Below are 57,671 nucleotides of genomic sequence, written 5' to 3' on the forward strand. Positions count from 1 at the left end.
AAGTTCAGTGGCAGCGCCTGCCCGATCATCGTCTGCGGCCCATATTGCAGGTTCAGCCTCAGGCATCATGGGTGTTGCCCACCACGCCGCCGTGGTATATCGATACACAAAGCGGTGAAGCGGGCACCGTTGAGCTCAATCACGCCTTTGCTCAGTTGGATGAGTTTTTGTCCATGCCCCCGATTTCACTGAGTGAAGCGCCGTTAGTGGCTGCGGTACTGGGCGAAGTCGCGCCCGAGTTGCCTTTGCCGCCGAGTATGAGTTCTTCAGAACTTCGCGTTATTGACGTCGAGCCCGTTCCCGTTTTGCAGCTTGATACCCAAAACGTCTATATGGGCGGTTTTGGCAACTATGGCTATCGTAATTGGCCTCTCGACTTTGCAACGTTTTCCTTCGATTACGATGGGATTAGCGTTGATCCTAAACAGGACACCACGCTATTCCCCGCTGACAACGGCAATGTGATTCAAATTCAGCGACGTAGCGATATTGAAAAACAACGCGCCAAAGAGCTCAAAAATTGCGGCCTAGAACTCATCACGCTAAGCGACAAAACTCGACCGCCTTCATTACCAGATACCATTTACGGTCTGCCAAACCCTGAAAGTTGGCCTTCGTTTGTCAGCCATACGCTTCCTACGTTGCAAAACAAAGGCTGGCGTATCGTGATGACCCATGATTCTAACTTCAATATTATTGAAATTAACGATATTAGCGGCAGCATCCAGTCAGGCGACGAAGGTTGGTTTGACGTTGAAATGGGTATTTTAGTCGGCGACCGTACCGTTCGACTCGAGCCGTTATTGGCTGACCTGTTTCGCCGCGATCGTCGCTGGTTAGACGGCGAGCTGGAAACTATCGACGATGATGAAGGCATTATTCTTAGCACCGAGCAAGGCGAGCGTTTACGTATTGCGGCCAATCGCCTCAAACCGGTCGTCCGCGTGCTTGTCGACCTATTCGCACAATTAGGTCATGGCAAAGAAACGCTGAAGGTTTCCGCGCTTGATGCTGGCCGTTTGGCCGCTTTAAGTGATACAGGACGCTGGCAGTTCCACGGAGAAACCTCTATTCAGGCTTTGGCTCAGCGTTTACAGGATGGGCCGGGATTACAGCTGGTGCCGGTTCCGGTTGGCCTTCAGGCAACGCTGCGTGGCTATCAGCATCAAGGCCTGAGCTGGATGCAGTTTCTACGCGAACAAAATATCTCAGGCGTACTGGCCGACGATATGGGGCTGGGCAAAACGGTGCAAACGCTGGCGCATATCCTGCTAGAAAAAGAGTCAGGCAGGCTCGACCGCCCTGCGCTTATCGTGGTGCCCACGACCTTAGTACACAACTGGCGCGAAGAAGCCGCCCGCTTTACCCCCGATCTTAATGTGCTGGTTCTCAGCGGGCCGCAGCGAAAAGATCATTTTGATCGCATCGAACAGTGCGATCTGATCTTGACCACCTATTCTCTGCTGTGGCGAGATCAGAAGGACCTCACCCAACATGATTACCACCTGTTGATCCTTGATGAGGCACAGTGCGTTAAAAATGCGACAACGCGTGCAGCCACCGCATTACGCGATCTCAATGCACGTCATCGTTTATGCTTAACCGGCACGCCGCTGGAAAATCATCTGGGTGAAATTTGGTCGTTATTCGACTTTTTGCTCCCCGGCTTTCTCGGCAGCCAAAAAGAGTTTAACCAGCGCTGGCGCGTGCCTATCGAAAGAGACGGTGATGCCGTGCGTCGTGACTTGCTGGTGCGACGCATCCGCCCATTCATGCTGCGTCGCCGTAAAGACGACGTCGCTACCGAGCTACCACCAAAAACCACGCTGCTTCGTACCGTTGAACTAAAGGGCTCACAGCGCGATCTGTATGAAACGGTACGCACCGCGATGCAGGAAAAAGTTCGCACCGCGATTGATTCTCAAGGTATGGCGCGCAGCCATATTATCGTTTTAGACGCATTGCTAAAACTGCGCCAAGTTTGTTGCGATCCTCGTTTGGTCAATTTAGAAAAAGCGGCATTGGTGAAAGAATCAGCCAAGCTTGAACTGCTGCTCGAACTCCTGCCTGAGATGATCGATGAAGGTCGCCGTATCCTTCTGTTCTCCCAGTTCACCGGCATGTTGGATTTAATCTCGCAGGCATTGGATAAAGCCGGCATTGCCTACGTCACGTTGACCGGTTCGACGGCGGATCGGCATGCGCCAGTCCAACGTTTTCAGCGGGGCGAAGTTCCCCTGTTTTTAATCAGCTTAAAAGCTGGTGGCGTTGGGTTAAATCTGACTGCGGCGGATACGGTGATCCATTACGATCCGTGGTGGAATCCCGCGGCTGAAAATCAGGCGACCGACCGTGCGCACCGAATGGGGCAAGACAAACCGGTGTTCGTTTACAAACTGATTGCCGCTGGCAGCATTGAAGAGAAAATCGTGGCGCTACAGGATAAAAAAGCCGCGCTGGCTGACAGCATTTTGTCTGAGGACACCAGTGGTACGACGAAGTTCTCGGCTGACGATCTTAGTGCGCTATTTGAGCCGATAAATTGAAGCCGTGCGGTAAGCCGCACGAACAGTTTTTCATTTTTCAAATCAGCGTTGAGGTGTAACATTTATCCTTAATTATTAAACGATTTTATCTTACCTATTAAAGGAATGCTTATGAGCTACCGCATGATTGCGCTTGATCTGGACGGCACCCTGCTAACCAGTCGTAAACAGATACTTCCTGAGTCGCTGGCTGCGCTAGATTTGGCACGCAAAGCAGGTTTAGAAGTGATGATCGTTACCGGTCGCCATCATATTGCCATTCATCCTTTCTATCAGGCACTTAACCTCAATACCCCGGCGATTTGCTGCAATGGCACCTATCTCTATGACTATCAGGCGCGCAGCGTGCTGGCATCAAACCCGTTGACCGCAGAGCAAGCTCATCAAGTGTTAGAACGCCTAAACGATGCTGATATCCACGGCCTGATGTACGTCGATGACGCTATGCTGTATCAGCAAACCAGTGGCCATGTCATTCGTTCTCATGCTTGGGCGGAATCTCTACCTGAGAATCAGCGCCCAACCCTACTTCAGGTTGAAAGCCTCCAGCAGGCCGCTAACGATGTTAAAGCCATCTGGAAGTTCGCTACCTCCGATACCGATATTGCCAAACTGCGCGCTTTCGCTGACGGTATCGAATCTGATCTGGGACTCGCCTGTGAATGGTCTTGGCACGATCAGGTCGACGTTGCGCAAGCGGGCAACAGCAAAGGTAATCGACTAGCTGAATACGTTGCGTCACGCGGCATTGATATGTCTGAAGTGATTGCCTTTGGCGATAACTTCAACGACATCAGCATGCTAGAAAACGTCGGGCTCGGTGTTGCTATGGGCAACAGCGCCGACGAAGTAAAAGCGCGTGCCAAAGCCGTTATCGGTGGAAATGAAGAAACATCTATTGCCGATTTCCTGAAGCAAAAAGTTCTGTAGTTTCATTCAACCGACTCCGCAAGATATCTATTCGAGCCAACCGTATTCGAGTCAACCGATGTTAAAGGGTGAGGGAGGTGTATTCCCTCACACCTTAGTTACGTTTTAGCTTGCTGCTCTTGATATCACTTCTCAGATATCATTTCTCAAATATGATTGAGCAGTAATCTAATCAGCCGCATCGCTGCGACGATGAACTCTAAAACAACAATTATTGCTGATAATAGACTCATCCGCTTGCTCCCTGCATAAGGAGCATGACGCCTGCATGACTTACCTTTACATTGCCTATCGCCACACTGGGATCACATGTTAGGGCGATCGTGCCATACTCCAAGCCAAGGCACCGGTCAGCACCACCTGTTCCAGCTAGGACTTAAGAAATCTTCTTTCATCCACATTGGCATGCCGCCCTAACAATACTGATTATATATACAGTTTCTCACGACTGTATATTTCGCCAAATTTACAACTATCTTAAGTTATTCGCGTATTGCGACGGGCATGAACCTATCGCTATACTCTTCCCGTTAGGGTGATCGTGCCGTACATTTTTCGCCTTCGGCAACCAACCGTTAGGCGCATAAACAAAAAACTCCGCACTAGGCGGAGTTTTTTGTTTTATTCATTTGCGAAGATTAACGACTGATCGACACGCTTTTAATCTGCGCATAGAGCTTTTGGTTCACGTGAATATTGAGTTCATCACGCGCCCACGGGGTGATTCGCGCCCATAAGATCGCCTCTCCCACCGATAGCTTCACTTCCACCTGCTCGTCGACGTCCAAGCACTCTACAACGGTCGCCGCTAAAATATTACGAATGCTCGTCGACGCGGGAGGCTCTAAAACTAACGAGACATCCGCAGCATTAATGCGTATGCGCAGTTGGCTATGCGGCGCAGCATCGAGTTTGCCCACCCAAATATGCTGCTCACCCAACGATAATGCCGTCATGGCATAGTGCTCATGATGCTTTAATACGCTGACATTGAGCACGCTGCTCTGCTCTTCTTTTGCAGCCAAGGACGTAATGCGCTGCTCGCCCAAACATCTTCAAGCTTGCCAAACGCACGGACTTGGCCTTGGTCAAGCAGCAACACATATTCAGCCAAACGTAAAATTTCATCCATGCTGTGGCTAACATAAAGGATGGGGATATTCACGTCTTGCGCCAAGCGCTCTAGATACGGGAGAAGCTCACGTTTACGCGGTACATCTAACGAAGCTAAGGGTTCGTCCATTAATAAAACTTCTGGAGCTGTTAACAACGCACGTCCGATTGCTACGCGTTGTTTTTCACCCCCTGACAGGCTAAATGGAAAACGGTCTAGCAGGGCCTCAATACCCAACAGTTTAACGATGCTGTCAAACTGCGGGTGCATCGATGCAGCCATGCCATATTCCAGATTTCCACGCACGCGATAATGGGGAAATAAACGCGCATCCTGAAAAACGTAGCCAATGCGGCGCTTTTCAGGCGGTAAACAAATGCGGCGCGCAGTATCGACCAATGCCCTACCGTTGAGCACGACAGACCCTTTTTGCGGGCGAGTCAGCCCACCGATCACATTAATAAGCGAAGTTTTTCCCGCACCGGATAACCCAAAAATAGCCGTGATACCCGTTGAGGGAAGCGTTGCTTTAACGTCGAGATTCAAATCGCCAAGGCGCTGATGTATATCAAGCTCTAGCATGCGTCTTAGCCCCCCAACCGCTTCTGGCTCCATCGTGCCAGCCATTCAGACAGCAGCAATGAAACCAAAGATAAAACAATCGCAATGGCACACAGGCGAGCAGCATCCGCTTCTGCACCCGGCGTTTCAATTAGGGTATACATCGCCAGAGGAATCGTTCGGGTTTCACCAGGAATATTGGATACAAAGGTGATGGTTGCGCCAAATTCACCGAGTGAACGAGCAAACGCCAGCACGGTTCCAGCCAGAATGCCAGGGAACGAGAGCGGCAGCGTGATGGTGAAAAATACCCGCCATGGGTTTGCCCCCAGAGTACGGGCAGCCTGCTCCAGTTTAGAGTCAACCGCCGCTAACGCGAGCCGAATGGCACGAACCATTAGAGGAAAAGCCACCACCGCTGAAGCTAACGCAGCACCATGCCAGCTAAAACTGAAACTAAAACCAAACCAGTCATAAAGCCATGCGCCAATCACGCCCTTACGTCCCATGCCGATTAATAGCAAATAGCCAATAACGACCGGAGGTAAAACCAGCGGCAGATGAATAATGCTATCAAGCAGAGACTTGCCGGGGAAATTGCAACGCACCAGCACCCACGCAGTAAAAATACCGACTGGAAGGCTAAAGATAACGGCCGTCCCTGCAACCTGTAGGCTCAGGACGACCGCTTCCCACTCATATGCACTCAGAAACATTAGCGCGGGGTAAATCCATAACGAGTGAAGATCGCTGCGGCTTCTGGCGTGCGCAGATAGTCATAAAATGCTTTTACCGCTGGCGTTTGTTTGTCTTTCACAATGGCCATTGGGTATTCAACAGGTTTATGCGAATCCGCTGGGAAAATCCCAACAACTTTCACTTTTTGCTTGCGACAGCATCAGAGCCGTAAACAATACCTAAAGGCGCTTCATCGCGTTCAACCAAGGCCAGCGCGGCGCGCACATCGTTAGCCCGTGCCATGAGTGGAGATAGCTCATCCCACGCGCCCAATTTCTGTAATGCTTCTTTCGCATAGATGCCCGCAGGAACGTGATCAGGATCGCCCACCGCCAAACGGCCACCGTTCAACAATGCTTTCCAATCGGTTTTTTTATCAATATTCACTTTATCGATTTTGCTGTCTTTTGAAGCGACCAACACCAGTTCGTTGCCCAACAGCGTGATGCGGGTATCAGCAACCATCGCTTTTTTATCAATAGCGAAATCCATCCACTGCTGGTCTGCAGAGATGAAGAGGTCTGCTGGAGCGCCTTGGTCAATTTGGCGTGCAAGCGTGGAAGAGGAAGCAAAGGAAGACACAACTTTTACGTCTTTTCCTTTTTCATACTGTGCGGCAATATCTTGCAGTGCGTTAGTTAAGGACGCCGCCGCAAATACGGTAACTTTTTCTTGTGCGATAGCAACCTGACTAACGCCAACGGCCAGAACGGTACCTACAACCAACTTATTCCATGCTTTCATCAGTGACCCCATTAAAATGATGTGATGCCCATACGTTATGTATTTGATTATATGACGTGAGCAACATCAGTGTCACTGACAATATCGGTGCGATATCGGTAAACATGAAGTGAGTTTGATTTATCGAAAAAGTTTGCGGCGTCTCAAACAAAAACGCCCAGCGATTATCGCTGGGCGTTTCGTAAAAATATCACGTTTTAGTGATTAGAACGTTTTTCATCAGAATGACCAACGCCGGAGACAATGTTAAACACTTCTCCCAAGCCATAAATCAAGCCAAGAATGGCAGCCATAACCACGGGAACCATGATTGCAGCAAATACCAGACTCTTTAATAATTCCAACATAACAGCCTCACTCAGTGTTGGTTGCAGCAATTCAGCCACACTATCTCATACTGACTCATAATACAGAATCTCGCTGCATATATTAAACAGCTTAGCGCAAATTGTACGCCCTAAACGTGCGGTCTGAAGTTATTCGCATATGCGGTTTGCGTCTTGGGGGCGTTATCAGCGAAAATGAAAGCATAACCTGTGAAGGATGAACCCTAATGCAAGCCGAAATTTTACTGACGCTAAAACTCCAGCAACGCCTGTTTGCCGATCCGCGTCGGATTGAATTACTCAAACAGGTCCGCCACACCGGTTCTATCAGTCAGGGCGCGAAGCTAGCTGGGATCAGCTACAAAAGCGCTTGGGATGCCGTGAATGAGATGAACCAGCTTTCCGAAGAGTCATTGGTCGATCGCGCAACCGGCGGTAAAGGCGGCGGCGGTGCCAAAATCACCCGCTACGGCGAGCGCCTGATTGCCCTTTACGATCTTCTTGGGCAGATCCAGCAAAAAGCGTTCGACGTACTAAACAAAGACGATCTTCCCCTAGACAGCCTGCTAGCCGCGATCGCGCGTTTCTCTTTACAAACCAGCGCCCGTAACCAGTTTTTTGGTACCGTCACCGAACGCGACCACCAGCAGGTACAGCAGCACATCAGCGTACTGCTCGCCGATGGAAAAACCTTGCTGCGCGCCGCCATCACGGAGCAAAGCGCCGAGCGTTTAGCGCTGGCTCCCGGTAAAGAAGTATTGGTATTAATCAAAGCCCCGTGGGTGAAATTAACCACCGACGCGGCGCTCGCTCATGCCGCAGATAACAACTTAACCGGCAAAGTGAGCCACATTCAGTCGGGTGCCGAAAACAGCGAAGTACTGGTACAACTCGACGGCGGCGTTACGCTCTGTTCTACCGTTGATAACCAAACCATGGCTCATCTGAAGCTAAGCATAGGTGAAACGGTAACGGCGCAGTTCAATGCCGATCAGGTGATTTTGGCCACCTTAGCCTAAACGCCGACACTGATAAAATAGCGCTCCCTCTTTAATCGGAGGGATATAGTGCCGTTATCATTCTTTCGTATGAAATCTCCCGCTGCTAGCCTTGACACTCCACGACGCACTGATTATCCCTAATAGCTGAAAACTTTTTAGGGAGCCGCGTGCCGTATGACCTCATTAAGCTTTAGCCAAGCCCGTTTTCGCCTCGGCGACACTCGAACACTTTTTTTTACCCGAACTCACCCTTCATTCTGGCGAGAGCTGGGCATTTGTCGGTGCAAACGGCAGTGGAAAATCAGCGCTGGCGCGGGCGCTCACGCAGGACTTACCACAGCTTAATGGCGAAGCAACATCGGCATTCGTTCACCCTATCCGCCTCTCGTTTGAGCAATTGCAAAAGCTTCTTAGCGACGAATGGCAGCGTAATAACACCGACATGCTTAGCGAAGGTGAAGATGATACCGGCAGCACTACCGCCGAAATTATTCAGTCTGAAGTAAAAGACTCAAAACGCTGCCAACAATTAGCCGCTCAGTTTGGTATTGAGCCGTTGCTCGACCGTCGCTTTAAATACCTCTCGACCGGTGAAACGCGTAAAGCTTTGCTGTGCCAAACGCTGATGAGCCAGCCTGATTTGCTGGTGTTGGACGAACCCTTTGATGGATTAGACGTTAACTCGCGGGCGCAATTAGCGCAGATGCTGCAAATGCTAAACGCTCAGGGGGTGACTACGGTTTTAGTACTCAACCGGTTTGATGATATCCCTGATTTTATTGAGCATGTTGGGGTACTGGCTGAATGCGAGCTCACCCACGTGGGTAACCGTCTAGATGTCCTATCACAGGCATTAGTCGCGCAGCTAGCTCACAGTGAAAACCTTGCGGATATGCGATTGCCTGAAACTGAAGATCCTCGTCAACAGGATCAATTACCCCACGATCAGCCACGTATCATTCTTAAAAATGGTCATGTTCACTACAATGATCGCCCCATTCTCAACCATCTTGATTGGCAGGTCGATCCTCAACAGCATTGGCAAATCGTCGGCCCTAACGGCGCAGGTAAATCTACGCTGCTCAGCTTGATCACCGGCGATCACCCGCAGGGATATAGCAACGATCTCACGTTGTTTGGCCGTCGTCGCGGCAGCGGTGAAACCATTTGGGATATCAAAAAACACATTGGCTATGTGAGCAGCAACCTGCATCTGGAATATCGCGTTAGCATCAGCTTGCGTAACGTCATTTTGTCCGGCTTTTTAGATTCCATTGGTATTTATCAAGCTACGTCCGACAGGCAGGAAAAGCTGACCGACCAATGGCTGGAAATGCTGGGCATGCAGGCGCTAAGCCATCATCCTTTCCACGATCTCTCATGGGGACAACAGCGTTTGGCGCTGATCGCCCGTGCGTTAGTGAAACACCCCGCATTGCTAATTTTAGATGAGCCATTACAAGGGCTTGATCCTATTAACCGCCAACTGGTTAAGCGCTGGATTGATATTCTGATGACCGACGGCAATAGCCAGCTGCTGTTTGTTTCTCATCACGCAGAAGATGCTCCCGAGTGCATAACCCACCGCCTGACGTTTATCGCCGAAGGCGATACCTATCGGTACCAAACCGATCGGTTATAACGCACTGCTCATCTGCTTTGCCTCTTTTTACAGGGCTTTAGTTACCTTAAAGCCCGCTTCTCAGAGCAGTTAACTAATTTCTCTGTGTTATCATTCAAGCTTAAATATAAAACACAAAGGAATATCTATGTGGGGTGCTCTAGCCGCTTCCTTAGCCGTGCTTTCATTTCAGCGACAGCTATCTGCTTTTTTACTTCTTTCTGCTACAGCGCTGGCGTTCAGCCAAGGCATTCTTAATTTTAATGCTTTAGCCTTTATGGCCGTTGTCGTGCTTGCTGGGCTAGCCCGCTATCGCTGGGAACATCAGCAAAAAGGCGGTTTCAACAGCGAAATATTATTAGTACTGGCCGCAATCGTGCTGTTTCTACACATGGTGCCCGGCTTCAATAATCCTAAAATTCTCGACAAAGTGATTGCCGGTCCACACAGCGCGCCGTTCTCGATGTACTACAACTTCGACAAAGCGCTGGTTCCTTTTATTCTCTTACTTGCTCTGCCTACCTTATTCCGTGCACCTATTGCAGAGTCACGACCGGCGTGGAATTGGGTTGTGCTTGGCGTTAGCGTTCCGGCTTTATTACTTATCGCCGTGGCGCTTGGCGGCTTGCGGATTGAACTTCATCAGCCCGCGTGGCTATGGCAATTTGCTCTCGCGAATCTGTTCTTTGTCTCTCTGGCAGAAGAAGCGCTCTTTCGTGGCTATCTACAGCAGCGCCTCAGCGGCTGGCTAGGTCACCTTCCCGCGCTGTTGATTACGGCGGTTATTTTCGGTTTAGCGCATTTTGCTGGCGGTTGGCTGATGGTGATTTTTGCTGGATTAGCGGGCGTAATATATGGCCTAGCATGGATGTGGAGCGGTCGGCTATGGGTAGCGACGCTGTTCCACTTTGCGCTAAATATCATTCATCTCTTGTTCTTTACCTACCCGATGTATCACGCGTAATTCTTAAATTAGTCTGCCTCACGGGTCTTCGTCAGAAGGCCCTATTTTTATCGCTCACGCTTTTATATTTTTCACTGTGTAACCGTTACCACTCATTCTCGATTTATCTGAACTTGCAGACAGCTTTGTCACACCTCACAATAGACCTTTATCGGAATCTAAGCCGTTTGCATTGTTGTGTAAACGATTCCATTTATTTAGCATAGATCACCTTTTTCACGGTTTTCTCATGCTACCTTTACTGCATTGAATGTTCCAAAGGAGCGAATCATGATTGTTTTAGTTACTGGTGGTAGCGGTTACATTGGCAGCCATACCTGCGTACAGTTAATCACCGCTGGGCATACGCCGATCATCTTAGACAATCTTTGCAATAGCAAAGCCAGCGTTTTGGAACGCATCAACACCCTGACCGGCACCACGCCAACCCTTTATCAAGGTGACATTCGCGATCGCTTGTTGCTTGACCGTATTTTCGCGGAAAACCAGATTGATTCGGTGATCCACTTTGCAGGGCTAAAAGCCGTCGGTGAATCAGTACAAAAACCGCTGGAATACTACGATAACAACGTTAGCGGTACGTTAACGCTGCTAGAAGCAATGCGCGAAGCGAATGTCAAAAATATGATTTTCAGCTCTTCCGCAACCGTGTATGGCGATCAGTCAAAAATTCCTTACGTTGAAGATTTCCCTACCGGAAACCCATCAAGCCCTTATGGCCGCAGCAAACTGATGGTTGAGCAAATCCTCGAAGACCTGCACCGTGCCGATCCGGAATGGAGCGTTAGCCTGTTGCGCTATTTCAATCCGGTTGGCGCTCACCCATCTGGATTGATGGGTGAAGACCCGCAGGGCATTCCTAATAACCTGATGCCGTATATCGCTCAGGTTGCCGTTGGCCGCCGTGATTCTCTAGCTATCTTCGGCAATGACTATCCGACCGAAGATGGCACTGGCGTACGTGATTACATCCACGTCGTCGATTTAGCCGACGGGCATTTGGCCGCACTCAACGTGATGACGAACAAGCCCGGCGTGCATATTTACAACCTTGGCGCAGGCGTGGGTTATAGCGTGCTGCAAGTGGTTAACGCCTTCAGCAAAGCCTGTGGCAAACCGGTGAATTACCACTTTGCACCGCGTCGCGCAGGCGATCTTGCCGCGTACTGGGCGGATTCAACCCGCGCAGACAAAGACCTCAACTGGCGCGTCACCCGCACGCTGGACGATATGGCGCAGGACACCTGGCGCTGGCAGTCACAGAATCCGCAGGGCTATCCCGAATAAGTACCTGAATAATATTTAAAGGAGCACCGATAATGACCACATTTAATCCGGTCGATCACCCTCATCGCCGTTATAACCCATTGACCGATCAGTGGGTGTTGGTCTCTCCGCACCGTGCCAAACGCCCGTGGCAGGGTGCACAGGAAACGCCGTCGAATCAAACGCTGCCACAGCATGATCCAGACTGTTTTCTGTGTGCGGGCAATACGCGTGTTACCGGCGATAAAAATCCCGATTACACCGGCACCTATGTTTTTACTAACGACTTTGCGGCGCTGATGCCAGATACCCCAGACGCACCGCAAAACAACGATCCTCTAATGCGCTGTGAGAGCGCGCGTGGTACCAGCCGCGTTATCTGTTTCTCACCCGATCACAGCAAAACGTTGCCCGAACTTTCCTTACCGGCTCTTGAAGAGATTGTGAAGACTTGGCAAACGCAAAGCGCCGATCTTGGGAAAACCTATCCGTGGGTGCAGGTATTTGAAAATAAAGGCGCCGCGATGGGCTGTTCTAACCCGCATCCGCACGGACAAATTTGGGCTAATAGTTTCCTCCCTAATGAAGCTGCGCGCGAAGATCGCCTACAGCAAACCTATTTCGAACAGCATAAAACGCCGATGCTGCTGGACTATGCCAAGCGCGAAATGGCCGACGGCAGCCGTACCGTGGTGGAAACCGAACATTGGATTGCCGTGGTTCCGTACTGGGCCGCGTGGCCTTTTGAAACGCTGTTGCTGCCGAAAACGCATATCTTGCGCATTACCGATCTCAATGCAGAGCAGCGTGCCGATTTAGCCATTGCATTGAAAAAACTCACCAGCCGCTACGACAACCTGTTCCAGTGCTCTTTCCCTTACTCTATGGGCTGGCACGGTGCACCGTTCCATGAGGTTGACTGTGTTCACTGGCAGTTGCACGCACATTTCTATCCCCCACTGTTGCGCTCTGCAACCGTGCGTAAATTTATGGTCGGCTACGAAATGCTGGCCGAAACTCAGCGCGATTTAACGCCTGAGCAAGCCGCTGAACGTCTACGCGCAGTAAGTGACGTCCATTACCGTGAAGCCAACGTCAAATAAGGAAACGAAAATGAGTCTGCAACAACTTACTACCGTGACACAGGATATTTTTAATCGTTATTTTGGCTATGCTCCGGCAATGACGGTACAAGCTCCCGGCCGTGTGAACCTGATCGGCGAGCATACGGATTACAACGATGGTTTCGTCTTACCCTGCGCTATCGATTATCAAACCGTGATTAGCTGCGCTAAGCGTGACGATCGCAAAGTGCGCGTGATTGCCGCCGACTACGATAATCAACAAGATGAATTCTCTCTTGATGCCCCATTTGAATCCCATCCCACCATGATGTGGAGCAACTACGTGCGCGGCGTACTGAAATATCTGCAAATCCGCAATCCTAACTTCGGCGGCGCAGACCTAGTGATCAGCGGCAACGTACCACAAGGTGCCGGGCTGAGTTCATCGGCTTCGCTTGAGGTTGCCGTGGGGCAGGCCTTCCAAGCACTGTACGATCTGCCTTTAGACGGCGTTCAGTTGGCGTTAAACGGACAGGAAGCGGAAAACAAGTTTGTCGGCTGCAACTGCGGCATCATGGATCAGCTGATCTCCGCGCTGGGCGAAGAAAAGCACGCGCTGCTGATTGACTGCCGCTCGCTGGCGACGCGTTCGGTTCCTATGCCAAAAGACGTGGCCATCGTGATTATCAATTCCAACGTTAAGCGTGGATTGGTCGATAGCGAATACAATACTCGCCGTCAGCAATGCGAAGCCGCAGCGCAGTATTTCAATGTAAAAGCCCTGCGTGATGTCACGCTGGCCGAATTCGAAGCCAAACAGGCGGGATTGGAAGCACTGACCGCACGCCGCGCCCGTCATGTGATCACTGAAAATGACCGCACTGAAGCCGCTGCCAAAGCGCTTGCCGCAGGCGATCTCAAACTGATGGGCACATTGATGGCGGAATCTCATGCTTCAATGCGCGATGATTTTGAAATCACCGTTAAACCTATCGATACGCTGGTTGAAATTGTGAAGGACGTCATCGGAGAACGCGGCGGTGTTCGCATGACCGGCGGCGGCTTTGGCGGCTGTATCGTCGCCCTGATGCCGTTAGACTTGGTTGAGGAAGTTCGTGCTACCGTTGAGCGCGAATATCCAGCGCAAACCGGCCTGAAAGAAACCTTCTATGTCTGCTATCCATCACAAGGAGCCAGCGTATGCTAAATTTCGCTGATACCTCCCGAGCACCGGACGGCGAACCGTTTCAATTCACCACGCTAACCAACGCCGCTGGCAGCATTGCCACTTTTATGGACTGGGGCGCAACGTGGCTTTCATGCCAGATCGCACTGAGCGACGGCAGTCTGCGTGAAGTTTTGCTCGGCTGCCAAACGCCCGAGCAGTTTACCGAACAGGGCGCTTTTTTGGGGGCTACGGTAGGTCGTTATGCCAACCGTATCGCTAAAGCACAGTATGTGTATCAAGGTGAAACCGTCGTTTTACATCCGAGCCAAGGCGAAAACCAGCTTCACGGCGGGCCAGAAGGATTCGACAAACGCCGTTGGAAACGCATTTCACACGATACCCAACATGTGACCTATCAGTTGGACTCTGCCGATGGCGATCAGGGTTTCCCAGGCAACCTCATTGCTCAAGCAACCTATCGGCTCACGGAAGATAACCGCGTTGAGATTAGCTGGCAGGCAAAAGTGGATAAGACCTGTCCGGTGAATTTAACCAACCATGCCTATTTCAATTTAGACGGCGATGGCTGCACGACCGATGCATTAGCGCAAAAGCTACAGCTTTTTGCCGATCACTATCTTCCGGTGGAAAGCGACGGGATCCCCTGCGGAGATCTTACCGATGTCAGTGGCTCAGGCATGGATTTCCGTAAGGCGAAAACCGTGCAACAGGATCTGCTAAAAGATCGCTGCCAGCAGCGCGTGAAAGGCTACGATCACGCCTATTTGCTGCACAGCACCTGTCATCATGCAGAACACCCTGCCGCAATACTTACCGCAGCCGACGCTAAGCTAGAGATGCAGGTTTTTACCGATGCCCCTGCGCTTCAGCTCTACAGCGGTAACTTTTTGGCCGGAACGCCCGATCGCCGCGGAGCGCAATATGCGGCTTATGCTGGTGTGGCATTAGAAAGTGAGTTTTTACCTGACAGCCCGAATCATCCTGAATGGCCACAGCCGGATTGCTTTATTAAGCCGGGTGAGGTTTATCAAGCGGCAACAACGTATTGGTTTGTGGTGAAGGGATAGCAGCCCAAATATAGGTATGACATAAATTACGTCCGCCCAAAATATTGAGTCTTACATCTACACCGTACAGGCGTCCGTGTTAGGGGGCCAATCGCCGCCCCCTAACAACCCGGCTTGGCACCGTTCTTCAGCCTGCTTCGCAGGTTCCCTCATCTCGTCATTCCGGCTTTAACGGAACGAACGGCAATCGCCATCCTGGCTCCTCCGTTCTTTCGCCGACATCCCTGTCGCCGAATCCTAGCCTTCATTCCTCTATTCGGCTGAAAAACAACGTGCCGGAAAAGGTCAAAATCAAATTCAAAAGATTTTATTTGTTTATGTCTTGGGAGAAAGAGCAACGCTAACAGGATGTTAGCGTTAGGGGAGGAGGCGCCAAGGATGGCGCATGCCGACCCGGCGCGGAGATGGCGTCTCGGATAAAAGCGCGAGAGTGCAGAGACCACGCGCTGGTGGTCTCTGCCCGTATGCCTTCACCAATGCAGCAATGAAGCTCGGTATGAACTGGCAGACGGAATATTACACGAATACACCATAAGTCATCGGCATACCGAATCTCATGCCTGCACCACAGAACGCTTAAAACCCATTCTTAATCCCTTTCATATCAGGCAGCTTATGCGCTATCCCTTTATGACAGTCGATACAGGTTTTTCCGTCCTGAATGGCTTGGTCGTGCATTTTTCCTGCTACGGTTTTCTGTGCCGTGAAGTCCATGTATTCAAAGTTGTGGCAGTTACGACACTCCTGAGAATCATTGCCTTTCATACGTGCCCATTCATTTTCAGCCATCACTAAACGATGTGCTTCAAACTTTTGCGGCGTATCAATCAAGCCAAAAGCTTTAGCGTACAGCTCTTTACTGGCCTTGATTTTACGTACAATTTTAGGCACCCACTCATGTGGAACATGGCAATCTGGGCAGGTTGCGCGCACACCGCTGCGGTTGGTGTAGTGAACGGTATCCATATATTCCTGATACACGTTGTCGCGCATTTCATGGCAGCTGATACAGAACTTTTCCGTATTCGCCATTTCCATACCGGTATTGAAACCGCCCCAGAAAATAATCCCGGCGACAAAACCCAGCAGCAGCAGCGTGCCTAAAGCCAAACGGCTTGGGCGACGCCACCATTGCCACACGCGGCGAATCATGCCCGGTTTTTTCTGCTCGGTCGGCTTGTTGTCTACTTCTTTATTATCCAGCATAGCGGCTCCTGTTACTGCCCAAAGCCCGGTGCGGCCTGGAAGCTATTACCTACAATCGGTGGTGCATCACTTTGCGGTACGTGGCATTGCAGACAGAAGTAACGACGTGGCGCAACTTCTCCCAGCACTTTGCCGTTAGCATCCATAAAGTGAGTTGGGCTAATGCGCGGCGCACCGGTGGTACGGTAATGCTCAACGCCGTGGCATTGCAGGCAGCGGTTGGTATTTTTGCTAATCTGATAGCCATCTACGCTATGCGGGATCATCGGCGGCTGGTTTACATAGTTCAGCGCCATACGCTCTTGCTGCTTAGGCATTTTAATCTGCCCTTCTGCCGTTCCCGAAACTTCCGGTGATTGACTTAAATCGACGTCGCTGGCCGCATATACAGCGCCAGCCACAGACAATGACAGCACGACGGCCTGTAACATTGCCCAAAGCGAAGCGTGCTTTTTCAGGACATTGCTCTTCATTCTTTAGCTCCCGAACGATGAAATCGGTTCTTAAATTCGAATACGTGCTCGGCACACACATCCATGCAACGCCCGCAGCTGATGCAATCTTTGCTCAGTACCAGCGGGCTATGATCGTTATTTAATACAGGCTCACGTAACACCTGAGACTCTGGACAAACGTGAAAACAATCCATACAGCGCGTGCATTTTTCTCGATGTTCGGCGCTAACACGAATAACCGCTTTAGCACCAATCACGCCATACAGCGCGCCCATCGGGCAAATGTGACCACACCAACCATGCTCCGTCACCAGCAGGTCAAACAGGAACACCGCAAGAATCAGCCAAAGGCCGCCAAAAGCGCCGAAAATCAGGCTACGCCCAAGCAGCGCTACCGGATTCAACCATTCCCACAGCAAGGTGCCACTGATGGCACTTCCTGCCAGCACCGCCAGCAAAATGCCATAGCGTAGGCTTCGTGGCAGTGAGGCTGATTGGCGGATATTCAGCTTACGCCGCATCCACGCCGCTAAATCAGTGACCGGATTTAACGGACAAACCCATGCACAGAACGCGCGGCTGGCTATCAGGGAATAGGCCACCACAATGACCAATGTTCCTACCAAGGCCGTGAGCGCAGGCCAGTGTCCCGCAAACACACTTTCCAACATCATTAATGGATCGGTCAAAGGAACGGTTTCGAGCAGTAAACTGCCGCTGTAGTTCCCTTTTAAAATCCAAATGCCCCACCACGGCCCTGATAAAAACATCATCAAAACCGCCAGCTGGCTTAAACGGCGTAACAGCAGCCAGCGATGGCTGCGGATAATACCGTGACGTTGGCGTGCTTCAAGACCGGCCTGATTTGCACTGTTCGCCATCATTCACCTCCCTGCGGCATACGTGAAGGTAGCTGGGTACCGGACGGAACTAATGAGTGTCCAGCTTTCGCTTTCTCTTCCCACCCCAAACGGTAATGCTGTCCAAGCTCCCCGCGTGCAATCGAGAGCGGCAACACTTTGATCGCCGCCTCATCCAGTACGCAGGCCTGTTCGCATTTTCCGCAGCCGGTGCAGGCATCGCTGTGAACCGTCGGCAAGAATTTCGCATGCACGCCGGTTCGCTCGTTGCGATGCAGCTCCAGCGTGATGGCTTTATCAATCGATGGGCAGACGCGGTAACACACATCACAGCGTAAGCCTTGCCAATTCAGGCAGTTCTCATGATCGAGCAACACCGCCAATCCCATCCGCGCATCATCGATGTCGGTCAGTTTGGGATCGAGTGCCGCGCTCGGACAAGCCACCACACAAGGAATGTCTTCACACATTTCACAAGGCGTTTGTCTCGCAACAAAATAAGGGGTGCCTGCCGAAGAAGGCGACAGCAGCGTCGCTAACTTCAGCGTGTCGTAAGGACAAGCCTGAACGCACTGCCCGCAGCGAATGCAGGCGCGCTCAAACTCACCGTCCGGCAAGGCTCCCGGTGGACGCAACGCTAAGCCATCACGCGCCTGTGATTGCTTTTGCTGCAATCCCAGAACCAACGCCAGCCCGGCTAATCCACCCGCACTGCGCACTGCATCGCGTAAAAAGCGACGACGCGCAGGCCCTTTATCTCGTTGTTTCGTCATCAGGTAACGCTCCTTGCCTGATTAGGCAGTCACCTTTTCAACTTTTACCGCGCATTTTTTGAAGTCAGTTTCTTTTGACAGCGGATCGGTTGCATCCAGCGTCAGGTTATTCACCAACTGAGCGGCATCGAAGAACGGCATATAAACCAGTCCTTGCGGCACACGGTTACGTCCACGGGTTTCAACGATAGAAACCAGTTCGCCACGGCGAGAAATGACCTTCACTTTATCGCCACGACGCAGGCCACGCTGTTTCGCATCCAAAGGATGAATAAACAGCACCGCTTCTGGGAACGCACGGTGCAGTTCAGGTACGCGACGCGTCATCGAACCGGTATGCCAATGCTCCAGCACGCGACCGGTAGAAAGCCACAGATCGAATTCTTTATCTGGAACTTCAGCCGCTGGCTCAAATGGCAGCGCGAAAATCACCGCTTTACCATCTGGTTTGCCGTAGAAACGCACGCTTTCACCGGCTTTAACAAACGGGTCAAACCCTTCGCGATAGCGCCACAGCGTTTCTTTGCCGTTCACCACTGGCCAGCGGATACCGCGTGCTTTGTGATATTCATCGAACGGAGCCAAATCGTGGCCATGACCACGACCAAATGAGGCGTACTCTTCAAACAGCCCTTTCTGCACGTAGAACCCAAAATCACGCGATTCATCGTTCAATTGATCGGCTAGGATCTCTTCTAACTTGAATTTGTCGACGTTGCCGTTGGCATAAAGCACATCGAACAACGTTTTACCCTTCAGCTCTGGTTTGCTGTTGATCAGTTCCGCAGGCCAAACCTCTTCTACTTTGAAGCGTTTGGAGAACTCCATCATCTGCCACAGGTCAGACTTCGCCTCACCCGGCGCTTTCACCTGCTGGTGCCAGAACTGAGTACGGCGCTCGGCGTTACCATAAGCCCCTTCTTTTTCCACCCACATTGCGGTTGGTAAAATCAGGTCGGCGGCCAAAGCGCTGACGGTTGGATACGGATCGGATACCACGATGAAGTTACGTGGATCACGCCAGCCTGGCATACGGTCAGCGTTGATGTTTGGCCCAGCCTGCATGTTGTTGTTACACATCACCCAGTAAGCATTGAGCGTGCCGTCTTTCAGCGCACGGTCTTGCGCTACGGCGTGCAGACCCACTTTTTCTGGAATGGTGCCCGCTGGCAGTTTCCAAGTGTTTTCGGCGATCTGGCGATGTTTCTCGTTGGTCACCACCATGTCTGCTGGTAAGCGGTGGGAGAACGTCCCGACTTCACGCGCCGTACCACAGGCTGACGGCTGACCGGTCAGAGAGAACGGACCACAGCCCGGTTTGGAGATTTTGCCGGTCAACAGATGGATGTTGTAGCAAAGGTTATTCGCCCAAACGCCGCGCGTATGTTGGTTAAAGCCCATCGTCCAGTAGGAAACAACTTTGACGTTAGGATCGGCATACAGCTTAGCCAGTGATTCCAAGGAATCCTTTGGCACACCGGTCATTTCGGCCGTTTTCTCCAGCGTGTACTCCGCCACGAATGCTTTGTAGTCTTCAAAGCTCATTGGCTCGGAGGCATCGCTGCCCGGATTTTTCGCAGCTTTTTCCAGCGGATCGGTTGGGCGTAAGCCGTAACCGATGTCTGTTGCGCCCTTGCGAATATTCACGTGCTGCTTCATGAACTCCTGATCGACCGCATTATTCTGAATAATGTAGTTTGCGATGTAGTTCAGGATCACCAAGTCAGACTGCGGGGTGAAGATAATCGGGTTATCGGCCAGCTCAAAGCTGCGGTGTTCAAAGGTAGACAGAACCGCCACTTTGACATTTTGGTCGGTCAAACGACGGTTGGTAATGCGCGACCAGAGGATCGGGTGCATTTCCGCCATGTTTGAACCCCACAGGACGAAAGCATCGGCTTGTTCGATGTCATCGTAGCAGCCCATCGGCTCATCCATACCAAAGGTACGCATAAAGCCAACAACCGCAGATGCCATACAGTGACGCGCATTCGGATCGATGTTGTTAGAGCGGAAACCTGCTTTGAACAGTTTGGAAGCGGCATAGCCTTCCCAAACGGTCCACTGGCCCGATCCAAACATACCCACTGACGTTGGGCCTTTTTCTTTCAGAGAAGTTTTGAATTTCTCTTCCATCACGTCGAAGGCCTGATCCCAGGTCACCGGCGTGAATTCGCCCTCTTTGTTGTACTGACCATTCTTCATGCGCAGTAAAGGCTGCGTTAGACGGTCTTTTCCGTACATGATTTTTGGCAGGAAATAGCCTTTAATGCAGTTTAGGCCACGGTTAACCGGTGCATCTGGATCCCCTTGAGAAGCCACGATGCGACCATTTTGTGTTCCAACCAACACACCACAACCGGTACCACAAAAACGGCACGGCGCTTTATCCCACTTAATTTCATCAGCCCCACCGACAACCGCTTTCGCGACGGTCGGAATAGTCAGCCCCGCAGCTGCTGCTGCAGCGGCGACGGCGTTGGCTTTCATGAAGTCTCGACGACTGAGTTTCATGGCGTATCCTCACCTTGCTCATCCTGCTGGTGATAAACCAGCGACACCGCCAGCACACCTGCCACATTGCGCGCTGACTCAATTCTGTCTAGCAATGCGTTTGAATCTTCGCTTTGCATGACAACCACTAACTTGCCTTTTTCTTGTTCTGTCGCTGCCACTTCAGTTTCTGGCATGGCGGCCAGAGCTTCTGCGACGGCGGGTACGGCTTCTGGCTTGGCTTGAACAACCAATCCACATACGTGCCACATCTCATTGCTCATACTTCATTCCTTGCTACCGCGTCGTGCGTTTCAGGCCGCGCCGCTGGCGTTATTCGAATAGCATCAACCGGGCAACCGCGAACACATTCGCCACAGCCGGTACATTTATCTAAATCAACCGTGGGTTTTGCAATCCCGCTCAAATGCGGTGCAAAGCGGATGGCATATGGCTCGCAGGCATCCTGACAGCTGCGGCATTCAATGCCTTTTTGCGTTAGGCAGTTCGTCTGGATTTCTGCCTGAATAGTCCAAGGCTGTGTGCGTTCAAGTTCAAAAAGCGGTAATTCACAGGCATCAGCACAACGATGACAGAACGTGCATTCAGCGCGATGGAAGTCGATAGCAGGGAATCCGCCATCGCCCGCGATTAACACACCGGTTTCACACTGTTCAATACAGGAATGGCAACGCGTACAACCTGCGATAAAAGCAGGCTCTGGGATTGTCCAAGGCGGACGCTGTGCGCTAGCGGGCTTGCGCCAGCGAGCACTGAGTAGATTGCGCCGAGAAAGCGTAGTCATGGGTACTCCGGTGACATTGCTCATCCATCCTGATGAAAAACACGTACCAATAAAAATGAAAGATATTGCTGGTCAGCGATATTGTTTTAATTTGTTGTTAGTAATAATTCTTATTTAACTAATGACCAGAAATATAGGTTTTTTCTAAGCATAAAGTATGCGGATTAGAGGATGAGTTATAATCCCCCTAAATAGGTAATTGTGGGTATCGATTGCGCGAGATCAAACCTTTTGCTGGGTTTTCGCGCACTGTATAGACCCTGCAATCACATTTCGTTATTTACTGATTTATATAACGATTGTTTGGGTACCCTGTTATCAATAAACAGAACGGTACTAATAACCCATTTATTAAGCACCTGCACAAAAATGATGACGACCTACCGCCCTTTTTATCGCTGTCATACGAAATAGGTATATTAGATTGCTCGTAAAACGTTCGGTTACCAGCACCTTGGCTAAAACGCTGGCCGCTATTGTGATCCTCTCGGTTCTCTCGACCGGCATCGCGCTTGTTACCGTAGCCAGCAGTTTAAGCGATGCCGAAGCGGTGAATATCGCAGGCTCACTGCGCATGCAAAGTTATCGTCTGGCCTATGATCTAACCAATCATCCTGATGATGTCGCCGTACATCTGGCAGAGTATGAGCAATCGATGCAGGCTCCTGCGTTGAAAAAGCTCGACCGATTCTATGTTCCATCCTCTGTTCGTGAAGAGTATAGACACCTACTGGAAACTTGGCTTTTATTAGACCAACAGCTTAAAGCTGGCAACAGTGACCAGTATCTTGCTCATGTCGCCCAGCATGTCAGCCAGATCGATCATTTTGTCTTGGTACTTCAGCATTATTCTGAGCAAAAAATGCAGCAAGTGGCGGCGATCAGTTTGCTAGGTGTTTTGATGATCGTCGGGCTGGTTTGGTTTGCGATCCGCACCACGCGTCGTGAGGTTGTCTTCCCGCTGAATAAACTGCTCAATGCCAGCCAGCGGATGCAGAGCGGCTATTTCTCTCCGATGCAGCTGGACGTTAACCTTCCCAACGAAATTGGTGTGTTATCAAAAACATTCATCAGAATGTCGAGCGAGCTTGAAAAGCTTTATCGCTCTCTTGAAGACAAAGTTCAGGAGAAGACAGAGAGCCTGACGCAGGCGAATAAATCACTCGGCGTGCTATTTGATTGCTCGCAAGCGCTGACCGTCAGCGAAATCACCCAGCCTAGCTTTGAGAAAGTGCTAAATATCGTGCGCACCAGCGAAGCCTTAGATTTTCTGGAATTAGAAGTTCATGACAGCGGTAACGGTCGTTGGCTTTTACACAGCGGTCAGCTTGATGATTCAGCGTCCACTTCAGCCATACCGCTAACGTTGGACGGGCATCGGTTGGGGGAGTTACGCTGGCCTCAGCATCAACATCCCCAGCAGCAGCTGATGCAAAACGTTGCTAACATGCTTAGCCGAGGGGTCTATTTCAACCGTGCGCAAAAACAGCAGGTTCAGCTGTTATTGATGGAAGAACGGGCGACGATTGCACGAGAATTACATGATTCGCTGGCCCAAGCGCTCTCGTTCCTGCGTATTCAGATAACGCTGCTCAAACGTTCTATTCCCAGCGACAACACCCAAGCGCAGGCAATCATTCGTGATTTTGACCAAGCGCTGTCTGATGCCTATCGCCAACTGCGTGAATTATTGGCAACTTTTCGTTTAACTATTCAGGAAGCTGATTTGCGAGAAGCCTTACATCAGCTCTTAGCGCCATTAAAATTGCAAACTGACGCCGTTATTACGTTAAACTGTGCCCTTTCTTCGCAGTCACTTAACGCTCAGCAGCAAGTTCACGTCTTGCAAATTGTGCGCGAAGCCGTACTAAACGCCATCAAACACGCTCAGGCAAAACATATCGAAATACGCTGTCATTACGGGCCAGAAGGCGAAAGCGTGATCAGTATTCAAGATGACGGCGTTGGGATAGCCAGCCTTGAGGAACCCGATGGACACTACGGCCTGACGATTATGGCCGAACGGGCGACACGACTGGGTGGTGAACTGACCATCCGCACGGTGCCCCCAGCAGGTACAGAGGTTTCGTTGATTTTTCAGCACTGATGGTCAGCGGCAACGGGTATTTAATTAAAATTTAATAGTAATAGGCAACGGGCCGCCCCTATTATTTATTTCGGAGCATTTTATGGAAAATGAAAGCTACGCAGTTATGATCGTGGACGATCATCCGCTTATGCGTCGCGGAATTCGTCAGCTACTTGAACTCGATCCTGCCTTTAACGTGGTAGCAGAAGCCAGCAGCGGCAGCGAAGCGATTGCATTGGCCAGTCGCGCCCAGCCCGACGTGATCTTATTAGATCTCAACATGAAGGGGCTATCGGGCTTAGATACGCTGAAGGCGCTGCGTAATGAAGGCGTTGATGCACGCATCATTATTCTCACCGTTTCAGATTCACGCAGTGATGTTTATGCTTTAGTTGATGCCGGTGCCGATGGTTATTTACTGAAAGATAGCGAGCCAGAAACGTTGCTATCACAGATCCATCAAGCAGCAAGCGGTAAAAATGTCTTTAGCGACATCATCAGCGAATATTTGGCATCACGCACTGAGTTAACCGATCCTTTTGCCGATCTGACTGAGCGCGAACTTGATGTCCTGCAGGAAGTGGCGCGTGGCCTGTCTAATAAGCAAATCGCTTCACAGCTACATATTTCCGAAGAGACGGTAAAAGTGCATATTCGCAACCTGCTCCGCAAGCTCAACGTGCGCTCGCGTGTGGCGGCAACCGTTTTGTATTTAGAACACAAAAATCAATAACACCGACAATGAGCGATGACCACAAGGCTGTCGCTCACCCTTCTCAACGAATCCATGAATTAAATCGCTGCCAGCAGTTGTTCAGCATGCTTCTTAATCCACGCTTCGTTTAGCGGCCCCCAGTTTTTCAACTGATAGTAACCATCGTTGTTACGCACGCCCTCTTGAACAAAGTCCAGCTCAACGCCCATACCTGGTAGCGCTTTAATCACATCCTGTAAGGTTCTACGTGGCCAACCTGTTACCTGCATAAGGTGAGGAACATTCGGCTTCTCCAGATGGCTAATCAACCAACAGAGATATAAACGTCGCGCAAACACGGGGTTAAAGTCCATTTGTTCTCCTAATTTACCCACCAGTGGCTGAAGTTAGAGCCAAAAATGATTAATGACATTGGTATTGTAGGTAATTTAGCAAGAAAGAAAAGGAAGCAAGGCGGAAATCAACGGCATTGTCATGTAACAAAAGTCCGAATAGGTAGTAAAACATCAGGCTATTATTAATTAATTTGTAATATTGAGCTTTATTTAATTCAATTTTAATGAACACTTATTCTTGCGAGGATTAAGTAATCGAAAAATCCATTCATTAAATAGTTTTATATAATTCCATCATAAAACATGATCATTAATCATAAAAACCGCACCTCCACCATAAAAATAAATAATTACTCAACTAACATGGATGTTTCTGCCTAAAAAATATTCACGAACCATTATTGCTATAATGACAAAAATGCATTACAAAGAGCATCCAATAGCATTACTTATATATTTAATAGCTTCGATTCTGAGCAAGCGTTCAGCCTTAAGTACATTGCACCAAAAACAGTTCTAGTTTAATGAAAAAGGCGTGAGCATACGCGTCAATAAAAATTGATATATTTCACGATTTGATTGCATTATTTCTATTAATTTAAAATATGTCATTTAACTAATTTATTACGGAGAATAATATTGTGAAACGGAATCTATTTATCGCCATTATGGCACTCTCATCGGCAACGACATTTGCCGCAGAGATGAATGCGGGTAAAATTCATTTTACCGGCCAAATCATTGAGCCAAGTTGTGTAATCGAAGGTGATAGTGGCACTGACTCTACCGTACCGCTAGGAACCTACCCGACCTCGCTTTTTACCGGCCCAGGAATAGAGACAGATCCTGTCCCTCTCTCTATCACTCTTAAGGACTGCCCGCTGACTAGCGATGGTCTCGCAGCCGTTCAACTCACCTTTACAGGCAGCACCGCATTAACGGGTTCTAATACCTTGTTGGATGTCAGCAAGATAACCACCGGCGGTACAACAGCTGCAACGGGAGTTGGTATTGCGCTTAGCCCTGATGGACACAACACCGAGCATCTCAAATTTGATGGTTCTGAAGGACAGGTTTATATCCCATTATCTTCAAATGCCTCAGACAAGATTAGCGCATCATTTAACGCCCGCTATATATCATTCGCCCAAGTTGTCACCGCAGGCCCTGCGGATGCTGATTTAACAGTGAATATTCTTTACCATTAATTCTTGCTATTCCATCCGGCGTGTTATTAGCGAATTCACTATTACACGCCGACATTTAAAATATGGAAAATTCAGATTCAGCGTAGATTCCTACACGGTATCTTTACTTATTAAAGGGATTTTATATGCGAATTATCGCGCTGAAGGCTTGCTCTGTTATTCTTGCTTTTACTACCTTCAGCCATGCAGCAGGAATTCAAATAGGGCGGACTCGTGTTATCTATGACGCAAGCAAAAAAGAAGTCGCCCTTTCGCTGAAGAATACAGAAACAGAGCTGCCATGGCTTATTCAGTCATGGATTGATACCGGTGATGGAAAAACACGAGGTCCTTTTATTGTGACCCCACCGCTTTTTCGCCTCGACCCGCAAAAAGAGCAGAACCTACGTATTACGTGGTCAGGCCAAGCGTTGCCGACCGACAGAGAATCCCTGTTTTATATGAATGTGCGCACTATCCCGGCGATGGAAAAAAGTGACGATGATAAAAATGTCCTACGCCTGATATATAAAACACGCTTGAAATTATTTTGGCGCCCATCAGGGCTAAACGGCACGCCGATTGACGCCTGCAAGAATCTAAAATTTAGCCGACAGGCAAACCAGTTGCATATTACCAACAATGGCGACTACTACAGCGTTTTCGATACCTTAAAACTGAATACAACAGCAATAAAAAATGCCGAAATGGTGGCACCAAAAGCAACTGCGCAATTCCTGCTGCCCGATGCGGCTAATGGTTCGAAAGTGGTATGGCGCTGCATTACTGACTATGGCAATGCGTCAGATGAATTTACATCAAGTTTAACTCAGGATTAATGGTGCTTAATGGCTGCTAACGGACTGCGCCTAAATATCTTTCGCCCTATTCGGCGATCTCATCCAATGCGACAAACCCTAAGCGGTTTGCTGATGGTCGCCATGGGTAACGTTAGCGCACAAGAGTTTTATTTCGCGCCCTCCTCACTTGAGGGGGATGGACTATCGCAGCAGGATATCGATTTATCGTTATTCTCAAAAGAGAATGGGCAGCTACCCGGCACCTACCAGACGAAAATAAAAATTAATAAACAGAACGTCGATGAGGAATCAATCAACTACATTAACAGCAAAAGCGGAGCACTACAGCCACAGCTGACCCCACAGCAGCTACGAAAATGGGGCGTTCGCGTAGATGCCTACCCAGAGCTGGCAAAACTTGCCGAAAACGAACCGCTGAACAAATCGATTAGTGACTACATTCCCTTTGCCTCGGCAACGTTTGATTTTAATGCCATGACATTGCGCATCAGCATGCCGCAAGCAGCCATTGATGAGCATCATAATGAAAAGATTGATCCTTCCCGCTGGAATGATGGCGTACCCGTTCTATTTGCCGATTATTCCTTCTCTGGCTCACGACGTGAAAATTCGGGAAGCGGCAACAGCGACAGCAGCAACAACCAATACCTTAACCTACGCAGCGGAGCTAACCTCGGCGGGTGGCGCTTGCGCAATTATTCAACATGGCGACAATCCGATGATTCCCAGTCTTGGCAGACGATTAATACTTGGATCCAGCACGACATCCATCAATTAGAAGCGCAATTTATTGCAGGTGAAAACAGTACCCGAGGTGATGTTTTTGATAGCCTGCAGTTTCGTGGAATCAACGTCGCTTCTGACGATCAAATGCTACCGTATAACCAGCGGGGATTTGCGCCAATCATCCGTGGGATAGCCAGCTCTAACGCTGAAGTTTCAATACGCCAAAACGGCTACGTTATTTATCAGGCCAACGTGGCACCGGGTGCCTTTGAAATTAGGGACCTGTACTCAACGACCAACAGCGCCGACCTTGAAGTCACCATCAAAGAAGCCGATGGTACCGAGCACCGCTTCACACAGCCCTACTCTAGCGTGGCTGTCATGCAACGGCCGGGCAATATTCGCTATGAAATGACGATCGCACGCTATCGTGCGGATGATAATCAAGCCTCTAATGAACCGCTATTTGCCCAAGGCAGCGCGATTTATGGCCTTAATAATTACTTCACACTTTTCGGTGGTTCTACCTTCTCATCAGACTATCAGGCTTTTGACAGCGGAATTGGCGTTGTTTTGGGTAATTTAGGCTCAGTGTCAACCGATGTGACATGGGCGCGTGCACGTTTGGATAATGACGAGCAGCACGATGGGCAGTCTTGGCGCTTAATGTATACCAAGAAGATAGAAACCACGGACACCAACTTTTCGCTGGCGAGCTATCGTTATTCCACCAGTGGTTACTATAACTTTGCCGATGCTAACGAAAAATATGATGACAACGATGACAATATCGACTGGTCGTACCGTTACAATAAACGCAGCCGAGTTCAGTTAAATATTAATCAGACTCTACTGGACAGCAGTATATATTTTTCATCGTATCAACAAGATTATTGGCAAACTAGCCATAAAGAACGCAGCGTATCATCAGGCATCAATCGAACGATAGGTGACGTCAGCGTTAACCTTGCTTACACCTATAGCAAAACCAGCGATGAAGCGGGCGATCAGATGCTGTCGCTAAGTTTTAGCGTCCCGTTATCACGCTGGCTACCCAAAAGTTGGGCCAGCTATAATCTCAGCACCAGCAAACAAGGCGATACTAGCCATAGCGTTGGGCTTAACGGCACCTTGCTTGATGACGACCGGCTGAGCTACTCATTACAACAGAGCCATACCAACCATGGCAGTACTGACAACAGTAGTATTTATGGCAGCTATCGTTCTCAATATGCCAATTTAAATGCAGGTTATTACTACGCATCCGACAACTCTCAGCAGCTAACCTACGGCATGAGCGGAGCCGTTGTGGCTCATCCAGCCGGTGTCACCCTATCTCAACCTCTCGGAGATCAGTTTGCCATTGTCAGTGCGAAAGGCGCATCCGGCGTGCGTTTTACCAACCAGCGCGGCGTCCAAACCGACTACTTTGGCAATGCCATCATCCCTTCTCTAACGCCTTATCAGGAAAACACTATTTACATCGATACCACCAGCCTGCCAGACGATGTCGATACAGATGAAACGACGATGACGGTGGTTCCCAGCCGCAGCGCCGCGGTTAGCTCGCAATTTACGGCGCATGTAGGTTATCGCGCCCTGATTTCATTAACTCGACCCGATGGACGCATGATTCCCTTTGGCGCGGTAGCCAGCGTAGACGGGTTAACACTGAGCGGAATCGTGGATGACCGCGGCGTGTTATATCTTTCTGGCGTGAGTGAAAACGTGCCATTAACCGTGACATGGGGAAGCTCAGCGCAACAACGCTGCCACGCCAGCGTCACGCTATCCCCCTCTTCTGACTCGGCACCTAACGGTATTCACCAGACCAGCGCACTCTGCAATCCGGAGGCAAATCATGCAGAATAATGAGCTAACCCGCGGTATGAACCGTGTACGAATGAAGATCTTGTTTGGGTTATTGGCACTTTTCCCTATATTCACTCAGGCAGCAACAACCGTATTGCAAGGATGTTTCTCCACGCTTGCCGATTACGCGATTAATATCAACACTGAAATACCATCTGCGCAAAACAGGAATGGAAACACAATTAACATTAGCGACCATATTATCGGTGAGGGGCCGTCAATAACCGCCAACTGCGCTTGCCCAAGAAACCTTTACTCCAATACCATTATTTATGAGTCTACGGCGGCTGGAAGCCCACTTCCTCCTGGGCGAACTGGATATGGTTATTTGACCGAACACCTCGATATCGACATCACTGGTTATACTAATTCAATAAATTCCTCCGACGGAAGTGGTCTGCAACCAATCAGCATCAGTACCTATCCAACACCATTTTCGAGCATGGCGAAAGTCAACGATTCCTTGCTAAAACCGACTGAAGGTACTGATGACGTCTGTAGTGATGCAACACGGCCAACTGGCGGGAGTACAACGAAAAGAGGCTTCAAATGGAATGTCATCGGCCTCAGCATTTACGTTAAAGCGGCAATTTTAGGTGAGGAGATCATTCCATCCACTATCGTTGCGCAAAACTATTCCTGTCTCGCCATGGGTAACTATTGTTCTCTCAGTGACACCAATCAGGTTTCTAATATTCGCATCGCCGGTAAAATCACCGCACCTCTCACCTGCACAATTAATGCTGGCAGCACGATTGAGGTTGAACTAGGCGACATTGTGACCTCCCAATTCGTTGCCCAAGGTCAGCCACCAGCAAGCTACACGCTAAAAAACGTTGATATCTCCTACCACTGTGACGATCCTGCCGCAGCAAACGCAGGGAAAATAAAGTTCAGTCTTAGTGCCGATCAAGGTGTTGTACCAGACAGCAATAACCTAATCGCCAGTATGCTGAATCGCAACGACGTTGGCGTGCGCATGTATGATAAAAGTGGCAACGATATTGTATTAGATGGTTCGCTTGATTTACCCGTTACGCTGGACACTCAGGGAAATGGCAAGATCAGCATGGACGCGGCACCGGTGAGTACCACCTCAAATCGTCCACAGCCTGGAAAATTTGAAGGTAACGTTACGGTCAAAATGGAACTACGCTAAAATTTGTCGCTCTGCAGCAGCAGGGCGACGCCACATTTTTGTATGAATCTTACGCAAACATACAGTCAAGAAGCGCAACTGCAGTAAATTCATACGCTGCGAAAAAATATTTACCATTTCTCCTTTTTTTCTCCACGTTTTGAACTCGTCAACAGGATAAAGTGCGTTAGCATGGATCGGTTTACGTCTAGACTTCCACTTTCAAGCATAAGAGTAAGCGTTATGAGGGTATTCACCCGTGGCTAATTTCTTTATCGATCGCCCTATTTTTGCCTGGGTTATCGCCATTATTATCAGCCTGACCGGGTTGTTAGCAATTAACTCACTGCCCGTTGAGCAGTACCCTAACCTTGCGCCACCGACGGTGCGTATCAGCGCATCTTATCCAGGCGCATCAGCACAAACGCTTGAGAATACCGTCACCCAGATCATTGAACAGAATATGACGGGATTGGACGGATTGCTCTACATGTCCTCCCAAAGCAGCAGCACCGGCAATGCCACAATCACATTGACATTTCAGGCGGGTATAAACCCTAATGAAGCCATGCAGCAGGTGCAAAATCAGCTGCAAGGCGCCACGCGTAAGCTGCCGCAAGACGTACAGCAACAGGGGATCACGGTTTCCAAATCGGGTGATAGCAGCCTGATGACCGTTGCGTTTGTGTCAACAGACCACAGCATGACGCGACAGGATATTGCCGATTACGTCGCCAGCAACCTGCAGGATCCGATTAGCCGCATCGACGGCGTCGGCAGCGTCGATGCCTTCGGCTCACAGTACGCAATGCGTATCTGGCTCGATCCGAACAAGCTTAATAGCTATAACCTCACCAGCCAAAATGTGGTGAATGCGATTGAAACCCAGAACAACCAAATCGCCGTTGGGCAAGTCGGCGGGACACCGTCGGTGAATGGTCAGGCGCTGAACGCCACCATGAATGCCCAAGCCCAGCTGCAAACGCCGGAAGAGTTCAGAGACATCACGCTCAGAGTCAATGCTGATGGTTCTTACGTCACGTTAGGTGACGTTGCTACGGTCGAGCTCGGGGCTGAAAACTATGACTATTTAAGCCGTTACAACGGAATGCCCGCCTCAGGAATGAGTATCAAACTTGCTTCTGGCGCTAATGAATTAGCCACCGACAAGCTGGTTAAAGCTAAGCTCGGCGAGCTTGAACAGTATTTTCCTCACGGTCTGAAGGTTGAATACGCTTACGAAACGACACCGTTTGTTCAAGCATCGATCAAAGACGTCGTAAAAACGCTGTTTGAAGCGATTTTCCTCGTCTTCTTGGTTATGTATCTGTTCCTGCAAAATTTCCGTGCAACCTTGATCCCAACCATCGCCGTACCGGTTGTTTTACTGGGAACGTATGCGGTGCTTTACGCCTTTGGCTACAGCATCAATACGCTCACGATGTTTGCCATGGTGCTCGCCATCGGATTACTGGTCGATGATGCGATAGTCGTCGTCGAAAACGTCGAGCGCGTTATGGCCGAAGAGGGATTGTCGCCCAGAGAAGCCACGCGCAAATCCATGGCGCAGATCCAGAGTGCGCTGGTTGGTATTGCTCTGGTGCTGTCTGCGGTGTTTGTACCGATGGCGTTTTTTGGTGGCACCACTGGCGCTATTTACCGCCAGTTCTCGATCACCATCGTTTCCGCGATGGTTTTCTCTGTTTTAGTCGCGCTTATTCTTACCCCTGCGCTGTGCTCTACTCTGCTTAAACCGATTAAAAAGGGTCACGTTCATACGAAGCGAGGTTTCTTTGGCTGGTTTAACCGCGTATTCGATCGCAGCACTCGCCAATATGAAAATGGCGTTGCTCGCGTCATTCGTAACAGTGGTAGAACCATGCTGCTGTACCTACTGATTATTGTCGGTCTAGCGCTCGCCTTCACCCGCTTGCCAACGTCATTCTTACCGCTGGAAGACCGTGGGGTCTTCATGACCCAGATTCAGTTGCCGGTGGGTTCAACCCAGCAGCAGACACTCAAAGTGGTTGAGAAAGTTGAAAACTATCTGTTGCAGGATGAAAAGAAAAACGTTGTTTCCGTCTTCTCGATTATCGGCTCTGGGCCTGGGGGGAATGGTCAGAACGTGGCGCGTATGTTTGTCCGCTTAAAACACTGGGATGAGCGTACCGGGCCTGATGATACGTCGTTTGCCATTATCGATCGCGCAACAACGGCATTCAGCAAAATTAAAGAAGCCAGAGTCTTTGCCAGCAGCCCACCGGCAATCTCCGGTCTAGGCAACTCAGCCGGTTTTGATATGGAGCTGGAAGACCATGCGGGCCTCGGCCATGCGGAACTGATGAAAGCGCGTGATACTCTGTTGGCCGCCGCGGCGAAAGAGCCTCTCTTGACGCGAGTTCGCCACAACGGTTTAGATGACAGTCCCCAACTACAGGTAAATATTGACCAACGCAAAGCGCAGGCGCTTGGCGTCAGTATCGATGATATCAATAACACCTTGAAAACAGCGTGGGGTTCGACCTACGTCAACGACTTCCTCGACCGAGGCCGCGTTAAAAAAGTTTATGTTCAGGGTGCGGCGCCTTATCGTATGCTGCCGGATGATATTTATCGTTGGTACGTAAATAATAGCAGTGGTGCAATGGTGCCGTTCTCCGCCTTCGCCAACAGCACATGGACATCAGGATCACCGCGGCTCGAACGCTATAACGGTAACGCAGCATTGGAAATCGTTGGGGAAGCGGCAACAGGCGTCAGCACCGGTACGGCTATGGATATAATGGAACGCCTCGTTAGCCAATTGCCAAATGGTATTGGTTTGGAATGGACGGGGATGTCTTATCAGGAACGCCTCTCCGGCGCACAAGCGCCAGCGCTTTACGCCATTTCATTACTGGTGGTATTCCTGTGTCTGGCTGCGTTATACGAAAGCTGGTCTATCCCCTTCTCCGTTATGCTGGTGGTGCCGTTAGGCGTATTAGGTGCAGTATGCGCGACGTGGATACGTGGTCTGGAGAACGATGTTTACTTCCAAGTTGGTCTGCTCACCATCATTGGCCTTTCAGCCAAAAACGCGATCTTAATTGTTGAGTTCGCCAACGAGCTACATCGCTCTGGCAAAGATTTATTGGAAGCTACACTGGAAGCCTGTCGGTTGCGACTACGCCCAATTCTGATGACCTCATTGGCATTTATCTTTGGCGTATTGCCAATGGCCATCAGCCACGGCGCAGGTTCAGGCAGTCAACATGCCGTCGGTACGGGCGTATTAGGCGGAATGTTCACCGCCACTTTCCTTGCCATCTTCTTCGTACCGGTGTTCTTCATTTTGGTTCGTCGTCGTTTCCCAGGAAAAACCGCGTCAGCGATTGAACCTGAAGAAATCATCCCGCCAAATGAATAGCCATTAATAAGCAAAAGGCAGCCGCTTGGCTGCCTTTTTTATGGGGTATGACCCTTGGTGTTTGGCTTATCACAAAGTTATTAATGATATGGCTTAAAACGATCTCTTCATTGCCGACTGCTTCAAACTCACTACCGATAACTAGCTTACTGCCCGACCAGTTTCAGAATTACTGGTGCTTGTTTTGCAACATGGCGTCAATAAACGCTTTCCAGTTGCTCAGTTCTGTATCAATCATATTTACGTCTTTTGTGGCCTACATAATTTAGTACCCGCACATGATAACCTTTTAGAGACCAGCGGTGAATAATTGACCTATTCGATATTTCTATCAATTTGATGGTTAGAAGCCGCAATTATGGTAAGCACGCAGATCAAATTGACATAGTCGGAGCACTCTTAAGGCTAACACTCTAGATCGAGAGCCTTTTTTCCCGCATTATGTGTTAAATAATTTAACAACATCAGCGAATCACGATCTGCACAGTAATAAAATAATTTGCCAGAACGTGAGCTTAAACACAGGGACTCTGCGATATGACAGTACACTCACAAAATACGTCTCTTTACCTTTACGGTATTAAAAACTGCGATACGATCAAAAAAGCTAAAAAGTGGCTAGAAGAACAGCAGGTTGCCTATCAATTTCATGATTACCGAGCCGACGGGCTAGATGCGGAACTGCTACGCACCTTTATCGATCAACTTGGCTGGGAGTCACTGCTTAATACGCGCGGCACAACATGGCGTAAACTCGATGAATCTGTGCGCCAAAGCATCAATAATGCTGATTCCGCTGCGGAATTAATGCTGGCACAGCCCGCAATTATTAAGCGCCCACTGCTCGCCCACAACCACCGTATGTTGTTGGGATTCAATCCAGATCAATACACACAATTTTTAGCTGAGGAGAAAATACGATGACCTGCCCTGTTCTTGAGCTCACTCAGCAACTCATAAAATGCCGTTCCGTTAGCCCTGAAGATGCGGGCTGCCAAGATCTGTTAATTGACCGCCTCAAAGCCGTCGGCTTCACCATTGAAGACATGACCTTTGGTGATACCCGAAACTTTTGGGCTTATCGCGGTGGGAAAGGCCCCACGCTAGCCTTCGCAGGTCATACCGACGTGGTTCCAAGCGGCGACGAGTCCAAATGGACAAACCCGCCCTATGAGCCTACGTTACGCGACGGCATGATCTACGGTCGAGGGGCCGCTGACATGAAAGGCTCATTGGCGGCGATGGTGGTTGCTGCTGAGCGTTTTGTCGAAGCCAATCCAGATCATCAAGGTCGACTCGCCTTTTTAATCACCTCAGATGAAGAAGCCAGTGCGGTCAACGGCACGGTTAAAGTAGTTGAACAGCTCACTGCGAGAAAAGAAAAAGTAGAATATTGCTTGGTGGGCGAGCCATCCAGCACCGAAAGAGTTGGAGACGTTGTCAAAAATGGCCGTCGTGGATCAATGACCGCGAACCTCTATATTCACGGAATTCAAGGTCATGTTGCCTACCCATATTTGGCTGATAACCCTATTCATAAAGCGGCTCCGATGATTCACGAGCTCGTGAATGAAATTTGGGATGAGGGCAACGAATTTTTCCCACCGACCAGCATGCAGATTGCCAATATGGCGGCAGGAACGGGAAGCAACAACGTGATCCCCGGTGAGCTTTATGTACAGTTTAATTTCCGTTTCAGCTCCGAATCGACCGTAGACTCGATTAAGGCTCGTGTAAAAGACCTGCTAGATCGCCATCAGTTAAATTATAAATTAGAATGGAATGTATCAGGGTTACCTTTCTTGACCCCGCGTGGTCATCTGGTCGACGCCGTCGTCAATGCCATTGAGCACTACGGTGAAATAACGCCTCAGTTGCTGACTACCGGCGGCACTTCTGATGGGCGATTTATCGCGCAGATGGGCACTCAGGTGGTTGAGTTGGGGCCAGTCAATGCCACTATTCATAAAGTTGATGAATGTGTCCATGCGGCTGACCTGCAATTACTCAGCCGTATGTACCAAAGAATCATGGAGCAACTCATCGTATGATGACGATGGCTATGCTGACTGGACAGAGCACAGAGCATCTTGCCGTGCTCCGTGGTCATCATCGTTTGCAGCCTGAGGCCGTTGAGGCTTTTCGAGCATTGCAGCAAGCAGCAAAAGATGCGGGATTTAATTTACAACCCGCAAGTACGTTTAGAGATTTCGCTCGCCAGCAGACCATTTGGAATGCCAAATTCGAAGGTGAGCGCGCCGTTCTGGATGAAAATAGCCAGCCGATAGACATCAGTACGCTAAGCAAGGGAGAGCTGTGCTGCGCTATTTTACGCTGGTCTGCACTGCCCGGGGCTAGCCGACATCACTGGGGGACCGATCTTGATATCTACGATCCCGACCTTCTACCTGAGGGTAAAAAGCTTCAGTTAGAACCATGGGAATATCTTGAAGATGGATATTTCTCGGCTTTGAGCCAATGGCTAACAGATAATATGGAACAGTTTGGTTTCTATCGCCCATTTAGTGATGAAGAACAAGGTGTTGCCGTTGAACCGTGGCATCTTAGCTACCGGCCACTTTCAACGTTAGCGGAGCATCAACTTACTGAAGATGTGCTTAGAAATGCCTGGCAAGGGCAGCATATTGCCGGTTCAGATTGGTTAATCCCGCATCTGTCCGACGTTTTTTCTCGTTTTATTACCGTAAAAGACAGGGGGCAACCATGCAATGGTTAGCCGACTACTGGTGGATAATTCTACTCGTTTTGATTGGTATGGTCTGGAATGGGATGAAAGCCCTGCTCAAAGTCGATCATAAAAGTTTTTTGAGCAACAAGCCTGAGTTACCTCCGCATCGTGATAATAACGCAGAATGGGACAAAGACGACGACTGGCCAAAAAAACAATAGGCCGTCATTTTCCTCTTCCTATAGTAAAGGGCAACTTTCGTTGCCCTTTGTTTATTTACTAAACCACTAAATAGTTACTTGAACGCAATCAGATCGCCGCGTTTCCCGTTTACAGCCTCATCCCAATAGCGCTGGGGGATATATGCACGTAAACGCTCAAGCGCTAAATCCATCATATTCTGATCAATCGCATGACCAATCGGCTCGATATCCAAAGTAAAATCGGAGCCCTGTTCACGCATTTTTTCTGCCGCATGTTGCGCATTCTCAATGGCAATCACCCGATCTTCGCTACCATGGATCATATGCACGACGGTATCGCCCAAACTTTTTTCCGGCAATGCTGCAAAGCGACCGCTGAACGATACGACTCTTCCTGCCAAATTTGGCGTCACCTTCACGGCTTCTAAAGCCATGATCGCTCCTTGCGAAAAGCCGACTAACGCCGTTGCTGCTGGATTCACATCAGCAACGCGCTGCCAATATCGCACGATATCAACAAACTGCGGCATCGCTTCATTAACGCGCTCGATGCGATTCTCTTCCGTCACACCGCTCACGGAAAACCACTGTAAGCCTTGCCCACCGGGGATCAAGTGCGGAGAACCTATGCTGACAACCAGTGAATTTGGAAACGCCTTGGCAAAATACTCGCCAATGCTTCCCATTGAAACAGGGTTATCACCAACGCCATGAAACAGCAAAATCAGCTGCTCTGCCGGTATTGCAGGGCTTTGGACAACATGATGTTCGTGTTTCATTAGATACTCCTCGCTGGATAAAAAGATGTCATTCATCGACATCATCTGTTGAAGAGTACTATACGCCGAAGAATTCACAGGAAAATCGGGTTTCCCTGATGATGTTGTTCTATTTTTTTGCACAATCTGCCGATCCCGCAATCAGAAAATAATGCAAAAAAATGGCCTCACTAGGAGGCCATTTCATTCATTGGAGTTCCCTCTGTAGCCTGAACTACAGAGGGAGTTCATACCAGATAGCTGCCCGAAATCCTTTCAGCACAAAAGTTATCACTTGGACGCTAGCAATAACCTCTGCATACAGCTATCTCATAGTATGAATAGGTTACCAGCTGTATTTCACGCCAGCGTTAAGAGCCCATGGTTGGTCAACATCGCTGCCGCCCAAGTAGCTGTAACCAGCGTAAGTGCTGAAGTTCTTAGTGAAGTTAAACTGTCCACCTGCACCGACTCGCACTGCAGAGCCACCTTGACCGTTATCAATCTTGTCGCCGTTGATTTTGCCGTCATTGCTGCCAGCATCGTCATAAACATAAGCTAAGTTGAAGTATGGAGTCAGAGACTGTTCGTTCGCATAGTCGAAGCGGTAGTTAGCATTGATACCCGCTTCATAACGCATGCTGTCGTAGCTTTGATCGTTAACAGCCATGCCATTGCTGGTACGATAGCTATCGCTATCCATGAACAGGCCTGAAACGCTAGCATACGGGCTCAATTTACCTTGGGTATCAAGTGCAATGTCATAACCCAGTTTCAGACCGAAGCCCCAACCGTCGTTGCTGGTTGAACCTGAAGTATGGTCACCGTTGCTCATATCAGCATCCAAATCGTTGCTGTAATGCGCATAGCTTAATGATGAATCCAAGAAGATATTGTTATCAAACTTAGCTGAAGAGTAGATACGAGCAGATTGGCTATCCTGATCTACGCTACCGCTATGGTCGTTAATATCGCCTTTGGCGAAGCCCGCAGACATACCAATCAGCCAGTTTGCGTAGTTGCCGTCGATCACTTTATCAACACCAATCATCACGCCGTTGATATCCTGACCGTAGTTAACCGCGCCGCCGTCAGCGTTGACATGACCACCGAAGTAGCTGACCCAAGCACCACCAGCATCACCCACGCTGTCACGAGTCTGAGTCTGGCGACGTTCCAGAGTATCCTGTTCCATATGCCAGATATTGGCATTCGCAGAAGGAATGCTCAGCGCCATGTTAGCCGCATCAGTCAATTCACGCTGGTTCAGAACAACAGTATCGCCACGTTGCTGCGCTTCATAGGTGTACGCACCCAAATCAGCTTTGTTGCCCGCAGTAAAGGTTGCATGCGTGTCAGCATTATTGTCGTATACGCGGATAACTTCTTTATCTTTGTAATCAGCAATAGAGCCTTTGCTCGTTGCATTATCAATACGCACGTTGTAGTTGCCGCTCACATCGCCGTTAACGGCTAAGTGACCATCAGAGTTAATAGCCACCACTCCGTGGTCATAACCCGTCGCGTTTACATCATTAGTAACATAACGCGCATTACCCATATCTGAATTCAAGACGTATTCACGGCTACCTACATTCAGGATACCGCCATCGCTTAATACCAGTTTGTGGGTGTCGGTCTGGCCTAAACCTAAGTTCAGTTCACCACCGTTGGTAACAGTAATGGTATTAGCATACAGCGCCGCAGTTTCTTCAGTCAGTTTAACCTGGCTGCCGCTGTTGATGTTCAGTGAATCGGTAGCAACACCATCGTTATAGCCAGTCGCATCAGGGATGCTAGTCCCTGCGCTGTTGCTATCACCAATCTGCATTGATGAACCGTTATTCAGTGTAATGCTGTCAGCCAACAGGCTCGAATTCACAACGTTAACTTGGGAACCGTTATTGACGGTCAGAATGTCAATATTGGAAGACTTACGAGTATCCCATTCAGAAGCATTATCCAGAGTAACGTTGAACAAACCGCTCTGATAAACAGATGCTGAAGTGAGATCGCCATCTGCATTGCGTATATCCGTTGGCCACAGGCTGTTAGAGCTGTAGTCATACAGAGTGTTAGTCTTTTGAACGTTAGATGTCGCAGCACCAACCCACTTGCTGCCGTTGGTTAATGTCAGATTTAACGAATCTTGATCATCCCAGCCATTGGTGTCTTTAACGCCATCGCCATTAGAATCATGACCGACTGGGTCAAAGTTATTATCAAACACGCTAGTGAACAGAACATCGCCAGTCAGCGTTGAATGATCAAACGTTGCGGTGGTTTGCATTGCGTTATCAAGACGACTTGCTGTAACAATCAGTGCGGCGTCATCACGGCCAGCCTCATATGTTCCTGCATAGTCACTTGGTTTGTTAGATTGACCATAAAAACCAGTATTTCCCAGTTCAGAGTATGCACCTGAAGTCACCGCAGAATCTTTAACAGTTAAAGTATCTGTGAAAATATTTGGGTTATTGGTTACATCATCTGGCCAATAGTAGCCCTGCGTTAAGGTAATACCTGCAATGTGGGAGTTATTCTGGATAACAACATTTGCTTCCTGATCCAGAGTAATTGCGTTGCCTATACCATAGGTATTATAAGTATCATGATCGCGAACATCATTGTTAGTCACATCATAATCATAATGCTCGTAGGTATCATCGATCGTCGTATTATCAACGGTTAACTGTAATGTACCTAATTTATGTTCAAAACCATCGCTAGCACATTCATCAGTGACACAATATGATGTCACCATACCGTGAATAGTGCTATTAGAGATATTTAAAGTGTCATTCGTGCTGGTTGAATCGTAAGCAAGATAATAGGTTGAGATAACACCATTAACGACAGATTTATTGATTACTGGATAAATATCACCACCGAAATATCCGTCAGTTGTATTATTCCAGCCAACATAACCATCAAAATCTACATACCCATCAACGGAACTCCCCGTGGTGGTACGAACATGATTACCATAGCCAAGATCATGGCCGTACGTTTCGTATGTAGTACCTGAAATATCATTTGTAGCAGCTACTGCAGCTTGCGCCGCGATAGCCATAGAGCAAGCCAATGCCAGACGCGATAAAGCCGTCTTTTTCTTCCAAGAAGACATCTGTTATTCCCTCATTATAGGCAACTTTAATTCATAACCCATCAGAGATGAATATAGTTATGAATTGTTGATACTTTTAAAATATATACTGCTATTTGAAAGTGTGTTCGCTAAGGTTCAGCGGAATTAAATAATAATTAAGAGGTAAGTTTAATTCAACTAAAAAAAACAGTTTAAATAGACAACAAATTAAACAGACTAAAATAAAAAATATTTCAGAATACCATTCCGTAATATCAATTATCTTAATTACACATTAAACAAAAATAAATACAGTTGAAATGTAGAAACATAAGAGAAAAAACAAAGAAATAAAAACCAACTACGCATAATATTAAAAAAATAAAAACAAACCTAAATTTTATTTTTCGGAATGTTTTATAAAATCAGACACCGCCTTCCTCAGTATCGATATAAGTGCCTTTCTACCTGAGATATTATATTTTTTACACAACAATTCGATATTATTCCCCTCATTCAGAAAATCTTTGAGAGCATAAGCATCGACACTATTAGAAAGCTTATCCGCGCATCTAATCAGCGCATAAATAGAAACATCAAGCGGGCGAGAAAAATATGCAAAACCGTGAAGCTCATCCCAATCATCGTGGTTAAGAGACAGATCTTTTACCACCTCCACCGGCAGCTGAAGTTTTAGCTTTTCTTGGATAAAGTATCCATCACGCCGTAACCGCAGACGCAATTTATCCAAAAGTGACCGAGAATGCGCATTGAAGGGCAACATTGCCATCGCAGTATAGCAACCACTACTTGCTTCAAGGTGGGTACCAAAACGCACTAGCTCAAAACCACATTGCTGCCAGAAATGGTAAAGCTCAGGTGTATAACCAAAACTAACAGACACAAAATCTAGCCCTTCCTCTTGAGCTTGTTGAATCGCTGAAATCACCAACGATTTCGCTAAACCTTGGCGTCGCCATGTTGGATATACCGCAATTCGACTTATTCGACGAGAGCACAATGCCGCCGCCTGCCACTGGCCACCGTGCGCAGCGAGTGATTGAGCAACTAAACTTCCTTTAGGTCGACGTTCCCCCGCCCAAACAGCTTTAGCCAGCGGCTCATCTAATCCGCCCTCATCAACCATCCACAGCGCAGCGGCAATAACATCTCCGGCAAAGCTGCCATATAAATGATTGCCGACGCCATCCATTAAACGACGTAAATCTAGCGGCGTTGTTTTGTAGTGTGCGCTGGTGAGGAGCGTGTAAAAATCACACATGGTCTTTGGGCAAGACAGCCATTCAGACTGACTCAGCTTTTTCGATTGAAATTCTATCGCTTCTACCTGTGGTTCTTGTGGTTCGTCAAACAACAGCAAAGACTTTAGCCAAGAATCAACGGGATCGCTGATTGCCCAACGCATAGGCAAATCTAAGAAAAAGGTTCGGCAAGATGGCAGAGAAGCACAGAATTTCAGTAGAAAACCACGTCCGGTACCTTCATACCCTTGCACGGTTGTAGTCAGTAAAACCTGAGGGAAAAACGCGATCAGTTCACGCAGCATAGGCGCAGGGATCGCTGCGGCTTCATCAATCAGCAACCAATCAATACCCTTCGGCGCTTGTTGTCGGCATTGTTCTAGCAGTGCATCTGGCGCATAGAATTCAACGCCGTCGCCTTGTTGTAACAACACTTGCGTGGCCATTTTGCTTGGCCCTGTTACCCAACATTTGCCCTTTACACGTTCTGCCAGCATGCCCGCCAACGTTGATTTTCCTCTGCCACGCTCACCAATCACAACGTTAATGGGCTGCTTATCGTTCAACAGCGCGTGCAAAATATGTGTCTGCTCGGTCGTGGGCAATCCATTTGGGCGCAGCCATTCAGGGCGTGGTTTCAGCGCAGGGATTTCTTTCTCGCTATTTTTCTTCCAAATAGCAATTTCCGGCTGTTCTAGCGTAATCCATTGGAAATGATGAACGAAATGAGGAGTGGCGATAGGTTCAGGCTGTTCACTCCAACGCAAACTATCGAGATCTGGTTGGCTATCCCATTGTTCCCAGTCAGGAACTAATAGAATAAGCCAATGCCCTGCGCTCATGGCTCCAAGCACCGCGGCTAGCGCTTCAGCGTGAAATCCTGCCGCTGCATTAAAAACCACATGCCCAAGTTCTTGCCCCAATAATCCTTTGGCTAGATGGGGGGCAATAGACCTAACCTCTTGCGGCGCGCTTTCCCCAACCCACAAAAGCGGTGAACGCAACGTAGGTAAAATCTCCGCAATAACCTGCTGATGCCAATCAGTATCACCGCTAACGATGAGTAAACGGCGAATACCCGCACCCTGCATTGAGGAAATAGAAGAAGAAAACGGCATAAGAGTCTGCGTTGTCAGCAAAGTTAGCGGATGATTATACTCGAATTATTAGCGTACAGCGGCGCTATCACGTTGATTTCATACCCCACACATTATGTGCAGGGCATGAATACCGCGATCAGTTGGCTGATGCGAAAGTATTACAACTATTTGGATTACCGCTGTCAAAACCGCGCTTAAACCATGTATAGCGCTGTTCAGATGTGCCGTGGGTAAAACTGTCTGGGATCACTCGCCCTTGGCTCTGCTGTTGCAAACGGTCATCGCCAATAGCCTGTGCGGCATTCAGCGCTTCTTCCAAATCGCCCTGCTCCAGCACCTGCTGATTCTGCATGAAATGCCCCCACACGCCAGCGAAGCAGTCAGCCTGAAGTTCCATTTTCACCGAGAGTCGATTTTGTTCAGCCTTGCTCGCCCCTTGCTGCATCTGCCGAATTTTCGGCTCAATGCCCAGCAGGTTTTGTACGTGGTGCCCAACCTCGTGCGCGACCACATAGCCCTGAGCAAAATCACCGTCAGCACCAAGCTTATCTTTCATCTCTTGGTAGAAAGAGAGATCGATATACACGGTTTTATCTGCTGGGCAATAGAAAGGCCCCATTACCGACTGACCGGTACCACACCCCGTGCGCGTAGCTCCACGATAGAGAACCAGCTTAGGATCTTGATACTGTTTGCCCATTTTCTGGAATAGCTGGCTCCAAGTGTCTTCCGTTGACGCCAAAATAACGGAAGTAAACTTAGCCATCTGGTTATCTTCTGGTGAATTCACCTGTTGGCTTTGAGTTTGGGTTTGACCAACGGGCGCTTCGCCATTAAGCAGCGGCGTTAAATCTACGCCGTAATATCCCGCAACCAGCACAACCACCAGCAGAATTAGTCCACCTTTACCACGCGGCACACGAAAACCACCGCCACCTAAACCACCGGACGAACCCGTGGAATCCCCACGTCGATCTTCAACGTTGTCGCTTTCACGACGCCCTTGCCAGCGCATAGTTAAACCTCAGAAATTACATGATGCCTTAATGGTAGGAAATTGCTGGCGCGAATACCATAAAAAGGAGGAATCAGATAATGAAATACATCATTGCAGATAGAGATATGTGGTATTTCAACTGATTGGCAGGCAATAAAAATGACAACAGAGGCTCTCGCCTCTGCTGTTTAACGCTATTTACTAGCGACAAGATTAATCGAGTTTTACGCCGATACGGTGTGCAACTTCTTCATAGGCTTCAATCAAGCCGCCCAAACTCTGACGGTAGCGGTCTTTATCCATCTTGTTCAGCGTTTCTTTATCCCACAGGCGGCTACCGTCTGGTGAGAACTCATCCCCCAGAACAACTTGGCCTTTAAACAAACCAAACTCAAGTTTGAAATCGACCAGAATCAGTCCTGCGTCGCCAAAAATCTTGCTCAGCACATCGTTAACTTTGTAGCTCAGTGCTTTCATCGTGGCTAAGTTTTCTTCGCTCACCCAGCCAAAAGTACGACAGTATGATTCATTCACCATCGGGTCGTGCATAGCGTCGTTTTTCAGGAGCAGATCGAACAGTGGTGGATTAAGAGGCGTCCCCTCTTCAATTCCCAAACGCTTCACCAGCGAGCCTGCGGCACGGTTGCGGATCACGCATTCAACCGGAACCATATCCAGCTTTTTCACCAGCACTTCGGTATCAGAGAGTAAGCGCTCCATCTGAGTCGGGATCCCCGCCTCTTCCAGTTTGCTCATGATGAAATGGTTAAATTTGTTGTTCACCATACCTTTACGATCAAACTGCTCAATGCGCTGGCCATCCAGTGCTGATGTATCATTTCGGAACTCAAGAATCAGCAAATCCGGGTTTTCAGTGGTGTACACGGTTTTTGCTTTGCCGCGATACAACTCAGCGAGCTTTTGCATTTTGCTTACTCCATAGGTTTAAGAACATAAAAAATGAAATCAGCAGCTTTAGGTCAAAGCGCATCAATTTAGGGGCATTATACGCCAGCCAAACGATTGCGCATTAAAAAAATGAAATAAAAAAAGAGGCCGAAGCCCCTTTTTACATTTTCATGCGTTGTGCGATTACTGGCTAGCTTTTACTTTCGCAAAGGCTGCTTGGAACACGCTCACCAACGCATCGTTCTGCGACTGGCTCAGAGGAGCCCCTTTGCTGTCGAGGAATTGCAGACTGGTACGGTTATCTAAGTCACCGACCTGAATCTTATAATCACCTTCTTTCAGCTCAGGATCCTTCGCACCCAGATCGTCCCAGCTACTGCTGCTGATCGATTTGTAGGTTACGGAGATTGTCCCCTGCGGACGGCTACGATCGGTCACTTTCATGCCGACATGTTCAAGAGTTGCCGGCAAACGATCCCAAACCGCAGTGTAAGGCGCACGCGCAATCAGCACTGGTAAGCCGGTATCATCAGCACCGCTCTGCACATCAATATCACCTACCTGACGGTTGGCACGTGCATTAGCCTGGTCGGTTTGATATTTATCCAAACCGCTGACAATATCGTTCAACACAGAAACCGCGTAACGCTGAGTCTGTGAGTCCTCAGTGATCGCCGTGTCGCCCTGCTTCAAGCCCAAGGATTTAACGACAACCGCCGTTTGGTAACCCTGTGGCTGCACAGATACCTGATAGCGCCCCTGATACTGCACATCTTCGTCGCCACGCTGGAAGTTAATCCAATCCGTCGTCAACGCTTGTCCTGCATCGTTACGGCTGGCAATAGGGTAATTTAACCCTTGTACCGCCTGCGCAACTTGGGACCACAGGCTACTGGCTCCCGGCGTGCTCTCAACCAAGACAATTGCTGCGCCATTAACAAACTGGCCACGAGAACCGTTCAACAGAGCCAATGGCTGCGCCGGTGGTCGAATATCCAACGCTTTGCCCACGTTACCCTGAGCCGCATTTAAGCGCACATCATAGGCACCGTTTTGTACAGGCAGAATCATGCCAGCGGGCGTTTTCAATTCGGACAGCGTAGAAGCATCAAGATAAGCCTCATCGCCGCTCACCTGACGCTTATAGCGCTGATCGGTCGAACATGCAGACAGCATCATCACCAAAGAAATGCCAACGACAGTCGCTACCGCCGACTTTTGTACTAAGTAAGCCATTCAATCTCCCTAAGAGTTACAGCAAGCCGACGTGTTTAAGCGCTTGTTCTACGACAGGACGAGCCTTATCGCTAATTGGCGTCATTGGTAAACGCATCGTGTCGGTTGCTATGAGTCCCAATACCTTACAGGCCCATTTCACCGGTATCGGGTTTGCTTCTACAAATAACTGTTGATGCAGCGCCATTAAACGCTGATTCAGCTTACGCGCTTTAGCGAAATCGCCTTCGGCAGCAAGCTTACAGAGTTCAGCCATTTCACGCGCAGCGACGTTTGCTGTGACAGAAATAACGCCCTGACCACCCAGTTGCATAAAGTCCAGAGCCGTTGCGTCATCGCCGCTTAGCAAAATAAAGCTATCGTCGTTGACCAGTTCTTGGATCTGACTAACACGACTTAAGTTCCCGGTCGCTTCTTTTACAGCAACAATATTTTTAATTTCTGCCAAACGAGCAATCGTTTCTGGCAGCATATCGCATCCCGTACGCGAAGGTACGTTATACAAAATCTGTGGTAAATCAGTGTGTTCCGCAATAGCTTTAAAGTGCTGGAACAAACCTTCCTGCATTGGCTTATTGTAATACGGCGTGACCGTCAAACAACCAACGACGCCCGTATTATTGAAACGCTCGGTCAAAGCAATCGCTTCCGTGGTAGCATTTGCTCCGGCGCCAGCAATCACAGGGATTCTGCCATCAGCAAGATCCAGCGTCTGTAGCACCACATCGACGTGCTCGTCGTGGTTTAGCGTGGCAGATTCGCCGGTGGTTCCTACGGATACAATCGCAGACGTCCCGCTGGCCACATGATAATCAATCAATTTCTTCAAGCTAGCGCGATCGACCTGACCTTTGTCATCCATCGGCGTAACCAGCGCAACAATACTTCCCGTGAACATTGACAGTCCCTCCACAAACAGGTTCCTCATGGTACTTTTGAAAGCGATCGCAAAGCAAGTAAACATCTATGTGCTAACTGCTTGTCGAGGCGTTTTTTTGTGTTTACCTTGGGACACCACCACAAAGTCAGGAAGAATGCTCTTGCCACAGCCCAATCAACACTATTTAGTCATTACAGCCTTAGGCGCAGATCGCCCCGGTATCGTCAATAACATCACCCGCCATGTAAGTAGCTGCGGGTGCAATATTGAAGACAGCCGTTTGGCTATGTTGGGCGAAGAGTTCACTTTTATCATGCTGCTATCCGGTAGCTGGAATGCGATTACCCTCATTGAATCCACTTTACCGCTTAAGGGCGTTGAGATGGATTTGCTGATCGTGATGAAACGCACAACGTGGCATGAACGCCCAACCATGCCAGCCACCGTATGGGTGCAGGTTGAAGTCAAAGACTCCCCGCACATCATCGAGCGCTTCACCGACCTGTTTGATTCACACCACATGAATATTGCCGAACTGGTTTCTAAAACCCAACTGAGCCAAGACTCTGCGGCGCCAAAATTGTATATTCAAATCACCGCACACAGCCCTGCCAGTCAGGATGCAGAAAGTATTGAGCAAGCCTTTGAGAAGCTCTGTACAGAACTCAGCGCGCAAGGCAGTATAAACGTCGTGAACTATTCCCTGCATGAAGATAAAGACGGAGAGCAGTAATGAGCCCATTGAAAGCCGGTAGCATCGCTCCTAAATTTACCCTGTTAGATCAAGATGGTGAGCAAATCAGCTTGGCCGACTTCCAAGGTCAGAAAGTTTTAGTCTATTTCTATCCAAAAGCCATGACTCCAGGCTGTACCGTTCAAGCCTGTGGACTGCGCGACAACATGGATGAATTGAAAAAATTGGGCGTAGAAGTGCTTGGTATCAGCACCGATAAGCCTGAAAAACTTTCCCGCTTTGTAGAAAAAGAAGTGCTTAATTTCACCTTGCTATCTGATGAAGATCACAAAGTGTGCGAGGAGTTTGGCGTGTGGGGTGAAAAATCCTTTATGGGGAAAACCTACGACGGCATCCATCGCATCAGCTTCCTGATTGACGAAGAAGGCAAAGTTCAGCACGTATTCGACGATTTCAAAACCAGCAATCACCACGATATCGTTTTGGACTACGTCAAAAACAACGGTTAATAAACCTTTGCTTTAAAACGCCAACGCCCTGCATGCAGGGCGTTGTTTTTTCGAGCGCTAACGATTAATCCGCTTCGGAAATAAACTCATCAGGCCAAGCGTGGATCACCGCTTTTACCAGCGTCGCCAGTGGGATCGCAAAGAATACGCCCCAGAACCCCCATAGCCCACCAAAGATAATCACCGAAAGAATGATCACTAATGGATGCAGGTTCACCACTTCAGAGAACAACAGCGGAACAAGCAGATTGCCATCCAACCCCTGAACAACCAGATACGCAACAAACAGTGTCCAGAAATCAGCGCCTAGCCCCCATTGGAACAGCGCAACAATGACCACGGGGATTGTCACCAACACCGCGCCGATATACGGAATCAGTACCGAGAACCCGACCAGCACGGCCAACAGCAAGGCATAGTGCAAATCCACGACTAGAAAGACCAGATAGGTCGCCACGCCCACAACCACCATTTCGAGCACTTTGCCGCGAATATAGTTCGTGATTTGCTGGTTCATCTCGATCCAAACCTGTCCGGCCAATCCGCGATCGCGCGGCAGCACCCGTCGAACAGCATTCAGCATTTGCTCTTTATCTTTGAGCAGGAAAAATACCATCAGCGGCACGAGAATAAGATAAATCGCCAGCGTAAGCAGCCCCACCAACGACGCCAGTGATAATTTCACCACCGACTCTCCCATCACCGCCAGCTTGGCGCGGGTATTCTCTACCACCATATCAATAATGCCCGCATCCATCAGCGCCGGATAACGCCTTGGCAGCGTTGCTGCAAATTCATAAAAACGCGTCACCATTTTCGGCATATCGGCCAACAGGTTGAATCCCTGCTGCCAAACCGCAGGGGCAATGACGAAAACAGACAGTAGCGTAATGCCGCCAAATACAATCAGCACGGCAACCACGGCCCATACGCGTGAAAAACCAATCAGTTGAAGCTTATGCGTTGGCCATTCCAACAGATAGGCGAGAACAATCGCCACCAGCAACGGGGCTAAGATCCCATTGAAAAAATAAATGATACAAAAGCCGACTAGCAGGATAGTCAGTAATGCTATTGCCTGTGGATCGGTAAAGCGTCGTCGATACCACTGCATTAACATATCAAGCATGCGGGTCACTCCTTAAGCTGCACAAGCGTACAGTTTTTATCCTTGAAAAGAGCTGGCAAAAAGCCAATAACGTAAAATCATGATTTTGCTGTCATGGCGGCGTGGAGTCGATCCTACTATGATGGCAGAATGAGTGTAATAGAGAGTGGCGTAGTTAAGAAGAACTCTTACAGGCCTTTGCTGTCAAAAATGCCATTGTGGATAACAAACCAATGCGTTATATCCTAATGATTCGTGTTTCTGCCAAGCAAAACTCCCCACATGGGTACAGATGAAACTGAATGGAACTGTCTCTTATGACTTCTCGGTTTAAAACATCGGTTATCGCGACGATAGTTGCTGGTTTATTGCTGACTGGCTCCATGCCTAGCCAAGCAGATCCAAACGATGACCAACTGCCTGACATTGGTACGACCGCAGGGAACACGCTCAGCATCAATCAAGAGCTGGCGATGGGTGATTTTTACGTGCGCCAGCTCCGTGCCAGTACGCCGCTTATCAACGATCCCTTATTGATAGAATATATCAACGGATTGGGTATGCGTTTGGTGTCTCATGCCCATTCAGTACGCACGCCGTTTCACTTCTATTTAGTGCGCAATGACGAAATCAACGCCTTCGCCTTCTTCGGCGGCAACGTAGTTTTGCACTCCGCGCTATTCCGCTATACCGATAATGAAAGCCAGTTGGCTTCGGTTATGGCGCATGAAATCTCTCACGTAACCCAGCGCCATTTAGCCCGTGCGATGGAAGAACAGCAGCGTACCCAACCGCTAACCTGGGTGGGCGCACTCGGCTCAATCTTGCTCGCGATGGCCAGCCCTCAGGCGGGTATGGCGGCCTTGAGTGGCACCTTAGCCGGTAGCCAACAAAATATGATCAGCTTCACTCAGCAAAATGAGCAAGAAGCTGACCGCATCGGCCTTCAGGTTTTACAGCGCTCCGGTTTCGATCCGCAGGCCATGCCAAGCTTCCTGCAAAAGCTGTCCGATCAATCGCGCTACTCATCGAAGCCCCCTGAAATTTTGCTGACTCACCCCCCTGCCCGACAGCCGCCTGTCCGACACGCGCAACCGCGCAAACCAGATGCCGCCGCACCCCGTTCAGTCATCACAAGACTATTTACTCGCAAAAGTGCGTGCACTAGGCATGTACAGCGGCGGGCAGGATGGCAATACGTTCCTGACCGAAGATGTGCTTAAGGCAATGGAAAACGGTAACGTTCGCGAACAAACCGCCGCTCGCTATGGCCGAGCCATCTTGTTCAGCCAAGCGAATAAATATGATGATGCGCGCAAAACGCTGCAACCATTGCTCGATAGCCAGCCAGATAATATCTGGTTTATCGACCTGATGACCGATATCGATTTAGAGCAGAAGAAAGCGCCATCGGCTATCGCTCGTTTGGAATCAGCGCTGGCTAAAAACCGCAACGAGCCCGTATTACAAATCAACTTGGCGAATGCCTACGTTGAAGGCAATCAGCCAGCCAAAGCATCACGCATTCTTTATCGCTACACCTTTGATCATCCGAACGATCCTAACGGTTGGGATATTCTCGCGCAGGCCAGCGCCGCGCAGGGGATTCGAGATGAAGAGCTTTCCGCCCGCGCAGAAAGCTTGGCGCTGGTAGGACAATTGGATCAAGCGATTGGCTTGCTCAGCAACGCCAGCGCCCTGATGCCGGTTGGCAGCCTAAAACAGGCGCGCTACGACGCGCGTATCGATCAACTACGCCAGCTACAACAAAGCTTCAAGCAGTATCAACGCGGAGGCCGCTAAGGAAAACCTATGCCACAACACGTCACGATTTATCACAATCCTCGCTGTTCTAAGAGCCGTGAAACACTCGCGCTGATTAAAGAACAAGGCATCGAGCCAACTATCATCCAGTATCTGGAAACGCCGCCCGATGCTGCAACGCTGAAAACGCTGCTGAAAGAACTCGGGCTCACTTCCGCTCGCCAGCTCATGCGCCACAAAGAAGATCTGTACAAAGAGCTTAATCTTGCCGATGAATCGTTAACCGAAGAGCAGCTTATTGACGCCATGGTCAACAATCCAAAATTGATCGAGCGCCCAATCGTCGTTAAAGGCAAAAAAGCCCGTATCGGTCGCCCACCAGAGCAGGTATTAGAGATTCTTTAACGCGAGGTTTTCATATGGAACAGCCCGTCTTAAAAGGCAAACGTGTAGAGCTTCACCCGATGCAGGTTGAACATCGCCAGCCAATTATCGATGCAGCCTCAGACGGGCAGCTGTGGGAAATGACGCTAACGGTCATTCCAAGCCCGCAGTCCATTGATAAATATCTCATCCATGCCTTTGAACAGCGTGAAAACGGCAGTCAAATGCCGTTTGTGATCGTCGATGCCGACAGCCGCAAAGTGGTCGGCTGCACCCGATTTTGGAAAATTGATCTCGCCAACAGAAAACTCGAAATTGGTCATACGTGGCTGAGCTATTCCTTCCAACGTTCAGGCATCAATACCGAAGCCAAATACCTGCTGCTTAGCTATGCGTTTGAAGTGATGAACTGCGTTCGCGTACAGTTCACCACCGATGAAAACAACGCTCGTTCCCGCGCGGCTATTTTACGCATTGGCGCACAGCAAGAAGGCATTATTCGCCACGAACGGATCATGCCTGATGGACGAAAACGCAACTCGGTGCGGTTTAGTATTATCGATGATGAATGGGAAGCGGTGAAAGCTGGGCTTGAAGGCAAAATGCAAAATTAACAGCCGGTCGTTTGGTCACTTAGGCATAAATTCTCACTCTAGTTCAGGATGCACCATTCACGGCGCATCCTCTTAGGCGAAAACCTACAGGCCATAACTATGGCTTAGCTTTCTCCGTATACCACACGAAATCCGCATTGCTTTTATCCACCTTAACGCCCTCCTCCGCTAACATCACAACCGTTAACTCCGTCATCGGCGCAATGTCTTCAATATGCAAAGGAACTCCGAGTGCGCGATTAGCGTGATAGCCTCCCACGATAAGCAGCGCTGGCGTTGGTGCGGCAAGCAAGCTTTCCGCCATTCGGCGATCGCGTTGCTGCTGAATAGCCAACATCGCTTCGGCCTGTTTAGGCTCTAATTTGCCGCCGTGAGACTCTTCAATCGTTTTCGTGATGGCTGCTCGCACAGACGGCTGAGTACTTAGCGCACCGGTAACTGGAAGTGGATGCTCGTAGAATTTTTTGATTTCACTGCGATCAAGATTGGCTGACAGCAACGGGTATGGCCCTTGCAGCGCAGCGGTGGCAACGCCAGAGTAGAGATCCCATTTCCACCCTTTCTGCCAAGCTGTTTGTTCTGTAATCTGCTGACCGGTCAACGTTTCCCCTTGTTTGAACCGATCTTTCACCGCGTTCACTTTTTCTTGCTGATTCGGCGTAATCATTTCCATTAATACGCTGCCCTGCGTGCGCTGACGCGGGAGTTGCTCAACCAACCACTGCTCAATTTGATGATGCTGTAAATTGTCGTGCTTTTCGCCAACGATGACGCGAGGCTGAGTGCTCAGCTTAGCGAGCAGCTGTTGTGGGGTGAGTTTTTGTCCGGTATGCAGATCGACGATATTGTCTTGCGGTACTGCGCTGATAGTCTGGGCGTGCTGGCCAATTCCGCAGGCGCTCAGCAGGAAAGCCGCCGCCAGTAGTCCAATCTTTTTCATGCCATAACCTTTGAGTCCATTAAGTTTCAACCTAGTTTAAACTTAATGATAATCATTGTCATATGACATTCACCGGCAGCGGCAGGTCAACTAGTCGATATTGAGGCTCATCACAGAAACCCATTCGCCTGAGACTTCGCGTTTCTCAATTTCTTGCCAGCCCAATTTCAGGTACAGGCTTTGCTGATCGGGGGTATAAAGATATAACTGCTTGATACCTTGCTCTTGGGCATGGGCTACACAGGCTTTGGTGAGTGCAGAGCCAACGCCTTTGCCACGGTGTTCTGGAGGCGTAAACACTTCACCTAGCCAGAATTTACGCTCAGGACGATCGTCCAATTCATGAACAATCACGCTCGCGGTGCCCAGCAGTTGACCATCCTCAACGTAAGCCACCAAGGTAAACTCTTCACTGTCTGGCTGATTACGCGTGATAAAGCGCTGTTGGATACCTTCCTGCGTACTCCAACGCGGTAGGCTTGACCATTCCCAGTGCAGCAATGCGGCTATTTGCGGGATATAGGGTGAGTTATCGTTAATTTTTGCAATCAACATAGCAATTCCCTCAGCAATTGAAATGCCGCCCGCGGTGCACAGACGGCATTAGAAAACCCAACAATAACAGCTTTTACAGCGGTTGCGTTTGTGCTTCTACCACGGATAGCGCCACCATATTGACAATGCGGCGCACAGAGGCAATTGAGGTCAAGATATGCACGGGTTTGCTGACGCCCATTAATACTGGCCCAACGGTAACCCCCTCAGAAGAAGAAACGCGCAACAGGTTATAGCTGATACGTGCAGCCTCCATATTTGGCATGATCAAAATGTTGGCAGCCCCCTTCAGCGGGCTGTCCGGCATAACATCATTACGGATACTTTCAACTAACGCGGCATCGCCGTGCATTTCGCCATCGATCTCAAGCTCAGGCGCGGCGGCATTCACTAATTCTAGCGTACGACGCATTTTGCGTGCGGCAGGGCAGTCTGATGCCCCAAAGCTAGAATGCGATAGCAACGCAACTTTAGGCTCAATACCAAAACGGCGTACCGTTTCCGCAGCCATCAGCGTAATTTCAGCCAGCTGTTCAGCGGTTGGATCGTCGTTGACGTAGGTATCGGCAATGAAGGTGTTGCCGCTTGGCAACAGCAACGCGTTCATGGCACCCGCCACGTGCGCCCCTTCACGGAAACCAAACACGTTGTGTACCACTTCATAATGCTCGTGGTAATTACCGATAGTGCCGCAAATCATGGCGTCGGCCTCACCGCGTTGCAGCATGATGGCCGCAATCAGGGTCGGATTACCAATCACCGCACGACGCGCCTGCTCTTGGGAAACACCGCGACGCTTCATGATCTCATAGTATTCACGCCAGTATTCGTTGAAACGCGGATCGGATTCGTTATTCACGATCTCAAAATCTTTACCCGCTTCAATTTGCAGGCCAAGCTTTTTCAGCCGCATTTCGATAACTTCAGGACGCCCAACCAGAATCGGTGAAGCAATACCCAGCGTGACCAGCTCTTGAGTCGCATGCAATACGCGCTCTTCTTCACCTTCTGCCAGCACCACGCGTTTTTTCTCTTTTTTCGCCTGAGAGAAAATGGGTTTCATAAACAGGTTGGTTTTATAGACGAACTCGGTCAGATGCTCGATGTAAGCATCAAAATCTTCGATCGGGCGCGTCGCCACGCCGGAATCCATTGCTGCTTTTGCCACGGCTGGGGCGATTTTCACAATCAAACGAGGATCGAAAGGTTTTGGAATAATGTATTCAGGGCCAAACGAGAGATCCTGATCGCCATAGGCAGAAGCCACAACGTCGCTTTGCTCCGCCAATGCTAAATCAGCAATCGCGTGCACGCAGGCCAGCTTCATCTCTTCATTAATGGTGGTTGCGCCAACGTCTAGCGCGCCGCGGAAAATGAACGGGAAGCACAGCACGTTGTTAACCTGATTTGGGAAGTCGGAACGCCCCGTACAGATAATCGCATCAGGTCGAACGGCTTTAGCCAGCGGAGGCAAAATTTCTGGCTCAGGGTTAGCCAATGCTAAAATCAGCGGATCTCGTGCCATGGTTTTCACCATGTCTTGCGTCATCACGCCTGGCCCAGAACAGCCGAGGAAAATATCGGCATTAGGGATGGCATCAGCAAGCGAGCGCCAGCCGTTATCTTTAATCGCGTAGGCCAGCTTACTTTCGGCCATATTTTCTTCACGACCTTGATAAATCACGCCTTTCGAGTCACAGGCCGTAATATTTTCACGCTTCAGTCCTAATGCCACCAGCAGATTTAAGCAGGCAATCGCCGACGCACCCGCCCCAGAAACCACAAGGCGCACATCGCTAATCTGTTTTTTCACCACGCGCAAACCGTTAAGCACGGCGGCGGTACAAATGATGGCGGTTCCGTGCTGATCGTCATGGAAGACTGGGATCTTCATGCGCTCGCGCAGTTTCTTCTCAATGTAGAAACACTCGGGCGCTTTGATATCTTCAAGGTTAATCCCACCAAAAGTCGGTTCCAGCGCGGCGACCACGTCGATCAGTTTATCAGGGTCAAGCTCATCAACTTCGATATCGAAAACGTCGATACCCGCAAATTTTTTAAACAAAACGCCTTTGCCTTCCATCACGGGCTTACCCGCCAAGGCACCGATGTTGCCCAAACCAAGCACCGCCGTGCCGTTAGAGATAACGGCCACTAAGTTTCCACGCGCGGTATATTTATAGGCAGCTAGCGGATCGGCGGCGATCTCCAAACAGGGTGCAGCCACGCCCGGAGAGTAGGCTAAGGCCAAATCACGCTGTGTGGCGAGGGGCTTAGTCGGCACGACCTGAATTTTGCCTGGAATTGGGAACTCGTGGAAATCAAGCGCACTTTGTTTTAATTGTTCGTCCATCGTAGGGTCCTTTTTTACTTTATTTCATCGGTGTTTAACGCAAAGGAAACCCCACCAGTATAGTGAGCAAAACAACTTAATCTATGAAGCGCGCCATAAACAACAAAACAAAAAGTGTTATTTATCGCAACAATTTGCTAATGGCTAGGAAACCAACAGGACATATCAGGAGGGAGTACAGAAAGGGTGGCCCATCGTGTTTACGCTAGGCCATAAGCAGATTAATTCATCCAGCCCTGAATTTGGGCGTACTGCAACAGCATGATGGTTTTTCCATCTTTAATTTCGCCGCTCTTAATCATCTCAAGAGCCTGCTGGAAAGGAAGCTCTAAGATTTCGATATCTTCATCCTCAATTCCACCACCGGCTGCCACTTTTTGGCTGTTGGTGTACGGAGCCGCAAAGAAATGAATAATTTCGGTTACGCCGCCGGGCGACATATAAGCCTCAAAGACTTTTGTCACTTGGCCCACTTCAAAACCGGTTTCTTCCATCGCTTCTCGACGCACGCAGTCTTCTGGCGCATCGTTATCCAGCAAGCCCGCGATGGTTTCGATCAACAGGCCGTCACGGTTGCCGTTAAGGTAGGTTGGAATACGGAATTGGCGAATGAGCACCACCGTTTTTTTCTCCACGCTGTACAGCAACAGCGTAGCGCCATTTCCTCGGTCATAGACCTCACGCATTTGGCGTACCGTGCCGCCATTATGTCGCGTTAAATCATAGGTGTATTGACGCAGGACTGCCCAATGATCGGATAACACCTTGTTGCTGATCATTTCAATTTTCACGCAGTACAACTCCCTTACAGATACAGGACTCATAAGATTCGAGCGGAAGAAGCAATGTACGCCAACGGATGGGGCACATCAATGCGAAGGAAGGCGCGAGCCAGCCCATTAACTCAGCCACGAAAACATAAGCTAGGGCTGTTTACAGCGATAAAATCTCTTTTACAAACGGAATAGTCAGCTTGCGCTGCGCCGTTATCGACGCATGATCCAGCTGATCTAACGTCATAAAGAGCGTTCGCATTTCACGATCTAACCGCTTTAATAAGAATCGACCTACATCCTCAGGCAGCTCAAAACCGCGCAGTTTTGAACGCAGCTGTAACGCCAAGAGTTTATCTTCATCGCCGAGCGGCTGGAGTTTATAGATTTGTCCCCAGTCTAGGCGCGAAGCCAGATCGGGCAAATGAAGATTAAGCTGACGAGGTGGGCGATCGCCGGTGATCAGCAATCGGGTACGACCGGTTTCAAGAATGCGATTATAGAGATTGAAAATCGCCATTTCCCACTCGGCTTCTCCAGCGATGCATTCAATGTTATCAATGCAAACCAAGGAGAGCTGCTCCATGCCATCTAACACTTCAGGCACAAAGTAGGCGCGTTTATCCAAAGGCACATAACCTACGGCTTCACCGCGCTGGGAAAGTTCTGCACAGGCCGCATGCAACAGATGGCTACGCCCTCCGCCCTCACGCGACCAGAAATAGATATAAGTACCATGCTCCTGCTGCAAAGCGCCCTGCAATGCGGCTAACAGAGAAGAATTCTCTCCCGAATAGAAACTCGCAAAAGTCTCATCATCAGGCAAATAAAGTGGCAGTGAAA

46 protein-coding genes and 4 pseudogenes (2 of these 50 cut by a window edge) are annotated in these 57,671 nt (G+C 49.3%); 25 read left to right on the forward strand and 25 right to left on the reverse strand.

Features of this window, described 5'->3' with window-relative positions; all coding sequences use genetic code 11:
- Together DSM2777_RS18845 and DSM2777_RS18850 are read left to right on the forward strand one after the other, a co-directional pair.
- A protein-coding gene (locus DSM2777_RS18845; protein ID WP_061554853.1) for a DEAD/DEAH box helicase crosses the window boundary here: on the forward strand, positions 1–2,546 show its 3' portion. Its footprint begins 712 nt before the window's first position; only the last 2,546 of its 3,258 coding nucleotides appear in the window; the start codon falls outside the window, past its left edge; its stop codon occupies positions 2,544–2,546.
- Positions 2,547–2,657: 111 nt separating this feature from the next.
- A complete protein-coding gene (locus tag DSM2777_RS18850; protein ID WP_046457665.1) occupies positions 2,658–3,476 on the forward strand; it encodes a pyridoxal phosphatase in 819 nt (272 codons plus the stop codon).
- A gap of 638 nt (positions 3,477–4,114) precedes the next feature.
- Here the strand turns inward: DSM2777_RS18850 and modC are convergent.
- From modC to DSM2777_RS18870, 4 genes and pseudogenes are all read right to left on the reverse strand, one after another.
- Positions 4,115–5,172, reverse strand: a pseudogene (modC, locus tag DSM2777_RS18855) (molybdenum ABC transporter ATP-binding protein ModC).
- Positions 5,173–5,177: 5 nt separating this feature from the next.
- A complete protein-coding gene (gene modB, locus DSM2777_RS18860) occupies positions 5,178–5,867 on the reverse strand; it encodes a molybdate ABC transporter permease subunit (RefSeq protein ID WP_040045492.1) in 690 nt (229 codons plus the stop codon).
- Positions 5,867–6,633: pseudogene (modA, locus tag DSM2777_RS18865) on the reverse strand (molybdate ABC transporter substrate-binding protein). The gene modB and the pseudogene modA overlap by 1 nt, the downstream one beginning before the upstream one ends.
- 197 nt (positions 6,634–6,830) lie before the next feature.
- On the reverse strand, positions 6,831–6,980 hold the full coding sequence (locus DSM2777_RS18870) for an AcrZ family multidrug efflux pump-associated protein (RefSeq protein WP_040045565.1): 150 nt from the start codon (positions 6,978–6,980) through the stop codon (positions 6,831–6,833).
- Between the two features lie 206 nt (positions 6,981–7,186).
- On the opposite strand from DSM2777_RS18870, the gene modE reads away from it, so the two are divergent.
- The 7 genes and pseudogenes from modE to galM all read left to right on the forward strand — a co-directional run bounded on the left by modE (position 7,187) and on the right by galM (position 15,131).
- On the forward strand, positions 7,187–7,978 hold the full coding sequence (gene modE, locus DSM2777_RS18875) for a molybdenum-dependent transcriptional regulator (protein WP_061554854.1): 792 nt from the start codon (positions 7,187–7,189) through the stop codon (positions 7,976–7,978).
- A gap of 156 nt (positions 7,979–8,134) precedes the next feature.
- Positions 8,135–9,602 (forward strand): annotated as a pseudogene (gene modF, locus DSM2777_RS18880) (molybdate ABC transporter ATP-binding protein ModF).
- A 127-nt stretch (positions 9,603–9,729) separates the two neighbouring features.
- Positions 9,730–10,545 carry a CPBP family intramembrane glutamic endopeptidase gene (locus DSM2777_RS18885; RefSeq protein ID WP_061554855.1) on the forward strand — a complete coding sequence of 272 codons (816 nt, stop codon included), beginning with the start codon at positions 9,730–9,732 and terminating at the stop codon, positions 10,543–10,545.
- A gap of 270 nt (positions 10,546–10,815) precedes the next feature.
- On the forward strand, positions 10,816–11,832 hold the full coding sequence (gene galE / locus DSM2777_RS18890) for a UDP-glucose 4-epimerase GalE (RefSeq protein WP_061554856.1): 1,017 nt from the start codon (positions 10,816–10,818) through the stop codon (positions 11,830–11,832).
- A 32-nt stretch (positions 11,833–11,864) separates the two neighbouring features.
- On the forward strand, positions 11,865–12,914 hold the full coding sequence (gene galT / locus DSM2777_RS18895; RefSeq protein WP_061554857.1) for a galactose-1-phosphate uridylyltransferase: 1,050 nt from the start codon (positions 11,865–11,867) through the stop codon (positions 12,912–12,914).
- A 10-nt stretch (positions 12,915–12,924) separates the two neighbouring features.
- Positions 12,925–14,082: a galactokinase gene (gene galK / locus DSM2777_RS18900; RefSeq protein WP_046457671.1), complete on the forward strand. Its 1,158-nt coding sequence runs from the start codon at positions 12,925–12,927 to the stop codon at positions 14,080–14,082.
- Positions 14,076–15,131, forward strand: coding sequence for a galactose-1-epimerase (galM, locus tag DSM2777_RS18905; protein WP_061554858.1), 1,056 nt, complete (start codon positions 14,076–14,078; stop codon positions 15,129–15,131). Before galK ends, galM begins: the two co-directional genes overlap by 7 nt.
- Before the next feature lie 576 nt (positions 15,132–15,707).
- Here galM and napC read toward each other — a convergent pair.
- The 7 genes from napC to napF are packed head-to-tail and all read right to left on the reverse strand — an operon-like array spanning position 15,708 to position 21,723.
- Complete coding sequence (napC, locus tag DSM2777_RS18910) at positions 15,708–16,337, reverse strand: cytochrome c-type protein NapC (RefSeq protein ID WP_040045484.1); 630 nt, start codon at positions 16,335–16,337, stop codon at positions 15,708–15,710.
- Positions 16,338–16,348: 11 nt separating this feature from the next.
- Positions 16,349–16,768 (reverse strand): nitrate reductase cytochrome c-type subunit, encoded by a 420-nt coding sequence (gene napB / locus DSM2777_RS18915; protein ID WP_230599750.1) that lies wholly within the window; start codon positions 16,766–16,768, stop codon positions 16,349–16,351.
- Between the two features lie 38 nt (positions 16,769–16,806).
- Entirely contained in the window at positions 16,807–17,673 is an 867-nt protein-coding gene (gene napH / locus DSM2777_RS18920; RefSeq protein WP_061554859.1) for a quinol dehydrogenase ferredoxin subunit NapH, read from the reverse strand.
- Positions 17,673–18,425, reverse strand: coding sequence for a ferredoxin-type protein NapG (napG, locus tag DSM2777_RS18925; protein ID WP_025797491.1), 753 nt, complete (start codon positions 18,423–18,425; stop codon positions 17,673–17,675). Before napG ends, napH begins: the two co-directional genes overlap by 1 nt.
- 21 nt (positions 18,426–18,446) lie before the next feature.
- A complete protein-coding gene (gene napA, locus DSM2777_RS18930; protein WP_061554860.1) occupies positions 18,447–20,939 on the reverse strand; it encodes a nitrate reductase catalytic subunit NapA in 2,493 nt (830 codons plus the stop codon).
- Entirely contained in the window at positions 20,936–21,202 is a 267-nt protein-coding gene (gene napD / locus DSM2777_RS18935) for a chaperone NapD (protein WP_025797488.1), read from the reverse strand. The genes napA and napD overlap by 4 nt, the downstream gene beginning before the upstream one ends.
- Positions 21,199–21,723, reverse strand: coding sequence for a ferredoxin-type protein NapF (napF, locus tag DSM2777_RS18940; RefSeq protein ID WP_046457089.1), 525 nt, complete (start codon positions 21,721–21,723; stop codon positions 21,199–21,201). Before napF ends, napD begins: the two co-directional genes overlap by 4 nt.
- A gap of 424 nt (positions 21,724–22,147) precedes the next feature.
- On the opposite strand from napF, the gene narQ reads away from it, so the two are divergent.
- Positions 22,148–23,830 (forward strand): nitrate/nitrite two-component system sensor histidine kinase NarQ, encoded by a 1,683-nt coding sequence (gene narQ, locus DSM2777_RS18945; RefSeq protein ID WP_046457090.1) that lies wholly within the window; start codon positions 22,148–22,150, stop codon positions 23,828–23,830.
- A gap of 82 nt (positions 23,831–23,912) precedes the next feature.
- Positions 23,913–24,545 carry a nitrate/nitrite response regulator protein NarP gene (gene narP, locus DSM2777_RS18950; protein WP_046457091.1) on the forward strand — a complete coding sequence of 211 codons (633 nt, stop codon included), beginning with the start codon at positions 23,913–23,915 and terminating at the stop codon, positions 24,543–24,545.
- Between the two features lie 59 nt (positions 24,546–24,604).
- Here narP and DSM2777_RS18955 read toward each other — a convergent pair whose 3' ends face one another.
- Complete coding sequence (locus DSM2777_RS18955; protein WP_061554861.1) at positions 24,605–24,880, reverse strand: winged helix-turn-helix domain-containing protein; 276 nt, start codon at positions 24,878–24,880, stop codon at positions 24,605–24,607.
- Between the two features lie 623 nt (positions 24,881–25,503).
- On the opposite strand from DSM2777_RS18955, the gene DSM2777_RS18960 reads away from it, so the two are divergent.
- The 9 genes from DSM2777_RS18960 (at position 25,504) to DSM2777_RS19000 (ending at position 36,922) form a co-directional block, all read left to right on the forward strand.
- The gene (locus DSM2777_RS18960; RefSeq protein WP_335340652.1) at positions 25,504–26,070 is read left to right on the forward strand and encodes a fimbrial protein; all 567 of its coding nucleotides are present in this window, start codon (positions 25,504–25,506) and stop codon (positions 26,068–26,070) included.
- A 125-nt stretch (positions 26,071–26,195) separates the two neighbouring features.
- Entirely contained in the window at positions 26,196–26,888 is a 693-nt protein-coding gene (locus DSM2777_RS18965) for a fimbrial biogenesis chaperone (protein ID WP_046457093.1), read from the forward strand.
- 66 nt (positions 26,889–26,954) lie between these two features.
- Positions 26,955–29,468: a fimbria/pilus outer membrane usher protein gene (locus tag DSM2777_RS18970; protein WP_237087790.1), complete on the forward strand. Its 2,514-nt coding sequence runs from the start codon at positions 26,955–26,957 to the stop codon at positions 29,466–29,468.
- Positions 29,458–30,627 (forward strand): fimbrial protein, encoded by a 1,170-nt coding sequence (locus tag DSM2777_RS18975; protein WP_061554863.1) that lies wholly within the window; start codon positions 29,458–29,460, stop codon positions 30,625–30,627. Before DSM2777_RS18970 ends, DSM2777_RS18975 begins: the two co-directional genes overlap by 11 nt.
- Before the next feature lie 238 nt (positions 30,628–30,865).
- Positions 30,866–34,012: a multidrug efflux RND transporter permease AcrD gene (gene acrD, locus DSM2777_RS18980; protein ID WP_061554864.1), complete on the forward strand. Its 3,147-nt coding sequence runs from the start codon at positions 30,866–30,868 to the stop codon at positions 34,010–34,012.
- 537 nt (positions 34,013–34,549) lie between these two features.
- On the forward strand, positions 34,550–34,936 hold the full coding sequence (locus DSM2777_RS18985; RefSeq protein ID WP_061554865.1) for an ArsC family reductase: 387 nt from the start codon (positions 34,550–34,552) through the stop codon (positions 34,934–34,936).
- Positions 34,933–36,063 carry a succinyl-diaminopimelate desuccinylase gene (dapE, locus tag DSM2777_RS18990; RefSeq protein WP_061554866.1) on the forward strand — a complete coding sequence of 377 codons (1,131 nt, stop codon included), beginning with the start codon at positions 34,933–34,935 and terminating at the stop codon, positions 36,061–36,063. The genes DSM2777_RS18985 and dapE overlap by 4 nt, the downstream gene beginning before the upstream one ends.
- Positions 36,060–36,749, forward strand: a complete 690-nt coding sequence (locus tag DSM2777_RS18995; RefSeq protein ID WP_061554867.1) for a M15 family metallopeptidase — start codon at positions 36,060–36,062, stop codon at positions 36,747–36,749. The genes dapE and DSM2777_RS18995 overlap by 4 nt, the downstream gene beginning before the upstream one ends.
- Positions 36,737–36,922 carry a YpfN family protein gene (locus DSM2777_RS19000; protein ID WP_025797467.1) on the forward strand — a complete coding sequence of 62 codons (186 nt, stop codon included), beginning with the start codon at positions 36,737–36,739 and terminating at the stop codon, positions 36,920–36,922. Before DSM2777_RS18995 ends, DSM2777_RS19000 begins: the two co-directional genes overlap by 13 nt.
- Before the next feature lie 74 nt (positions 36,923–36,996).
- Here DSM2777_RS19000 and ypfH read toward each other — a convergent pair whose 3' ends face one another.
- The 7 genes from ypfH to dapA all read right to left on the reverse strand — a co-directional run bounded on the left by ypfH (position 36,997) and on the right by dapA (position 47,152).
- On the reverse strand, positions 36,997–37,683 hold the full coding sequence (gene ypfH / locus DSM2777_RS19005) for an esterase (RefSeq protein ID WP_061554868.1): 687 nt from the start codon (positions 37,681–37,683) through the stop codon (positions 36,997–36,999).
- Positions 37,684–38,008: 325 nt separating this feature from the next.
- Positions 38,009–40,789, reverse strand: coding sequence for an autotransporter outer membrane beta-barrel domain-containing protein (locus DSM2777_RS19010; protein WP_061554869.1), 2,781 nt, complete (start codon positions 40,787–40,789; stop codon positions 38,009–38,011).
- Positions 40,790–41,150: 361 nt separating this feature from the next.
- Entirely contained in the window at positions 41,151–43,130 is a 1,980-nt protein-coding gene (locus tag DSM2777_RS19015) for a tRNA(Met) cytidine acetyltransferase TmcA (RefSeq protein ID WP_061554870.1), read from the reverse strand.
- 118 nt (positions 43,131–43,248) lie between these two features.
- A complete protein-coding gene (gene ypfJ / locus DSM2777_RS19020) occupies positions 43,249–44,127 on the reverse strand; it encodes a KPN_02809 family neutral zinc metallopeptidase (protein ID WP_043494736.1) in 879 nt (292 codons plus the stop codon).
- 195 nt (positions 44,128–44,322) lie between these two features.
- A complete protein-coding gene (gene purC / locus DSM2777_RS19025; protein WP_061554871.1) occupies positions 44,323–45,036 on the reverse strand; it encodes a phosphoribosylaminoimidazolesuccinocarboxamide synthase in 714 nt (237 codons plus the stop codon).
- Positions 45,037–45,201: 165 nt separating this feature from the next.
- Positions 45,202–46,254 carry an outer membrane protein assembly factor BamC gene (gene bamC / locus DSM2777_RS19030; RefSeq protein ID WP_061554872.1) on the reverse strand — a complete coding sequence of 351 codons (1,053 nt, stop codon included), beginning with the start codon at positions 46,252–46,254 and terminating at the stop codon, positions 45,202–45,204.
- A 16-nt stretch (positions 46,255–46,270) separates the two neighbouring features.
- Positions 46,271–47,152, reverse strand: coding sequence for a 4-hydroxy-tetrahydrodipicolinate synthase (dapA, locus tag DSM2777_RS19035; protein WP_025797458.1), 882 nt, complete (start codon positions 47,150–47,152; stop codon positions 46,271–46,273).
- Between the two features lie 136 nt (positions 47,153–47,288).
- Here dapA and DSM2777_RS19040 point away from each other — a divergent pair, with 136 nt between their 5' ends.
- Together DSM2777_RS19040 and bcp are read left to right on the forward strand one after the other, a co-directional pair.
- Complete coding sequence (locus tag DSM2777_RS19040; protein ID WP_004091990.1) at positions 47,289–47,867, forward strand: glycine cleavage system transcriptional repressor; 579 nt, start codon at positions 47,289–47,291, stop codon at positions 47,865–47,867.
- Positions 47,867–48,337 carry a thioredoxin-dependent thiol peroxidase gene (bcp, locus tag DSM2777_RS19045; protein ID WP_025797455.1) on the forward strand — a complete coding sequence of 157 codons (471 nt, stop codon included), beginning with the start codon at positions 47,867–47,869 and terminating at the stop codon, positions 48,335–48,337. The genes DSM2777_RS19040 and bcp overlap by 1 nt, the downstream gene beginning before the upstream one ends.
- A gap of 64 nt (positions 48,338–48,401) precedes the next feature.
- Here the strand turns inward: bcp and DSM2777_RS19050 are convergent, their stop codons facing one another.
- The gene (locus DSM2777_RS19050) at positions 48,402–49,466 is read right to left on the reverse strand and encodes an AI-2E family transporter (protein WP_061554873.1); all 1,065 of its coding nucleotides are present in this window, start codon (positions 49,464–49,466) and stop codon (positions 48,402–48,404) included.
- A gap of 296 nt (positions 49,467–49,762) precedes the next feature.
- On the opposite strand from DSM2777_RS19050, the pseudogene bepA reads away from it, so the two are divergent.
- From bepA to DSM2777_RS19065, 3 genes and pseudogenes are all read left to right on the forward strand, one after another.
- Positions 49,763–51,248 (forward strand): annotated as a pseudogene (bepA, locus tag DSM2777_RS19055) (beta-barrel assembly-enhancing protease).
- 9 nt (positions 51,249–51,257) lie between these two features.
- Positions 51,258–51,614, forward strand: coding sequence for an arsenate reductase (glutaredoxin) (gene arsC, locus DSM2777_RS19060; RefSeq protein ID WP_061554874.1), 357 nt, complete (start codon positions 51,258–51,260; stop codon positions 51,612–51,614).
- Positions 51,615–51,628: 14 nt separating this feature from the next.
- Positions 51,629–52,207, forward strand: a complete 579-nt coding sequence (locus DSM2777_RS19065) for a GNAT family N-acetyltransferase (protein ID WP_061554875.1) — start codon at positions 51,629–51,631, stop codon at positions 52,205–52,207.
- A 97-nt stretch (positions 52,208–52,304) separates the two neighbouring features.
- Here DSM2777_RS19065 and DSM2777_RS19070 read toward each other — a convergent pair whose 3' ends face one another.
- The 5 genes from DSM2777_RS19070 to hda form a co-directional block, all read right to left on the reverse strand.
- Entirely contained in the window at positions 52,305–53,147 is an 843-nt protein-coding gene (locus DSM2777_RS19070) for a ChaN family lipoprotein (RefSeq protein ID WP_046457168.1), read from the reverse strand.
- 90 nt (positions 53,148–53,237) lie between these two features.
- Positions 53,238–53,702: a GNAT family N-acetyltransferase gene (locus tag DSM2777_RS19075; RefSeq protein ID WP_061554876.1), complete on the reverse strand. Its 465-nt coding sequence runs from the start codon at positions 53,700–53,702 to the stop codon at positions 53,238–53,240.
- Between the two features lie 73 nt (positions 53,703–53,775).
- A complete protein-coding gene (maeB, locus tag DSM2777_RS19080; protein ID WP_061554877.1) occupies positions 53,776–56,055 on the reverse strand; it encodes an NADP-dependent oxaloacetate-decarboxylating malate dehydrogenase in 2,280 nt (759 codons plus the stop codon).
- A 221-nt stretch (positions 56,056–56,276) separates the two neighbouring features.
- Positions 56,277–56,879, reverse strand: a complete 603-nt coding sequence (nudK, locus tag DSM2777_RS19085; protein ID WP_046457171.1) for a GDP-mannose pyrophosphatase NudK — start codon at positions 56,877–56,879, stop codon at positions 56,277–56,279.
- A gap of 109 nt (positions 56,880–56,988) precedes the next feature.
- On the reverse strand, positions 56,989–57,671 hold the 3' portion of the coding sequence (gene hda, locus DSM2777_RS19090) for a DnaA inactivator Hda (protein ID WP_046457172.1). 25 nt of this gene lie beyond the right edge of the window; 683 of the gene's 708 nt are visible here — the last part of the coding sequence; its start codon lies off the right edge, out of view; it ends in the stop codon at positions 56,989–56,991.

Source organism: Obesumbacterium proteus (assembly GCF_001586165.1).
Classification (GTDB): domain Bacteria; phylum Pseudomonadota; class Gammaproteobacteria; order Enterobacterales; family Enterobacteriaceae; genus Hafnia; species Hafnia protea.

Bases quoted from the DNA above. Each gene is read 5' to 3' on its own strand.
- DSM2777_RS18850 (WP_046457665.1), top strand. From the start codon at position 2,658: ATGAGCTACCGCATGATTGCGCTTGATCTGGACGGCACCCTGCTAACC.
- modB (WP_040045492.1), bottom strand. From the start codon at position 5,867: ATGTTTCTGAGTGCATATGAGTGGGAAGCGGTCGTCCTGAGCCTACAG.
- DSM2777_RS18870 (WP_040045565.1), bottom strand. From the start codon at position 6,980: ATGTTGGAATTATTAAAGAGTCTGGTATTTGCTGCAATCATGGTTCCC.
- modE (WP_061554854.1), top strand. From the start codon at position 7,187: ATGCAAGCCGAAATTTTACTGACGCTAAAACTCCAGCAACGCCTGTTT.
- DSM2777_RS18885 (WP_061554855.1), top strand. From the start codon at position 9,730: ATGTGGGGTGCTCTAGCCGCTTCCTTAGCCGTGCTTTCATTTCAGCGA.
- galE (WP_061554856.1), top strand. From the start codon at position 10,816: ATGATTGTTTTAGTTACTGGTGGTAGCGGTTACATTGGCAGCCATACC.
- galT (WP_061554857.1), top strand. From the start codon at position 11,865: ATGACCACATTTAATCCGGTCGATCACCCTCATCGCCGTTATAACCCA.
- galK (WP_046457671.1), top strand. From the start codon at position 12,925: ATGAGTCTGCAACAACTTACTACCGTGACACAGGATATTTTTAATCGT.
- galM (WP_061554858.1), top strand. From the start codon at position 14,076: ATGCTAAATTTCGCTGATACCTCCCGAGCACCGGACGGCGAACCGTTT.
- napC (WP_040045484.1), bottom strand. From the start codon at position 16,337: ATGCTGGATAATAAAGAAGTAGACAACAAGCCGACCGAGCAGAAAAAA.
- napB (WP_230599750.1), bottom strand. From the start codon at position 16,768: ATGTTACAGGCCGTCGTGCTGTCATTGTCTGTGGCTGGCGCTGTATAT.
- napH (WP_061554859.1), bottom strand. From the start codon at position 17,673: ATGGCGAACAGTGCAAATCAGGCCGGTCTTGAAGCACGCCAACGTCAC.
- napG (WP_025797491.1), bottom strand. From the start codon at position 18,425: ATGACGAAACAACGAGATAAAGGGCCTGCGCGTCGTCGCTTTTTACGC.
- napA (WP_061554860.1), bottom strand. From the start codon at position 20,939: ATGAAACTCAGTCGTCGAGACTTCATGAAAGCCAACGCCGTCGCCGCT.
- napD (WP_025797488.1), bottom strand. From the start codon at position 21,202: ATGAGCAATGAGATGTGGCACGTATGTGGATTGGTTGTTCAAGCCAAG.
- napF (WP_046457089.1), bottom strand. From the start codon at position 21,723: ATGACTACGCTTTCTCGGCGCAATCTACTCAGTGCTCGCTGGCGCAAG.
- narP (WP_046457091.1), top strand. From the start codon at position 23,913: ATGGAAAATGAAAGCTACGCAGTTATGATCGTGGACGATCATCCGCTT.
- DSM2777_RS18955 (WP_061554861.1), bottom strand. From the start codon at position 24,880: ATGGACTTTAACCCCGTGTTTGCGCGACGTTTATATCTCTGTTGGTTG.
- DSM2777_RS18965 (WP_046457093.1), top strand. From the start codon at position 26,196: ATGCGAATTATCGCGCTGAAGGCTTGCTCTGTTATTCTTGCTTTTACT.
- DSM2777_RS18970 (WP_237087790.1), top strand. From the start codon at position 26,955: ATGCGACAAACCCTAAGCGGTTTGCTGATGGTCGCCATGGGTAACGTT.
- DSM2777_RS18975 (WP_061554863.1), top strand. From the start codon at position 29,458: ATGCAGAATAATGAGCTAACCCGCGGTATGAACCGTGTACGAATGAAG.
- DSM2777_RS18985 (WP_061554865.1), top strand. From the start codon at position 34,550: ATGACAGTACACTCACAAAATACGTCTCTTTACCTTTACGGTATTAAA.
- dapE (WP_061554866.1), top strand. From the start codon at position 34,933: ATGACCTGCCCTGTTCTTGAGCTCACTCAGCAACTCATAAAATGCCGT.
- DSM2777_RS18995 (WP_061554867.1), top strand. From the start codon at position 36,060: ATGATGACGATGGCTATGCTGACTGGACAGAGCACAGAGCATCTTGCC.
- DSM2777_RS19000 (WP_025797467.1), top strand. From the start codon at position 36,737: ATGCAATGGTTAGCCGACTACTGGTGGATAATTCTACTCGTTTTGATT.
- ypfH (WP_061554868.1), bottom strand. From the start codon at position 37,683: ATGAAACACGAACATCATGTTGTCCAAAGCCCTGCAATACCGGCAGAG.
- DSM2777_RS19010 (WP_061554869.1), bottom strand. From the start codon at position 40,789: ATGTCTTCTTGGAAGAAAAAGACGGCTTTATCGCGTCTGGCATTGGCT.
- DSM2777_RS19015 (WP_061554870.1), bottom strand. From the start codon at position 43,130: ATGCCGTTTTCTTCTTCTATTTCCTCAATGCAGGGTGCGGGTATTCGC.
- ypfJ (WP_043494736.1), bottom strand. From the start codon at position 44,127: ATGCGCTGGCAAGGGCGTCGTGAAAGCGACAACGTTGAAGATCGACGT.
- purC (WP_061554871.1), bottom strand. From the start codon at position 45,036: ATGCAAAAGCTCGCTGAGTTGTATCGCGGCAAAGCAAAAACCGTGTAC.
- bamC (WP_061554872.1), bottom strand. From the start codon at position 46,254: ATGGCTTACTTAGTACAAAAGTCGGCGGTAGCGACTGTCGTTGGCATT.
- dapA (WP_025797458.1), bottom strand. From the start codon at position 47,152: ATGTTCACGGGAAGTATTGTTGCGCTGGTTACGCCGATGGATGACAAA.
- DSM2777_RS19040 (WP_004091990.1), top strand. From the start codon at position 47,289: ATGCTCTTGCCACAGCCCAATCAACACTATTTAGTCATTACAGCCTTA.
- bcp (WP_025797455.1), top strand. From the start codon at position 47,867: ATGAGCCCATTGAAAGCCGGTAGCATCGCTCCTAAATTTACCCTGTTA.
- DSM2777_RS19050 (WP_061554873.1), bottom strand. From the start codon at position 49,466: ATGCTTGATATGTTAATGCAGTGGTATCGACGACGCTTTACCGATCCA.
- arsC (WP_061554874.1), top strand. From the start codon at position 51,258: ATGCCACAACACGTCACGATTTATCACAATCCTCGCTGTTCTAAGAGC.
- DSM2777_RS19065 (WP_061554875.1), top strand. From the start codon at position 51,629: ATGGAACAGCCCGTCTTAAAAGGCAAACGTGTAGAGCTTCACCCGATG.
- DSM2777_RS19070 (WP_046457168.1), bottom strand. From the start codon at position 53,147: ATGAAAAAGATTGGACTACTGGCGGCGGCTTTCCTGCTGAGCGCCTGC.
- DSM2777_RS19075 (WP_061554876.1), bottom strand. From the start codon at position 53,702: ATGTTGATTGCAAAAATTAACGATAACTCACCCTATATCCCGCAAATA.
- maeB (WP_061554877.1), bottom strand. From the start codon at position 56,055: ATGGACGAACAATTAAAACAAAGTGCGCTTGATTTCCACGAGTTCCCA.
- nudK (WP_046457171.1), bottom strand. From the start codon at position 56,879: ATGAGTCCTGTATCTGTAAGGGAGTTGTACTGCGTGAAAATTGAAATG.